This window comes from Bartonella saheliensis (assembly GCF_902162175.1).
Map to the genome: position 1 here is coordinate 1 of NZ_LR607197.1, position 57,671 is coordinate 57,671.

The 57,671-nt window shown below is 38.2% G+C and carries 50 protein-coding genes, 1 tRNA gene and 1 pseudogene (1 of these 52 running past the window's edge); 33 read left to right on the forward strand and 19 right to left on the reverse strand.

Annotated features, from left to right (window positions below):
- The 3 genes from FS875_RS01820 to dapF all read right to left on the reverse strand — a co-directional run.
- Nucleotides 1-808: signal recognition particle receptor subunit alpha (locus FS875_RS01820; RefSeq protein ID WP_207999948.1), on the reverse strand; the 808-nt coding region annotated here is incomplete at its 3' end.
- A gap of 14 nt (nt 809-822) precedes the next feature.
- Complete coding sequence (gene mtaB / locus FS875_RS01825) at nt 823-2,106, reverse strand: tRNA (N(6)-L-threonylcarbamoyladenosine(37)-C(2))-methylthiotransferase MtaB (RefSeq protein ID WP_144752238.1); 1,284 nt, start codon at nt 2,104-2,106, stop codon at nt 823-825.
- Entirely contained in the window at nt 2,106-2,957 is an 852-nt protein-coding gene (dapF, locus tag FS875_RS01830; protein ID WP_144752241.1) for a diaminopimelate epimerase, read from the reverse strand. Before dapF ends, mtaB begins: the two co-directional genes overlap by 1 nt.
- 223 nt (nt 2,958-3,180) lie before the next feature.
- Between dapF and FS875_RS01835 the strand changes: the two genes are divergently transcribed.
- The 8 genes from FS875_RS01835 to lpdA all read left to right on the forward strand — a co-directional run bounded on the left by FS875_RS01835 (nt 3,181) and on the right by lpdA (nt 14,315).
- Entirely contained in the window at nt 3,181-3,726 is a 546-nt protein-coding gene (locus FS875_RS01835) for an AprI/Inh family metalloprotease inhibitor (protein ID WP_144752244.1), read from the forward strand.
- Nucleotides 3,727-3,824: 98 nt separating this feature from the next.
- A complete protein-coding gene (gene zapE / locus FS875_RS01840) occupies nt 3,825-5,024 on the forward strand; it encodes a cell division protein ZapE (RefSeq protein WP_144752247.1) in 1,200 nt (399 codons plus the stop codon).
- 288 nt (nt 5,025-5,312) lie between these two features.
- Nucleotides 5,313-6,275, forward strand: coding sequence for a malate dehydrogenase (mdh, locus tag FS875_RS01845; RefSeq protein ID WP_144752250.1), 963 nt, complete (start codon nt 5,313-5,315; stop codon nt 6,273-6,275).
- 90 nt (nt 6,276-6,365) lie between these two features.
- Nucleotides 6,366-7,562, forward strand: coding sequence for an ADP-forming succinate--CoA ligase subunit beta (sucC, locus tag FS875_RS01850; RefSeq protein WP_144752253.1), 1,197 nt, complete (start codon nt 6,366-6,368; stop codon nt 7,560-7,562).
- A 3-nt stretch (nt 7,563-7,565) separates the two neighbouring features.
- Nucleotides 7,566-8,468 (forward strand): succinate--CoA ligase subunit alpha, encoded by a 903-nt coding sequence (gene sucD, locus FS875_RS01855; protein ID WP_144752256.1) that lies wholly within the window; start codon nt 7,566-7,568, stop codon nt 8,466-8,468.
- 165 nt (nt 8,469-8,633) lie between these two features.
- Nucleotides 8,634-11,633, forward strand: coding sequence for a 2-oxoglutarate dehydrogenase E1 component (locus FS875_RS01860; RefSeq protein ID WP_144752259.1), 3,000 nt, complete (start codon nt 8,634-8,636; stop codon nt 11,631-11,633).
- 32 nt (nt 11,634-11,665) lie between these two features.
- Entirely contained in the window at nt 11,666-12,877 is a 1,212-nt protein-coding gene (odhB, locus tag FS875_RS01865) for a 2-oxoglutarate dehydrogenase complex dihydrolipoyllysine-residue succinyltransferase (protein ID WP_144752263.1), read from the forward strand.
- A gap of 31 nt (nt 12,878-12,908) precedes the next feature.
- Nucleotides 12,909-14,315, forward strand: coding sequence for a dihydrolipoyl dehydrogenase (gene lpdA, locus FS875_RS01870; RefSeq protein ID WP_144752266.1), 1,407 nt, complete (start codon nt 12,909-12,911; stop codon nt 14,313-14,315).
- An 845-nt stretch (nt 14,316-15,160) separates the two neighbouring features.
- Here the strand turns inward: lpdA and FS875_RS01875 are convergent.
- The 3 genes from FS875_RS01875 to FS875_RS01885 all read right to left on the reverse strand — a co-directional run bounded on the left by FS875_RS01875 (nt 15,161) and on the right by FS875_RS01885 (nt 17,921).
- Nucleotides 15,161-15,415 (reverse strand): hypothetical protein, encoded by a 255-nt coding sequence (locus FS875_RS01875; RefSeq protein ID WP_144752269.1) that lies wholly within the window; start codon nt 15,413-15,415, stop codon nt 15,161-15,163.
- 110 nt (nt 15,416-15,525) lie between these two features.
- Nucleotides 15,526-16,764 (reverse strand): saccharopine dehydrogenase family protein, encoded by a 1,239-nt coding sequence (locus FS875_RS01880; RefSeq protein ID WP_144752272.1) that lies wholly within the window; start codon nt 16,762-16,764, stop codon nt 15,526-15,528.
- A 59-nt stretch (nt 16,765-16,823) separates the two neighbouring features.
- Entirely contained in the window at nt 16,824-17,921 is a 1,098-nt protein-coding gene (locus FS875_RS01885; protein ID WP_144752553.1) for a carboxynorspermidine decarboxylase, read from the reverse strand.
- Nucleotides 17,922-18,088: 167 nt separating this feature from the next.
- Between FS875_RS01885 and FS875_RS01890 the strand changes: the two genes are divergently transcribed.
- From FS875_RS01890 to mnhG, 7 genes are all read left to right on the forward strand, one after another.
- The gene (locus FS875_RS01890) at nt 18,089-18,586 is read left to right on the forward strand and encodes a BA14K family protein (RefSeq protein ID WP_144752274.1); all 498 of its coding nucleotides are present in this window, start codon (nt 18,089-18,091) and stop codon (nt 18,584-18,586) included.
- A 233-nt stretch (nt 18,587-18,819) separates the two neighbouring features.
- Complete coding sequence (locus FS875_RS01895; protein ID WP_144752278.1) at nt 18,820-21,741, forward strand: monovalent cation/H+ antiporter subunit A; 2,922 nt, start codon at nt 18,820-18,822, stop codon at nt 21,739-21,741.
- Nucleotides 21,741-22,082: a Na+/H+ antiporter subunit C gene (locus FS875_RS01900; RefSeq protein WP_005774297.1), complete on the forward strand. Its 342-nt coding sequence runs from the start codon at nt 21,741-21,743 to the stop codon at nt 22,080-22,082. The genes FS875_RS01895 and FS875_RS01900 overlap by 1 nt, the downstream gene beginning before the upstream one ends.
- On the forward strand, nt 22,082-23,704 hold the full coding sequence (locus FS875_RS01905; RefSeq protein WP_144752280.1) for a monovalent cation/H+ antiporter subunit D: 1,623 nt from the start codon (nt 22,082-22,084) through the stop codon (nt 23,702-23,704). Before FS875_RS01900 ends, FS875_RS01905 begins: the two co-directional genes overlap by 1 nt.
- Nucleotides 23,701-24,183 carry a Na+/H+ antiporter subunit E gene (locus FS875_RS01910; protein WP_144752283.1) on the forward strand — a complete coding sequence of 161 codons (483 nt, stop codon included), beginning with the start codon at nt 23,701-23,703 and terminating at the stop codon, nt 24,181-24,183. The genes FS875_RS01905 and FS875_RS01910 overlap by 4 nt, the downstream gene beginning before the upstream one ends.
- The gene (locus FS875_RS01915; protein WP_120121498.1) at nt 24,183-24,464 is read left to right on the forward strand and encodes a K+/H+ antiporter subunit F; all 282 of its coding nucleotides are present in this window, start codon (nt 24,183-24,185) and stop codon (nt 24,462-24,464) included. The genes FS875_RS01910 and FS875_RS01915 overlap by 1 nt, the downstream gene beginning before the upstream one ends.
- Nucleotides 24,461-24,871, forward strand: coding sequence for a monovalent cation/H(+) antiporter subunit G (mnhG, locus tag FS875_RS01920; RefSeq protein WP_144752286.1), 411 nt, complete (start codon nt 24,461-24,463; stop codon nt 24,869-24,871). Before FS875_RS01915 ends, mnhG begins: the two co-directional genes overlap by 4 nt.
- A gap of 15 nt (nt 24,872-24,886) precedes the next feature.
- Here the strand turns inward: mnhG and FS875_RS01925 are convergent, their stop codons facing one another.
- The 4 genes and pseudogenes from FS875_RS01925 to FS875_RS01940 form a co-directional block, all read right to left on the reverse strand.
- On the reverse strand, nt 24,887-25,279 hold the full coding sequence (locus FS875_RS01925; protein ID WP_144752289.1) for an MliC family protein: 393 nt from the start codon (nt 25,277-25,279) through the stop codon (nt 24,887-24,889).
- Nucleotides 25,280-25,296: 17 nt separating this feature from the next.
- Nucleotides 25,297-25,680 (reverse strand): MliC family protein, encoded by a 384-nt coding sequence (locus FS875_RS01930; protein ID WP_144752292.1) that lies wholly within the window; start codon nt 25,678-25,680, stop codon nt 25,297-25,299.
- Nucleotides 25,681-26,084: 404 nt separating this feature from the next.
- On the reverse strand, nt 26,085-27,218 hold the full coding sequence (gene aroB, locus FS875_RS01935; RefSeq protein WP_144752295.1) for a 3-dehydroquinate synthase: 1,134 nt from the start codon (nt 27,216-27,218) through the stop codon (nt 26,085-26,087).
- A pseudogene (locus FS875_RS01940) lies at nt 27,193-27,826 on the reverse strand (shikimate kinase). The gene aroB and the pseudogene FS875_RS01940 overlap by 26 nt, the downstream one beginning before the upstream one ends.
- Before the next feature lie 256 nt (nt 27,827-28,082).
- Here FS875_RS01940 and FS875_RS01945 point away from each other — a divergent pair.
- The 3 genes from FS875_RS01945 (at nt 28,083) to FS875_RS01955 (ending at nt 30,845) form a co-directional block, all read left to right on the forward strand.
- Nucleotides 28,083-29,021, forward strand: coding sequence for a site-specific tyrosine recombinase XerD (locus FS875_RS01945; RefSeq protein WP_144752301.1), 939 nt, complete (start codon nt 28,083-28,085; stop codon nt 29,019-29,021).
- A 78-nt stretch (nt 29,022-29,099) separates the two neighbouring features.
- Complete coding sequence (locus FS875_RS01950; protein ID WP_144752305.1) at nt 29,100-30,056, forward strand: acetyl-CoA carboxylase carboxyltransferase subunit alpha; 957 nt, start codon at nt 29,100-29,102, stop codon at nt 30,054-30,056.
- Nucleotides 30,057-30,095: 39 nt separating this feature from the next.
- Nucleotides 30,096-30,845, forward strand: coding sequence for a L,D-transpeptidase family protein (locus FS875_RS01955; RefSeq protein ID WP_144752308.1), 750 nt, complete (start codon nt 30,096-30,098; stop codon nt 30,843-30,845).
- 843 nt (nt 30,846-31,688) lie between these two features.
- On the opposite strand, the gene FS875_RS01960 is transcribed toward FS875_RS01955, so the two are convergent.
- The 3 genes from FS875_RS01960 to FS875_RS01970 all read right to left on the reverse strand — a co-directional run bounded on the left by FS875_RS01960 (nt 31,689) and on the right by FS875_RS01970 (nt 35,668).
- Nucleotides 31,689-32,750, reverse strand: a complete 1,062-nt coding sequence (locus FS875_RS01960; RefSeq protein ID WP_207999950.1) for a CobW family GTP-binding protein — start codon at nt 32,748-32,750, stop codon at nt 31,689-31,691.
- A 380-nt stretch (nt 32,751-33,130) separates the two neighbouring features.
- On the reverse strand, nt 33,131-34,222 hold the full coding sequence (locus tag FS875_RS01965) for a D-alanyl-D-alanine carboxypeptidase family protein (RefSeq protein WP_144752314.1): 1,092 nt from the start codon (nt 34,220-34,222) through the stop codon (nt 33,131-33,133).
- Nucleotides 34,223-34,858: 636 nt separating this feature from the next.
- Nucleotides 34,859-35,668 carry a lysophospholipid acyltransferase family protein gene (locus FS875_RS01970; RefSeq protein WP_144752317.1) on the reverse strand — a complete coding sequence of 270 codons (810 nt, stop codon included), beginning with the start codon at nt 35,666-35,668 and terminating at the stop codon, nt 34,859-34,861.
- Nucleotides 35,669-35,809: 141 nt separating this feature from the next.
- Between FS875_RS01970 and thiD the strand changes: the two genes are divergently transcribed.
- The gene (gene thiD, locus FS875_RS01975) at nt 35,810-36,664 is read left to right on the forward strand and encodes a bifunctional hydroxymethylpyrimidine kinase/phosphomethylpyrimidine kinase (protein WP_144752320.1); all 855 of its coding nucleotides are present in this window, start codon (nt 35,810-35,812) and stop codon (nt 36,662-36,664) included.
- A 405-nt stretch (nt 36,665-37,069) separates the two neighbouring features.
- Here the strand turns inward: thiD and FS875_RS01980 are convergent, their stop codons facing one another.
- Complete coding sequence (locus FS875_RS01980; protein WP_246067840.1) at nt 37,070-37,801, reverse strand: GNAT family N-acetyltransferase; 732 nt, start codon at nt 37,799-37,801, stop codon at nt 37,070-37,072.
- A 186-nt stretch (nt 37,802-37,987) separates the two neighbouring features.
- Here FS875_RS01980 and FS875_RS10115 point away from each other — a divergent pair, with 186 nt between their 5' ends.
- Entirely contained in the window at nt 37,988-38,128 is a 141-nt protein-coding gene (locus FS875_RS10115; protein ID WP_166428877.1) for a hypothetical protein, read from the forward strand.
- A gap of 332 nt (nt 38,129-38,460) precedes the next feature.
- On the opposite strand, the gene FS875_RS01985 is transcribed toward FS875_RS10115, so the two are convergent.
- A tRNA-Gly gene (locus FS875_RS01985) sits at nt 38,461-38,535 on the reverse strand.
- A gap of 185 nt (nt 38,536-38,720) precedes the next feature.
- Here FS875_RS01985 and FS875_RS01990 point away from each other — a divergent pair.
- From FS875_RS01990 to FS875_RS02025, 7 genes are all read left to right on the forward strand, one after another.
- Nucleotides 38,721-39,698 (forward strand): ABC transporter substrate-binding protein, encoded by a 978-nt coding sequence (locus FS875_RS01990; protein WP_144752327.1) that lies wholly within the window; start codon nt 38,721-38,723, stop codon nt 39,696-39,698.
- Between the two features lie 72 nt (nt 39,699-39,770).
- The gene (locus FS875_RS01995; protein ID WP_144752330.1) at nt 39,771-40,667 is read left to right on the forward strand and encodes an ABC transporter permease; all 897 of its coding nucleotides are present in this window, start codon (nt 39,771-39,773) and stop codon (nt 40,665-40,667) included.
- Nucleotides 40,660-41,454, forward strand: coding sequence for an ABC transporter ATP-binding protein (locus FS875_RS02000; RefSeq protein ID WP_144752333.1), 795 nt, complete (start codon nt 40,660-40,662; stop codon nt 41,452-41,454). The genes FS875_RS01995 and FS875_RS02000 overlap by 8 nt, the downstream gene beginning before the upstream one ends.
- A gap of 4 nt (nt 41,455-41,458) precedes the next feature.
- Nucleotides 41,459-42,499, forward strand: coding sequence for a DNA polymerase III subunit delta (gene holA / locus FS875_RS02005; RefSeq protein ID WP_144752336.1), 1,041 nt, complete (start codon nt 41,459-41,461; stop codon nt 42,497-42,499).
- A gap of 654 nt (nt 42,500-43,153) precedes the next feature.
- Entirely contained in the window at nt 43,154-44,086 is a 933-nt protein-coding gene (locus FS875_RS02015; protein WP_144752339.1) for a prephenate/arogenate dehydrogenase family protein, read from the forward strand.
- Between the two features lie 373 nt (nt 44,087-44,459).
- Nucleotides 44,460-45,308 carry a YihY/virulence factor BrkB family protein gene (locus tag FS875_RS02020; RefSeq protein WP_144752342.1) on the forward strand — a complete coding sequence of 283 codons (849 nt, stop codon included), beginning with the start codon at nt 44,460-44,462 and terminating at the stop codon, nt 45,306-45,308.
- A 37-nt stretch (nt 45,309-45,345) separates the two neighbouring features.
- The gene (locus FS875_RS02025; RefSeq protein ID WP_144752345.1) at nt 45,346-45,822 is read left to right on the forward strand and encodes a YaiI/YqxD family protein; all 477 of its coding nucleotides are present in this window, start codon (nt 45,346-45,348) and stop codon (nt 45,820-45,822) included.
- A 1-nt stretch (nt 45,823) separates the two neighbouring features.
- Here FS875_RS02025 and FS875_RS02030 read toward each other — a convergent pair whose 3' ends face one another.
- Nucleotides 45,824-46,522: a TlpA disulfide reductase family protein gene (locus FS875_RS02030; protein WP_144752348.1), complete on the reverse strand. Its 699-nt coding sequence runs from the start codon at nt 46,520-46,522 to the stop codon at nt 45,824-45,826.
- A gap of 32 nt (nt 46,523-46,554) precedes the next feature.
- Between FS875_RS02030 and argH the strand changes: the two genes are divergently transcribed.
- The 5 genes from argH (at nt 46,555) to FS875_RS02055 (ending at nt 52,953) form a co-directional block, all read left to right on the forward strand.
- Nucleotides 46,555-47,955, forward strand: coding sequence for an argininosuccinate lyase (gene argH, locus FS875_RS02035; RefSeq protein WP_144752352.1), 1,401 nt, complete (start codon nt 46,555-46,557; stop codon nt 47,953-47,955).
- 53 nt (nt 47,956-48,008) lie between these two features.
- On the forward strand, nt 48,009-48,188 hold the full coding sequence (lptM, locus tag FS875_RS02040; protein WP_144752355.1) for an LPS translocon maturation chaperone LptM: 180 nt from the start codon (nt 48,009-48,011) through the stop codon (nt 48,186-48,188).
- 9 nt (nt 48,189-48,197) lie between these two features.
- Nucleotides 48,198-49,472: a diaminopimelate decarboxylase gene (lysA, locus tag FS875_RS02045; RefSeq protein ID WP_144752359.1), complete on the forward strand. Its 1,275-nt coding sequence runs from the start codon at nt 48,198-48,200 to the stop codon at nt 49,470-49,472.
- Nucleotides 49,473-49,588: 116 nt separating this feature from the next.
- Nucleotides 49,589-52,015: a TIGR02302 family protein gene (locus FS875_RS02050; RefSeq protein ID WP_144752362.1), complete on the forward strand. Its 2,427-nt coding sequence runs from the start codon at nt 49,589-49,591 to the stop codon at nt 52,013-52,015.
- A 167-nt stretch (nt 52,016-52,182) separates the two neighbouring features.
- Nucleotides 52,183-52,953 carry a class I SAM-dependent methyltransferase gene (locus tag FS875_RS02055; RefSeq protein ID WP_144752365.1) on the forward strand — a complete coding sequence of 257 codons (771 nt, stop codon included), beginning with the start codon at nt 52,183-52,185 and terminating at the stop codon, nt 52,951-52,953.
- Nucleotides 52,954-53,698: 745 nt separating this feature from the next.
- Here the strand turns inward: FS875_RS02055 and FS875_RS02060 are convergent.
- The 3 genes from FS875_RS02060 to tsaD all read right to left on the reverse strand — a co-directional run bounded on the left by FS875_RS02060 (nt 53,699) and on the right by tsaD (nt 57,074).
- Complete coding sequence (locus FS875_RS02060) at nt 53,699-54,379, reverse strand: response regulator transcription factor (protein ID WP_144752368.1); 681 nt, start codon at nt 54,377-54,379, stop codon at nt 53,699-53,701.
- 826 nt (nt 54,380-55,205) lie between these two features.
- Complete coding sequence (locus tag FS875_RS02065) at nt 55,206-55,640, reverse strand: EVE domain-containing protein (RefSeq protein ID WP_144752371.1); 435 nt, start codon at nt 55,638-55,640, stop codon at nt 55,206-55,208.
- A 339-nt stretch (nt 55,641-55,979) separates the two neighbouring features.
- A complete protein-coding gene (gene tsaD, locus FS875_RS02070) occupies nt 55,980-57,074 on the reverse strand; it encodes a tRNA (adenosine(37)-N6)-threonylcarbamoyltransferase complex transferase subunit TsaD (RefSeq protein ID WP_144752374.1) in 1,095 nt (364 codons plus the stop codon).
- Nucleotides 57,075-57,460: 386 nt separating this feature from the next.
- On the opposite strand from tsaD, the gene FS875_RS02075 reads away from it, so the two are divergent.
- Nucleotides 57,461-57,671: the 5' portion of a COG4223 family protein gene (locus FS875_RS02075; protein ID WP_144752378.1), read on the forward strand. It continues 1,106 nt past the right edge of the window; 211 of the gene's 1,317 nt are visible here — the first part of the coding sequence; it begins with the start codon at nt 57,461-57,463; the stop codon falls past the right edge of the window.

A 57,671-nucleotide genomic window follows, 5' to 3' on the forward strand; every position in this document is an offset into this window, starting at 1 on the left:
TAACAGGAGAACCTGTGCGTTCACCCCAAATATGCAATTGTTCAATAGCTGCGGCGCGGAATGTATCACCAGCAGCGAGCGTGACTTTTAGTCCTCCTGCGGTAAGTTTTGCTGCAATTTTTCCAATAGTTGTCGTTTTTCCAGTACCATTTACACCGACCAGCAAAATAACATGAGGTTTATGATTAAGATCAAGCTCTAATGGTATTGCTACAGGCTCCAAGACTTTTTTGATTTCGTCTGCCATAATGGTGTGAATGTCGTCTGGGGAGAGATCTTTTTCATAACGACTGGAGGCTAAAGTATTTGTGATGTGTGTTGCCGTTTCTACACCAAGGTCAGCTTGAATAAGAATATCTTCGAGTTCTTGCAATGTCTCTTCATCAAGTTTTCTTTTAACAAAGAGATCGCTAATTGATCCGCTTAGGCGTTGTGAAGAAAGGGCTAAACCCTTTTTAAGGCGTCCAAACCACGCTGTTTTTTTTTGTTCAACAAAGGATTCCGGTAAAGTTTCTTCACTCTTTTTTTCACGAATGGTGTTTGTGACAATAATTTTGCCATAAGGAGAAACGTTACCAGAAAGAGGAGTTTTATCAGAATGGAGTTCTAAAGATGAGGGAGGGACATCGCATTCTGTTGGTGTTGATTCTTGATTTTTTTCTTTTTCTACCTCCATAGAGGCTTGGCTGTTTTTTATCTCTTCATTTTCTTCTATTATATCGCTTTTATCAGGAGTGGAAATTTGTTCACTTTCCTGCTCTTTGGATTTGGAATAAGAAAATATTTTTTTTATAAAAGATTTCGTCATAAGAGTTTTCCTGCTCAAGCAGCGTTTAATTTTGGAAGGACAGCAATTAATTTATCGCCATCATGGTCAATGATAAGAGCTTGAACAATTGTTCCTGCTTTTGCACCTTTAATTTGTGTCAGAGTATAATCTTCTGTTCGTCCAATTTCATCTTTTTCAACGAGGATTGTTTGCTGGCTATTTTGTAGACGAGAAAGATGTTTTTGATAAGCCTCTTCACCTGCTTTACGCAAGCTTTCAGCACGCATCTTAATTATTTTACGATTGACTTGTGGCATTCGTGCGGCAGGTGTTCCTTCTCTTGGACTAAAGGGGAAAACGTGAAGATGGGTTAAATTACAATCTTTGATTAAAGCAAGACTGTTTTGAAACATCTCTTCTGTTTCGGTGGGAAAACCTGCAATTAAATCTGCACCATAAACCATTGTAGGACGTTTGGAACGCAGTTCTTGGCAAAATTGAATAGCATGTTCACGCAAATGACGACGTTTCATCCGTTTTAAAACCATATTATCGCCTGCTTGCAAGGATAAATGCAAATGGGGCATGATCCTTTTTTCATAGGCTAAAAGATTGATAAGTTCTTCGTCTGCTTCAATGGAGTCAATTGATGAGAGGCGTAATCGAGGCAAATCAGGAACATGATGCAAAATGGCAGAAGTTAATTTCCCTAAAGTCGCTTTTCCAGGAAGATCGTGACCATAGCTTGTCAGATCAACACCTGTAAGAACCACTTCTTGAATACCATTATCTATAAGCTGTTTAATCTGTTCAATGACAGCTCCCATGGGGACTGAACGTGATGGTCCACGTCCATAAGGGATAATGCAAAATGTACAGCGATGATCGCATCCATTTTGTACCTGTACAAAAGCACGGGTGCGTTCTTGCATTGCACTGACCATATGGGGAGCAATTTTTTGCACTTCCATGATGTCATTGATACGCACCTTTTCGGAATGGTTGATGCCAAAATCAGGAAGTTGACGATAAGAATGCGCGTGGAGCTTGTCTTCATTGCCTAAAACAAGATCCACTTCTGTCATGGAGGCAAAATTTTGTCCTTCTGTTTGAGCTGCACATCCTGTGACAATAATGCGGGCATGAGGATTTTCCCGTCTTGCTTTGCGGATAGCTTGTTTTGCTTGTCGCACAGCTTCAGCTGTGACAGCACAGGTATTAAAAATAATAGCACCATCTTTGAGCTGCTCTAGACCTGAAGAAGCACTTTCTTTGCGGATAATTTCCGATTCGTAGCTATTGAGTCGACAACCAAAAGTTACAATTTCTATCGCCATCAAGAGTGATCCTTTTTGTAACACCCTGTTAAAGGGTTTAAAAAACCACTAAATTGATATTTTATGGGTCCTGTCATAATAATGTGATTATCTTCTCGGTAAAAAATATTAAGTGTTCCCCTTGGTAAGTTTACATCAATATGGCGTTGTGCCAGACCACGTCGATAAGCGGCCACTGCACTGGCACACGCAGCACTCCCACATGCTTGTGTTAATCCTGCTCCACGCTCCCATGTACGTAAATTTAGACTTTTCTTTGACGTTATGCAAGCAATGGAAATATTGCACCGTTCTGGAAAAAGGGAATCATGTTCAAGTATTGGTCCGTATTTTTCTAAGGGAATATGTTGAAGATCACTTTCAACAAAAAAGATAGCGTGGAGATTGCCAATAGAGACAAGACAAGCATCTTTTAGGGGACCAGCTGTAATTTCTACGTGGTTGGTATCAACTATTTCACGTGAAACAGGCATCTCTTTTGCATTGAAATTTGGGCATCCCATATCAACCGAAATGAGATTATCTGTTTGGTATTTTCCTTCGATTACTCCAGCGGGGGTTTCTAAACGAAAAGCTTCCCCCAAATTATGATCTTTAAGCCATGCAATGACGCAGCGGGTACCATTGCCACAAGCTTTAGCTTTTGAACCATCAGCATTCCATATTTCGATGCGGAAGTCGGCTTCGTTTTCAGTTGGTGTGTGGATAGCCATGATTTGATCAAAATGCATTTCAGGATCTGCTGATAAAGCAAGAATTGCTTGTGGTGTAAGAGCCTGTGTGCTTTCGCGCATATCAGCAACAATAATTTGATTTCCAAGACCATCCATTTTGCTAAATGGCGTTTTCATGAAACTTCTCTATTCTAAAGATTACTTATCAAAGGATATATGACTAAAAATCTTATAAATTTCTAGTGTTTAATAAATATAAACTTGGGTACATAAATTATTTCATCTAAAATAAGGAATTTTAATCCTGTTTTTTTTAATTTGTTAATTTATCTTTGTAATTATAAAAATATTCACTTAATTTTTTGTGAGTTTATTTATTGTCATGGGAGAGAGTACAGATATGTCGTTTTCAAAAATTTCGTTTTTCGTTGCAATATCAACTGTAATGCTTTTAGGGGGATGTTCAACAACGCGGTTTGACAGTAATGATAATAGTAACGCATTAGAAGTTTTTTATCCATCTCAACCAATGACAACCTTGGAAGTATCGGATTTATCGTCTGCTTCTTCGTCAGTATCTGAAGCTGCAAACGCTTCAATGTATGAGAAAGGGGATTCTCAGAGTGATGGACGAATGGCTAGTCTCGAATTACCAAGCAATGCTACTGATTTATTTCCTGCAAGTATTGCTGGAGTATGGAATCTTTCTATGGGGGGGAAAGTTTGTCGGATTGCAACGCCACAAACAAAGTTTGGACAAGGGTACAGAGCTGGTCCTTTACACTGCTCAGGAATTGTTTCCCAGGTGAGGTCGTGGGCTGTTAAAGGAAAAAGATTATATTTTTATAATAGTTCTGGGCGTGTTATCATTGCTCTTTATTCTTCAAATGTTGATCATTTTGAGGGACGTACACTTGATGATCATCCCGTTGTTTTAAGCCGTTAGATCATTTTTGACCGTTTATAAAGAAATAAGCTATATGAGCAGATTCGTGAAAAGAATTTGTATTCTTTATTGAAAACGGTTGGAAAAAGGTTGTGTGGATGATTCTCGTTTCAACGCGCTATAAGGAGCTGGTTTCTAAAGGAAAAGTTCGTTTTGATCCAGCTCAATTGGCTGTAACAGAGCACTTTGATCATTTATTAAAGAAAATTTCGGAACAAAATACTTCTCGTTCTTGGTCTTGGATATTTTTTTCTTTTTTAAAAAGAATATTTAAAGGGAAAAGACAAAATTTTGCTCGTGTTACAAAACAAGAGGATGAAAGTAGTTCTTTTCAGGGATTATATATTTATGGTGAAGTAGGACGAGGCAAAACCATGCTGATGGATTTGTTCTTTTCTTGTTTGCCTAAGAGTAATAAAAAACGCGCTCATTTTAATGATTTTATGGCTGATGTGCATGAACGTATTAATTTTTATCGTCAAGCATCTGGGCGTGCAAAATCTAAACAAGATAATCCTATTTTAGCTGTTGCTGAAGATCTTTCACGAGAAGCAAAGGTGCTTTGTTTTGATGAATTTAGTGTAACAGATATTGCTGATGCTATGGTGTTGGGGCGGCTTATTTCTGCTTTGTTTGATAAAGAAATTTTCTTTATTGCGACTTCAAATGTTGCTCCTGATAATCTTTATTATAACGGTTTAAATCGTGAACTCTTTTTGCCTTTTATTGAAGTTTTGAAAGCATATGTTCGTGTTGTTAATCTTGATGTAAAAACAGATTATCGTCTTGAAAAATCAAATCTACAGTCTGTGTATGTAACGCCATTAGGGAAAAAAGCAGATGAATGTATGGATCAAGCATGGGCACTTGCGTTGCAAGGACATAAAGAAAAATCTGAGGAGCTTTCTATAAGAGGGCGCCTTATTCCTATTCCACGTTTTGCTGCAGGTTGTGCACGCTTTGATTATCGAGACTTGTGTGCAAAGCCTTTGGCCGCAGCTGAGTATTTGGTGTTAGGGGAGCGTTATCATACGATTTTTATCGATAATGTACCGGTTATGGATGACACATGTCGCAATGAAACAAAACGGTTTATTTTGCTTATTGATATTCTTTATGAACGTCACATACGATTATTTATGTCGGCAGCAGAAAAGGTGGAGGATTTGTATAAGGGGCATGCTCAGACTGCGGAAACATTTGAATTTCAAAGAACACAGTCACGTCTTTTTGAAATGCAAAGCTACGATTATTTGAAGCTTTGGAAAGAACATTTTCTTTTGAAGAAGAAGCTTTGATTATACTTTTACCTTTACGTAAACTGTAAAAACAATAACTCTTTGAAATTAAAGAAATGTAATAATTCTGTTGTATTTTTTTAAAATTCACTTTATCGATACATCATGATAATTTTCTAATAGTTGTTTCTGCGGAGGGTTGTTGTTTCTGTAAGAAGAGAAATTTGTGAAATTCATTTCTTTACTGCTTTTTATGATATTGTTTAAATGTGGTTTAAGTTAAAAATTTTCAGTATATGAGCGCTGATGAGTGTGCGCTGCATTATTTAAAAGTTAGGAAAAAATAAAATGGCACGAAAAAAGATAGCTCTCATTGGTTCAGGTATGATCGGGGGTACTTTAGCACATATTATTGGGTTTAAAGAGCTTGGTGATGTGGTCTTATTTGATATTGCAGAAGGTATGCCACAAGGTAAAGCTCTTGATATTGCTGAATCTTCTCCCGTTGATGGCTTTGATATCAATTTAAAAGGTGCAAATGCTTATGAAGCAATTGAAGGATCTGATGTTATTATTGTAACAGCAGGGGTTGCACGCAAACCTGGTATGAGCCGTGACGACCTTTTAGGCATTAATTTAAAAATCATGGAACAAGTTGGTGCTGGGATTAAAAAATATGCACCTTCAGCTTTTGTTATTTGTATTACTAATCCCCTTGACGCAATGGTGTGGGCATTACAGAAATTTTCAGGTCTTCCCATCCATAAAGTGGTTGGTATGGCTGGTATTCTGGATTCAGCGCGTTTTCGTTATTTTTTATCTGAAGAATTTAAAGTCTCTGTTAAAGATGTAACAGCGTTTGTTTTAGGAGGACACGGTGATTCAATGGTGCCTTTGGTGCGCTATTCAACGGTTGGTGGTATTTCTTTGCCTGATCTTGTTAAAATGGGTTGGACAACACAGGAAAGAATTGATCAAATTATTCAACGGACCCGTGATGGTGGTGCAGAAGTTATTAGTTTGTTAAAAACAGGCTCTGCTTATTATGCTCCAGCTGCTTCTGCTGTTTCCATGGCTGAAGCCTATTTAAAGGACACTAAGCGTGTTGTGCCCGTTGCAGCCTATCTTTCAGGAGAATATGGCGTTAATGATACCTATGTTGGTGTTCCCGTTGTACTTGGTGCAGGTGGTGTTGAAAGGGTCATTGAAATTGAGCTTGATAAAGCGGAAAGAGAGGCTTTTGATTATTCCGTAAATGCGGTTAAAAAGCTTTGTGAAGCTTGTATTGCTCTTGTGCCTAGTCTCAAGTAAATAAAACAAGTTTTTGTTAATTAAAATAAAGTATTGAGAATATTAGAACTTTAGGATTAATAATAATCTATAAAAGAAAAGGACAAATGCATGAATATCCATGAGTATCAGGCCAAACGTCTGCTTCATGAATATGGAGCTCCCATTGCAAATGGTGTTGCTATTTATTCTGTAGAGCAAGCTGAAAAATGGGCAAAAAAATTGCCCGGACCTCTCTATGTGGTTAAAAGTCAGATACACGCTGGTGGTCGTGGTAAGGGTAAGTTTAAAGAACTTGGTTCTGATGCAAAGGGTGGTGTTCGGCTTGCACATTCTGTTGAAGAAGTTGTTGCAAATGTTCAAGAGATGTTGGGAAAAACTTTGGTAACCAAACAAACTGGTCCAGAAGGTAAACAGGTCAATCGTCTTTATATTGAAGATGGTGCCGATATTGAACGAGAGCTTTATCTTTCACTTTTGGTTGATCGGAGTGTTGGTCGGATTGCTTTTGTTGTTTCAACAGAAGGTGGAATGGATATTGAAACGGTTGCTGAAGAGACACCAGAAAAAATTTTTACTCTGCCCATTGATGCTACGCAAGGTGTTACTTCAGCTGATTGTGGAAGACTTTGTGATGCATTAGAATTGCAAGGATGTGCAAGAGAAGATGGGGAAAAGCTTTTTCCAATTCTTTATAAGGCGTTTTGTGAAAAAGATATGAGTCTTTTAGAAATTAATCCGCTTATTGTGATGAAAGATGGTCATTTGCGCGTTCTGGATGCAAAAGTTTCTTTTGATAATAATGCGTTGTTTCGTCATCCAGATATTTTAGAATTGCGCGATCTTTCAGAAGAAGATCCAAAAGAAATAGAAGCTTCAAAGCATGATCTTGCTTATGTTGCTCTTGAGGGTACAATTGGTTGTATGGTCAATGGTGCAGGTCTTGCGATGGCAACCATGGATATCATTAAGCTTTATGGAGCTGAACCGGCAAACTTTTTGGATGTTGGTGGTGGCGCATCAAAAGAAAAGGTGACAGCCGCTTTTAAGATTATTACAGCGGATCCAAATGTTAAAGGCATTTTGGTTAACATTTTTGGTGGTATTATGCGTTGTGATGTTATTGCTGAAGGTGTGGTTGCTGCTGTACGTGAAGTTGGTTTAAAGGTTCCCTTAGTTGTTCGTCTTGAAGGTACGAATGTTGAGCAGGGTAAAGCAATTATCAAGGACAGCGGTTTGAATGTTATTCCCGCTGATGATTTAGATGATGCTGCTCAAAAAATTGTTGCAGCCGTGAAGGGAGCTTAAGTTATGTCGATTCTTGTGAATAAAGAGACGAAAGTTCTGGTTCAAGGGCTTACAGGAAAAACAGGAACATTTCATACAGAACAGGCGCTTGCTTATCATGGCACGCAAATGGTTGGTGGTGTTAATCCTAAAAAGGGAGGAGAAACATGGGAGGGGTCAAAAGGTGAAACTCTTCCTATCTTTGCTAGTGTTGCAGAAGCAAAAGAAAAGACAGGTGCTGATGCTTCCGTTATTTATGTTCCTCCTGCAGGGGCTGCGGCAGCTATTATAGAAGCGATTGAAGCTGAAGTTCGTTTAATTATCTGTATTACGGAAGGTATTCCTGTTATGGATATGGTCAAGGTAAAGGCGCGATTAGAAAATTCAAAATCTCGTCTTATTGGTCCTAATTGCCCTGGTATTCTTACGCCAAACGAATGTAAAATTGGTATTATGCCTGGTTCTATTTTTAGAAAAGGTTCTGTTGGTGTTGTTTCAAGGTCAGGAACTTTAACTTATGAAGCTGTTTTTCAAACGAGTCAGGAAGGTCTTGGACAAACAACCGCTATAGGAATTGGGGGTGATCCTGTTAAGGGAACTGAATTTATTGATGTGTTGGAAATGTTTTTAGCAGATGATGAAACCCAGTCTATCGTTATGATTGGTGAAATTGGGGGATCTGCTGAAGAAGAAGCAGCACAGTTTTTGCAAGATGAAGCAAGAAAAGGTCGTAAAAAGCCAGTTGTTGGCTTTATTGCTGGTCGTACAGCTCCTCCAGGACGTACAATGGGCCATGCTGGTGCTGTTATTTCTGGTGGTAAAGGTGGAGCAGAAGATAAAATTGCAGCAATGGAATCAGCAGGGATTCGTGTGTCTCCTTCGCCATCACAGATAGGTAAGACTTTGATGTCAGTTTTGAAAAGCTAAAAGAAAATTTCACCTGAATTAGGAATATTTTCTTAAATTCAGGTGAAAATGCTTGAGTATAAATAGGTAAAACTTTTTTGAATGTTCGATCCCTCATCTGCTTTGTAAGCATTTAAAGGTCGAAAAGAGATATAAGGAGACGGAATAGATGTTCCGGAGAGGTATATGGCAAGGCAGGACGAGATAAATAGTCTTTTTGCACAAACGTCATTTCTTTATGGTGGGAATGCGGATTATATAGATCAACTTTATGCTCAGTATGAAAAAGATCCTACCAGTGTTGATTCACAGTGGCGTGCTTTTTTTGAAGGTCTCCATGATAACAAAGAAGATGTTCTCAAAAATGCTGAAGGAGCAACGTGGCAGCGTGATCATTGGCCATTAAAGCCAGATGGTGAGTTGGTTTCTGCTCTTGATGGTGATTGGTCTTCTCTTGAAAAATATCTTGGTGATAAATTAAAAGAAAAAGCAGCAACAGGGGGTGCTCAAAAGGGAAAAACTTCCAGTGAACAAGATATTATTCGTGCCACGCGTGATTCTGTTCATGCCATTATGATGATTCGGGCGTTTCGAGCACGGGGGCATCTTCGGGCAAAGCTTGATCCTCTTCAATTGGCAGAAAAGCTAGAAGATTATAAAGAGCTTTCTCCGGAAGCTTATGGTTTTACTCCTGCTGATTATGAACGTCCCATTTTTATTGATAATGTTTTAGGATTGGAATATGCAACTATTCCGCAAATGCTTGAAATTCTCAATCGTACCTATTGTTCAACAATCGGTGTGGAATATATGCATGTGTCTGATCCAGTACAGAAAGCATGGCTTCAAGAGCGTATTGAAGGGCGAGATAAAAAAATTTCTTTCACCCAGCAAGACAAGAAAGCTATTCTGAATAAACTGATTGAAGCAGAAGGATTCGAACAGTTTTTAGACACGAAATATAAAGGAACAAAACGTTTTGGACTTGATGGTGGTGAAGCGCTGATTCCTGCTCTTGAACAGATTATTAAATGCGGTAGTGCTTTAGGGGTGCAGGAAGTTATCTTAGGAATGGCCCATCGTGGTCGTTTAAATGTTCTTTCACAAGTTCTCGCTAAGCCGCATAGAGCTATCTTTCATGAATTCAAAGGAGGATCTTATAAGCCTGATGATGTAGAGGGATCAGGTGATGTTAAATATCATTTAGGAACGACAGCTGATTTGGACTTTGATGGTAATAAAGTGCATTTATCACTTTTAGCTAACCCCTCTCATCTTGAGATTGTTGATCCGGTTGTTATGGGAAAAGCACGTGCTAAACAAGATCAACTTGTCGGGCCCACACACACTGATTCTCTTCCATTGAGTGAGCGCTCAAAAGTGTTACCACTGCTTATTCATGGTGATGCTGCTTTTGCAGGGCAAGGCGTTATCCAAGAAACTTTCGGTCTTTCAGGTCTTAAAGGCTATCGTGTTGCAGGTTCACTTCATGTTATTATCAATAATCAGATTGGTTTTACAACAGCGCCACGTTTTTCACGTTCTTCGCCCTATCCATCTGATGTTGCAAAAATGATTGATGCTCCCATTTTCCATGTAAATGGTGATGATCCTGAAGCGGTTGTTTTTGTTGCAAAAATAGCAATGGAGTTTCGTCAAATTTTCCATAAACCGGTGGTCATTGATATGTTTTGTTATCGCCGTTATGGACATAATGAAGGTGATGAACCTTCTTTTACGCAGCCACTTATGTATAAGGCAATTCGTAATCATAAAACAACTCTTCAGCTTTATAGTGATCAATTAATCGCAGAAGGATTGGTTTCTTCAGAAGAGATTGAGCAACAAAAAAAGTTATGGCGCGATAAACTTGAAGGTGAGCTTGAAGCAAGTGCTTCTTATAAACCTAATAAGGCTGATTGGCTTGATGGAAGCTGGACGGGACTCAAAGCTTTTAGTAATGCTGATGAGCAACATTCTAGAACAACGGGTGTTGAATTAAAAACTTTAAAGGAAATTGGTCAGAAACTTATCGAAGTTCCAGAAAATTTTCATGTTCATAAAACGATACAGCGTTTTTTAAGCAATCGTGCTAAAATTTTTGAAACCGGTGAGGGCGTTGACTGGGCTACCGCTGAAGCTCTCGCTTTCGGCTCACTTTGTTTAGAAGGAGCACCGGTTCGTCTTTCGGGTGAAGATGTTGAACGGGGAACTTTTTCACAACGTCATTCAGTTCTTTATGACCAAGAAAATGAAGCGCGTTATATTCCTTTGAATCATTTACAAAAGGGGCAAGCACTTTATGAAGTTGTTAATTCTATGCTTTCTGAAGAAGCTGTTCTTGGTTTTGAATATGGATATTCTCTTGCTGAACCACGAGGATTAACACTTTGGGAAGCACAATTTGGTGACTTCTCTAATGGTGCACAGGTCATTTTTGATCAATTTATTTCATCAGCAGAGCGTAAATGGCTCCGTATGTCTGGTCTTGTGTGTTTATTGCCTCATGGTTTTGAAGGACAAGGACCGGAGCATTCTTCTGCACGTTTGGAGCGGTTTCTTCAGCTTTGTGCGGAAGATAATATGCAGGTTGCTAATTGTACAACCCCTGCAAATTATTTTCATATTTTGCGTCGACAAATTAAACGTGATTTTCGTAAGCCATTGATTTTAATGACACCTAAATCACTTTTGCGTCATAAGAGAGCTGTTTCTCTTCTCAATGAAATGGGACCAGAAACGAGTTTCTCTCGTGTATTGCTTGATGATGCAGAATGTCTTAAAGATTCTGTCGTGAAGTTGCAGAAAGATAATAAAATTCGCCGTGTCGTTCTTTGTACAGGAAAGGTTTATTACGATCTTTATGAAGAACGTGAAAAAAAGGGTATTGATGATGTTTATCTTCTTCGTGTCGAACAGTTGTATCCTTTCCCTGCAAAAGTTTTGGTGAATGTGTTATCGCGCTTTTTGCAGGCAGAAGTTTTTTGGTGCCAAGAAGAGCCAAAAAACATGGGGGCTTGGTCATTTATTGAGCCTTATTTGGAATGGGTTTTGACGCATATTAATGCGCAATATTCACGTGCTCGTTATGCAGGACGTCCGGCGAGTGCATCACCGGCCTCTGGGTTAATGGTGAAACACCTTGAACAACTGGCTGCGTTTCTTAAAGACGCGTTAGGTTCTTAATTTGTTACTACTCTGATGTATGGAAAAATATTATGACTACTGAAATCCGTGTTCCTACTTTGGGCGAATCGGTTACCGAAGCAACGGTTGGCAAATGGTTTAAAAAACTGGGTGAAGCTGTCGCTATGGATGAGCCTTTGGTTGAATTAGAAACTGATAAGGTAACTGTTGAAGTTCCTTCTCCTGTTGCTGGAAAATTATCTGAAATCATCGCAAAAGAAGGCGATACGGTTGAAGTGAAAGCTCTTTTAGGAACGGTAGAAGCTGGCCAAGCTGGTGTTTCCCAATCATTTTCGCCTGCTGCTACACCTGTTCCAGCGGCTTCCTCTGAATCGGAGAAGCTTGTTTCAAGTAGTACTATGCCTCCTTCACCCTCAGCAGCAAAGTTGATGGCTGAAAATAATGTAGAAAAAAGTGATATTTCAGGTTCTGGAAAACGTGGACAAATTCTTAAAGAAGATGTCATTGGTGGATTAGAACAAAGAACAAAAACGCCTACTCCTTCCTCCTCTGCAACAAGTTCTTCAATGGTTTCTGTTCCAGAAACACGTGAAGAGCGGGTTCGTATGACGAAATTGCGTCAAACAATTGCTCGTCGTCTTAAAGATGCGCAAAATGTAGCAGCAATGTTAACCACATTTAATGAGGTTGATATGTCGGCGGTAATGGATTTGCGCAAGCGTTATAAGGATCTTTTTGAAAAGAAACATGGCGTTAAACTTGGTTTTATGGGATTTTTTACCAAAGCTGTTTGTCATGCATTAAAAGAACTTCCTGCTGTTAATGCCGAAATTGATGGGACAGATATCGTTTACAAAAACTATGTCAATGTTGGAATTGCTGTTGGAACGGATAAAGGTCTTGTCGTTCCAGTGGTGCGTGATGCAGATCAAATGTCATTGGCAGAAATTGAAAAGGAGATTGGCCGTTTGGGACGTCTTGCGCGTGATGGGAAATTAGCCGTTTCTGATATGCAAGGCGGAACTTTTACCATTACCAATGGTGGTGTGTATGGATCGTTGATGTCAACACCGATTTTGAATGCACCACAATCTGGTATTTTGGGAATGCATGCGATTAAAGAGCGAGCAATGGTTATCGAGGGCCAAGTTGTGATCCGCCCCATGATGTATTTAGCGCTTTCTTATGATCACCGTATTGTGGATGGGCAAGAAGCTGTAACTTTCCTTGTGCGTGTTAAGGAAAGCTTAGAAGATCCGGAACGCCTTGTTCTTGACTTGTAAAATACAGTTTTCAGGATGAAAGGAGAAACGGATGTCTTATGATGTAGCTGTGATCGGAGCGGGTCCAGGTGGTTATGTAGCAGCAATAAAGGCGGCACAACTAGGGCTTAAAGTAGCAATTATTGAAAAGCGTACAACATTAGGGGGGACATGTCTCAATGTTGGTTGTATACCTTCTAAAGCATTGTTGCATGCTTCAGAAGTGTTTGCTGAAACCCAACATGGTTTTGAAACGCTTGGAATTTCTATTGGCAAATCTAAGCTTAATCTTGAACAGATGATGGTTCATAAGAAAGCTGTAGTGACAGCCAATACAAGTGGTGTGTCTTTTTTGATGAAAAAAAATAAAGTTGATACTTTTTTTGGAACAGCTAAAATTTTGAGTGCGGGTCATGTGGAAGTTGTTGCTAGAGATGGTCATAAACAAACAATTGAAACAAAAAATATTATTATTGCTACAGGTTCAGAGAGTTCAGGCATTCCAGGAGTGAATGTTGAAATTGATGAAAAGACTATTGTTTCTTCTACGGGAGCCCTTTCTCTTGAAAAAGTACCATCACGTATGATTGTTGTGGGTGCTGGCGTTATTGGTTCAGAACTTGGTTCAGTTTGGAGCCGTTTAGGGGCTAAAGTGACTATTATTGAGTATCTGAATAAGGTTTTGGGCTCAATGGATGGTGAAGTTTCACGTCAATTTCAAAAGTTAATGGAAAAGCAGGGGATTGAATATAAAACGGGTGCAAAGGTAACAGCCATTACACAATCTGGCTCAACGGCTCAGGTGAGCTTTGAATCTGTTAAAGGTGGTGAATCTGAGACCTTAGAGGCTGATGTTGTGCTTATTGCGACTGGACGTTCTCCGTATACGGAGGGGCTTGGCTTGAGTGAAGCTGGTGTTCGGTTAGATGAACGTGGCTTTATTGCAATTGATGCTCATTGGCAGACACATGTTCCGGGAATTTATGCAATTGGTGATGTCATAAAAGGACCAATGTTAGCGCATAAAGCAGAGGAAGAAGGCGTTGCGGTGGCAGAAATTTTGGCAGGTCAAAAAGGGCATGTTAACTTTGATGTTATTCCTAGTGTCGTTTATACACAGCCGGAAATTGCGAGTGTAGGAAAGACAGAAGAAGAACTCAAAGCAGCCGGTATTGAATATAATGTTGGCAAATTTCCTTTTATGGCCAATGGTCGTGCGCGTGCGATGCAAAAGAGTGATGGGTTTGTTAAAATCCTTGCTGATAAGAAAACAGATCGGGTTTTGGGGGGGCATATTCTTGGGTTTGGTGCCGGTGAAATGATTCACGAAATTGCAGTTTTAATGGAATTTGGTGGTTCATCAGAGGATCTAGGACGCTGTTGTCATGCTCATCCTACCTTATCAGAAGCAGTTCGTGAAGCAGCTTTGGCAACATTTGCTAAACCGCTTCATATTTAAAAAGCTTTTAAAACGTACATTTTAAAAGGTCAAAGAGGACAGTAAATATTTGTGAAGCATGCAACAAATTTTAAGAGAGAATAAAAACAATCGTACGAGGTGTTCTCCTTAGTTTGTTGTGTGCTTTTCAGTAATTGTTGTTTTAAATCTCTGTTGTGTCGTTTTGATTAATTACCCTATTGTGCACATTCGTTTAAAGCAGTTGTATTTAGTCTATATCAAATTTTACGTGTGTGGTGTTTTTATTCTGTTATAAAATTTTGGGATAGGGGACAGCCTGTTTGCGTGCTTTGTTTTAAGGAAGCATTTCTCAAAACTCTCAAATCTATTTCGCGATAGTGTGTTCGTGAAGGGTGTAACTGTAAAACTCATTATGCGCTATCATCTTTATGCTTGGTAAAAGGTGTAAGTCGGCTCCATAAGTTATATTTATGGGCTTTCAATATTATATAATTTTCGGCTATTTGAGAGCGTTTATAAGAGGTATTTTTTCTTTTCTTGCCCTTTTATTCATATGAATTCCTCCCGTTTTTTACATGTAGAAAAAATGGTTTTGATTAATTCAATATAAATAGATTTGTCATGAGAAAATCCTACGAGTATGGAGCTATCATTCAATGTGCACAATAATAAATTATACTTACAATTTATATTAAGAGAAAAGTTTGCTTATAGAGTTCACGCAGTGGAAAGCCAAGCGAAAGGTATTCGATAAGAAGCTGGATATTTATGAACCGTTTTTTATAGAAACGATATTTTATTGTTATAAATTAATGGGTTATATATGGTGTGAGACACATAAAGTGAGAAGCCAAGAGGAGTTTTTTTAAAGAAAGCAGTTTTTTTTAATGATTTATGTGGGTTAAGGATTTTTGCTTTTTAAGATCAAGAGGGTGCCAAATATTTTGAAAAATACCACCTTTTAAGGTGGTATTTTTATATCTTTTGTTGAGGCACTTCCTTTTTAAGGCTAATAGCAGACCATATAAGATGATTAAATCAGTTTTTGCCTCTCTGTTCTTTTTAATCGTTGCTTGCTCTGTCTTAAAAAGATGATCTAGATCTTCTTTAAGGTTTTTAAAAAATCCTAATATTGCCAAAATGCCCCATAGCTAAAAAACATAATTTCATAAGAATATGAAGTTGTTTTCATGAGGCAGTTTTGTAATAACTTAAAAAAACTAGGCTTATGTTTTCTGTAGGGATAAATTTAAAATTGTAATTTTTTGTCCTCTTGTTGTTCTCTTATAAAGGTGGGAAGCCCCATATGATCAAGATATTTGAGGAAAGGATGGGGAGGTAATTCTTCTACATTGACCATCGTTTTAACATCCCATTCGCCTGTGGCAATGAGAAGAGCTGCTGCTGCTGCTGGTACACCAGCTGTATAGGAAATTCCTTGTGCACCGGTTTCATGAAAAGCTTGTTTGTGATCGGCTACGTTGTAAATAAAAATTTCTTTTGGTTTTCCATCTTTTTCGCCTTTGATAAGATCTCCAATACAGGTTTTTCCTGTGTATTCTGGGGCGAGAGAAGAAGGATCGGGTAAGACAGCTTTTACAACTTTTAAAGGAATGACTTCTTGCCCTTCTGCTGTTGTAACGGGCTGTTCGGATAAGAGACCAAGATTTTTCAAAACGGTAAAAACAGTGATGTAACGATCACTAAATCCCATCCAGAAGCGGATATTTTGAACATCAAGATTTTTGGAAAGTGAATGAATTTCATCATGTCCTGTCATATAGGCTTTTTGTTTTCCAACAACAGGAAGATCCCATTCATGACTGACTTCAAACATTTTATTGGAAGTCCATTTTTTGTTTTGCCATGACCATACTTGTCCTGTAAATTCACGAAAGTTAATTTCTGGATCAAAATTCGTGGCAAACCAACGTCCATGACTTCCAGCATTAATGTCAATGATATCAATATCAGTGATCTTATCAAAATAACATTTATGTGCTAACGCTGCATAAGAATTTACAACACCTGGATCAAAGCCCGCACCTAAAATAGCAGTGATACCAGCTTTTTCACATTCTTGACGCCGAGGCCATTCATAATTGCCATACCAAGGTGGTGTTTCGCAAATTTTAAGAGGATCTTCATGAATGGCAGTATCGATATAGGCGCATTTGGCTTCAATACAGGCTGAAAGAACAGACATGTTAAGAAAGGCAGAACCAACATTGATGACAATTTCACATTTGGTCTTTTGGATAAGTTTTACAGTTTCTTCTATATCCATTGCATCAAGTTTGTGACTCTGAAGAACACCTTGTCTTTTCATAGTGTTTTTTTCTTTAATGGAAGCAATGATGGCTTCACACTTTTTGAGTGTTCGTGAAGCAATATGAATTTCACCAAAAATATCGTTGTTTTGAGCACATTTGTGGGCAACAACTTGTGCAACACCTCCAGCACCAATAATGAGAACATTTTTTTTCATTGTAGGTTCATCTCCTTTTCAATACTGTTTGTTGTATAATCGTTTTTACGGTTATTCTTTCATGAAAGGCTTGTCCGATAATCATTATAGCTGAATTGGCGTTGCAGCGTTAATGTACCATCGCATTCTTTCAGAACAATAGCAGGCATTGTCACACCATTAAACCAGTTTTTTTTGACCATTGTATAACCTGCTGCATCCTGAAAAGACAGTCTGTCACCTATTTTCAGAGGTTTTGGAAATTGAAATGTTCCAAAAATATCACCGGCAAGGCAAGATTTGCCGCAGACCATAATTTCGTACGGACCTTGATTTGGTTCTAATTTCGCATTTTCACGATAAATGAGAAGATCAAGCATATGTGCTTCGATTGAGCTATCAACGATGGCAAGATTTTTTTCATTATACAATGTATCAAGAACGCTAACTTCTAAGGTAGTGCTTTTGGTGATAGCAGCTTCCCCTGGTTCTAGAAAAAGAGTGACACCATAGGTTTCTGAAAAGTTTTTTAAGCGTTCTGCAAGAGCTTCTAGCGGATAATTTTCAGCTGTAAAGTGAATTCCACCACCAAGGCTTATCCAATCTACGGCAGAAAAAAGTTCTGAAAACTTCTCTTCCATAACCCCGAGCATTTGATTAAAAAGATTAAAATCAGCATTTTCGCAATTGTTATGGATCATTAAGCCGTTGATGAGAGGTAGAACTTCTTTAATAGCACTTTGGTTCGTTTCTCCTAAGCGACTAAAAGGACGGGAGGGATTAGCAAGATCAAAATTGGATGCACTGATACCTGGATTTAATCTTAGACCTCGTTGAATGGTTTTTGTTGCATCAGAAAAGCGTTGAAGTTGCTGAATTGAGTTAAAGATAATTTTATCTGCATAACCACAGGCTTCATCAATTTCGTGATCAGCCCAAGCAACAGAATAGGCATGGGTTTCTTTGCCAAATTTTTCTCTTCCTAAACGCAGTTCATAAAGAGATGATGAGGTGGTTCCATCCATAAACTCAGACATTAAATCAAAAACACTCCATGTGGCAAAACATTTCAAAGCAAGCAAAACTTTTGCTCCTGACATTTCTCGTAAACGAGAAATTGTTTGCATATTTTTGATGAGTTTCGATTTGTCTATAAGATAGTAGGGGGTTTTTATCATCATTCATTCATTCTTTTTTAAAGGATCTTATTCTTGAGATCAGCGTTTAGTACAAAGAGTAACAGAATGTCTCAAGAAAAAAGAATCTTAAGAAAAGAATCTGTTTCTGTCTAGCAAGAGAAAGACTTTCTGTAACCGCTGTCATTTATTAGTTTGAGTTTTGCGTTATGCGTATGAAAAAAAAATTATATTATGCTTTAGCTTTTTTATTTATAAGCAGTCTTTTCCTTATAACAACTGCTCTTGTTCATTTGGGACAAAATAAAGGTGATGCTAAAGCCAAACTGGTCTCTCAGACCTTTGCCCAAGAGAGTTCGGAACCTTTGATTTTTACAGGGCGTAGAGAACTTAATGGTTTTAAGGGTTATCATCATTATCGGCGTGGTTATGTTAAGTATAAAGATAACTGGTGGTATCCTGAAGCAGCTTTTGTGACATCACCGCACTTAAGCACAAAGGACGCGTCATTAAAAGTTGTATCAGGTGCGAAAAGAATCTTCTTAACGTCTTCTTCTGAAAGTCCAGAAAAAAAAGAGCCATGGATGCTTAAACAGCATATCGAATCTTGTCGTTCTCGTTATCGCTCTTATAATAAAAATGATAATAGCTTTCAGCCTTTTCATGGTCCTCGTAAACAGTGCTTATCGCACTTTTTTACAGGATAGAAATGATTAAATAAAATTTTAATTGCTTCTTGTCGTTCTCGTTATTGCTCTTACAATAAAATGAGAACTGGATTTGTGTGAAGCTTTTCTATGCAAGCATTGTTTTTTGAAAAATTTAAATGCTTTTAAGTTTTATTACATCTTATTATCATTAAGTGTGACATAGGGGGGTAAAAATATAAATTTTTATTTTGTCGATGACAAAATATTAAGGGCAGGATGGAGCTAAAAGAATGACAACACGGGAAGCAATGCTGATATTGCTCATTTTGCTTCCCTTTTGTGGAAGTGCTGTTATTGGCTTTTTTCGTTCGACAGCAAAAAATAATGAAGCGTGGTTTGCAGGGGGAATTGCTCTCTTCAGTCTTCTTTTTACAATTATGCTTTATCCGGTAATTCGTGGCAATCATATTATCCGTTTAAATATTTCTTGGCTCCCAGAATGGGGAGGTGATTTGATCCTCCGGATGGATGGTCTGTCGTGGCTTTTTTGCTTGCTCATTACAGGAATTGGGCTGCTTGTTGTTGTTTACGCCCGTTATTATATGGATCCTGCCGATTCTGTACCACGATTTTTCTCTTTTTTTCTAGCCTTTATGGGCTCAATGACAGGGATTGTTTTATCAGGTAATCTCATCTTTTTGGTTATTTTCTGGGAACTCACCAGTATTTTTTCTTTTTTATTGATCGGTTACTGGTACCACAATGCGAGTGCGCGTGAAGGGGCGCGTATGGCTTTAACAATTACAGGTTTTGGTGGTTTTGCTCTTTTTATTGGGGTTTTATTGATTGGGTATGTCGTTGGTAGTTTTGATCTGGATAAAATTTTACAGTCTGGAGATATGATCCGATCAAGTTCGCTTTATATCCCCGCCCTTATTTGTATTTTATTGGGTGGATTAACAAAAAGCGCACAGTTTCCTTTTCATTTTTGGTTGCCTAATGCGATGGCAGCGCCAACACCCGTATCGGCTTATTTGCATTCGGCAACGATGGTGAAAGCAGGGTTGTTTTTGCTGGTTCGTTTATGGCCCGTATTCTCTGGGACAGAGTCTTGGTTTTGGATGGTTGGCTTTTCAGGACTTTCAACATTGTTGCTTGGCGCTTATTTTTCCATGTTTCAGCAAGATTTAAAGGGACTGCTTGCTTATTCAACGATTAGTCATCTTGGATTGATTACAACGCTTTTAAGTCTTGGGAGTCCCCTTGCGTGTGTTGCAGCAATCTTTCATATGGCTAATCATGCTACTTTTAAAGCGTCTTTATTTATGGCTGCTGGCATTATTGATCACGAAACGGGAACACGTGATATGCGTAAGCTAACAGGTCTTTATCGCTCTATGCCGATTACAGCAACGCTTGCTTTAGTAGCAAGTGCGGCAATGGCTGGTGTTCCTTTGCTCAATGGTTTTTTATCAAAAGAAATGTTTTTTGCTGAAGCTGTTGAAACGCATATGGAATCATGGCTTGATTGGATTGCTCCTTATGTCGCAACGCTTGCTAGCCTGTTTAGTGTGACCTATTCTATACGTTTTATTCATGGGGTCTTTTGGGGACCAAAATCGGATAAATTACCCAAAACTCCCCATGAACCACCGCATTTTATGCGTTTACCCATGGAACTTTTGGTGTTTATTTGTTTGGCCGTTGGTATTTTTCCTAATTTTACAATCGGGCCTATTTTAGATAATGCTGTTGTTTCTGTTTTAGGACCGATGACGATCTCTTATAGCTTGGCTGTTTGGCATGGGGTTAATACGCCATTAATGATGAGCTTAGTGGCTTTATTTGGGGGTAGCTTGCTCTATGTTGTTGGGCGGCGTTATTTTTTATCTTGTGATGATGGGGCGCCTTTTTTTCGTCATTTGAAAGGACCGCGTATTTTTGAACGCATTCTTGTGATTATTTCTTGGAAATGGGCACGTGCGGTGGAAGCTGTTTTATCAACACGTCGTTTGCAAATCCAGTTGCACTGGATTTTTACTGTATGTTTTATTTTTGTTGGTCTTTTGCTTTGGTATGATGGTTTAATTGCGCTGGGAGGGTTACCGCTTTTTCCACTTGATATTCCTTTTCTTGTTGTTTGGCTCGTCGGTGGATTGTGCGCGCTTTTAGTTGCTTGGCAAGCAAAATTTCATCGTCTTGCATCCCTCATGCTTTTGGGGGGAGCAGGGCTAATGACGTGTACAACCTTTTTATGGCTTTCTGCGCCCGATTTGGCTATAACGCAATTAGTTGTTGAAGTGGTGACGACTGTTTTATTATTGCTTGGTTTGCGGTGGTTGCCTAAGCGTGTATATAATCCTTCTCCAACGTCTGTTCATTTTGGGGTGCGTTTACGTCGCGCCCGTGACTTCATTTTAGCAATTATAGGAGGTGCTGGTGTTGCATGGCTCTCTTTTGCGATGATGACACGTCCTCAAGGGACAACAGTTTCTAATTTTTTTCTGAAAAATACTTATTCTGGTGCTGGTGGTCGCAATGTTGTGAACGTATTGTTAGTGGATTTTCGTGGTTTTGATACGATGGGAGAAGTTGTGGTTTTGGGGGGTGTTTCTTTAACTGTCTTTGCTCTTTTGCGTCGATTCCGTCCTGCTCCTGAAAGTATTGAGCCGCCGTTTCAACAACGTGTTCAGGAAGCTTTTGATAAGGCACAACCGGATCGAAATGTGGGGGATACAGTCTTAAACTATCTCGCTATTCCTTCTGTTATTATGGGCTGGCTCTTTTCCGTTATTATTGCTTTTTCTTTTTATTTATTTGTACGAGGACATGATCTTCCAGGTGGTGGATTTGTTGGTGGTGTGACTTTAGCGATAGGCTTTATTTTGCAGTATCTTGCCCGGGATATTCGTTGGGTGGAAAATCATTTAAGAGTTTTGCCTTTACGCTGGATGGGCTTTGGCTTATTGCTATCGGTTGTCACGGGAGCAGGGGCTTTGTTTGTTGGCTACCCTTTTTTAACATCATTTTTCCAATATATTCATATGCCATTGATTGGAAAGATTCCTATAGCATCTGCTTTTTTGTTTGATTTTGGTGTGTTTTCTCTTGTGTTGGGAGCAACAATTCTCATTTTAATTGCTCTTGCACATCAATCCATTCGTAGTTACCGAATCGGTAAAAAACCTCCTTTAAAAGAGAAGGAAAATTAATGGAAATTATTCTTTCTTTGGCCATTGGTGTTCTTGTCGGATCTGGAATTTGGCTCATTTTGCGCCCCCGAACTTTTCAAGTCATTCTTGGTTTGTCCTTGATATCCTATGGTGTCAATCTTTTCATATTTGCAATGAGTAGACCACGCAGTAATGCAGCGCCAATTGTTGATCCTACGATGGCTATCAATCCGGCAAATTATGTTGATCCTCTTCCACAGGCTTTGGTTTTAACTTCAATTGTGATCGGTTTTGCAACAACAGCTCTCTTTTTGGTTATCTTGTTGGTTTCGCGCGGTTTAACAGGTTCAGATCACGTTGATGGACGTGAGGTACAGTGATGGAAGCTTGTGTGCGTCACCTTCTTATCGTGCCGATTCTTTTGCCGTTAAGTACTGGAGCCCTTCTTCTTTTCTATGATGAACGTCGTTCAAAACTGAAATCACTCATAAGTATTTTTTCTACCGTATTGTTGGTTATCATTGCTGTTTTACTGGTGATGCGTGCTCTTGAAGTTGCACCAGCTGTGGATGTTTATCGGCTTGGCAATTGGCCTTCTCCTTTTGGTATCGTTTTGGTGCTGGATCGCTTAAGTGCTATGATGCTTTTGCTTTCTAGTTTGTTGATCAGCGCTTCATTGGTTTTTGCGCGGGCACATTGGTATAAAGCGGGTCCTCATTTTCAGTCATTGATGCAATTTTTTATGGTTGGAATAAACGGCGCTTTTTTAACAGGTGATTTATTTAATTTATTTGTATTTTTTGAAGTGATGTTGACAGCTTCTTATGGGCTTGCGTTGCATGGTTCTGGTCCGTTACGTGTGCGTGCTGGGTTGCATTATGTCGTGATTAATTTGGTAGCTTCATTGTTTTTTCTCGTTGGTGCGGCACTTATTTATGGAATCGTAGGTACCCTCAATATGGCTGATTTGGCTGTAAAAATGCAATATATAGCTTCTAGCGATATAATTTTATTTGAAATAGGGGCTGCTCTTTTGGGAATTGCTTTCTTAATTAAAGCAGGGGTGTGGCCATTGAATTTTTGGTTGATGCCAACTTATAGCGCAGCAGTGGCACCTGTTGGAGCTTCTTTTGCACTTTTAAGCAAAGTTGGTATTTATATTATTTTACGCTTAACATTGTTATGGTTCGGACCAGAAAGTGGACATTTTAACCATTTTGGTCAAACGGTTTTATTTTACGGTGGGCTTGCCACTATGGCTTTTGGTTTTATTGGGGTGTTGGCAAGCCAAATCTTAGTACGTTTGGCTGCTTATAGTGTTTTGGTCTCTTCTGGGACATTGTTGAGCGCAATCGGGATCGGCAATACAGCACTGATCGCAGGAGCACTCTTTTATATTGTTTCCTCAACTTTGGCACTTAGCGCTTTTTTTCTTTTGGTGGAATTGGTTGAACGCTGTCAAGATGTCGCAGCTAATGTTTTGACGGTGACAATGGAAGTTTATGGGGACGATGAAGAGGAGGAAGAAGATGAAATAGGAACCTATTTACCCGTAACTTTGGCAATTCTTGGAGCGTGTTTTGGTTTTTGTGCTCTCTTAATTATTGGTCTACCTCCTTTTTCTGGTTTTGTTGCTAAATTTATGATGTTTGTAGCACTCTTAAACCATAGTAAAGAAAATATTTCTCCCTCTTTACCCGTTTATTACGATTGGCTTTTTATGATTTTTGTCACTCTCTCTGGTTTTGCGGCTTTAATTGCGATGACACGAACAGGCATTCGAACTTTTTGGATCTCACTTGAAGGGAGGATTCCACGGGTGCAAGTGATTGAATTTGCCCCCATTGCCGTTCTGCTTGCTTTGTGTTTTCTTATTACAATTGTCGCTGGTCCTGTTAGTCGTTATATGTTTGAAACAGCTAAAACTTTGCATGAGCCTCAAAATTATATTGGCAGCGTTTTAGATGATTTTTCTCTTGAAAATAGAGGGATTTATCAGTGAAATATCGTTATTTTTTCTCTTTTTCTAGCGTAGCAATTATTTTTATGTGGCTGATCTTAAATGGCTTTAGTTTCGGTCAACTGCTTTTAGGCATTATCATTGCTTTATTTGGGGGCTGGATGATGCGGCTTCTTGAGCCGGAAAAAATAACCATTAAAAGTTGGCATGCCGCCTTTAAGCTGTTTTTTCGTGTGTTTATTGATTCTATTATTTCAAATATTGCTGTAGCTTACTTCATTTTAACCAAAAGATCTAGAACACAGCAGTCTGGTTTTATTGTGGTGCCTCTTTTGCTTGAAAGTCGCACAGCTTTAGCTGTTTTGGCATGTATTCTTTCAGCAACTCCAGGGACTATTTGGATTGCTTATAATAGAAAGAATAGTGAACTTTTGCTTCATGTCTTAAATTTTGAAAATGGATATGATTACCAAAAATTGATCAAAAAACGCTATGAACAATTACTTTTGGAGATTTTTTAATGAGTATGGTGATCCTTTATTGGGGGCTTTATCTTTCGCAATTTTTTTTAAGTTTGGCAATGATTCTCGCACTGTTTCGGTTGATTCGTGGTCCACGAGCGCAAGATCGGATTGTGGGGTTGGATGCTCTTTATATAATCACTATTCTTTTATTTCTAACATTCGATATCCGTTCAGGGACAACCATTTATTTTGTGGCAGCTCTCATTGTTGGCTTATTGGGTCCTGTATCAAGTATTGCGTTGGCAAAATTCCTCATGCGAGGGGAGATTATTGAATGAAGGATGATGTATCCCTTATTGTTGCTATTGCTGTTACGTTTTTTTTGATCTTAGGATCGGGTCTCACGTTGATTGGAACAATAGGATTGGTGCGCCTTCCCACTTTTTATAAGCGTTTACATATGCTTTCACTCAGTACAAGTTGGGGCGCTGGTAGTATTCTTGTTGCGTCGTTTCTTTATTCAATTTTTGTAGATCATCATTTTGTTTTTCATGAATTTTTGTTGATGATTTTTTTACTTGTAACAATACCGGCCGCTTCTATGTTGGTATCACAAGCAGCGGCTTATCGACACTATTCAGAAAATAAATTAGAAAAACCGCTGGCCCTTTTATCTCGTCAGGTGGAAAAACAAACCCCTGCTTCCGACGAAACGTCATGTGACACGAGCCAGAGCGATTTTTAAGGCACTATAACTTTTTTATTCTGTTTTTTGTTCTTCTAAACATTGAATAAGATTTTTTTCTTCTGGATCATTAATGAGATCAGAAAGTGTAGCTTCGTTTCCTTTTGTCCACCATATATAGGGGCCTCCCATATATTTTGCTCCAGAAGCACTCATGCTGCGGGAAGCGATGATGCGCTTTTCTTGCCATTTGAAATCAACAAGTGAAATACTACCCGCATTGAGATAGGTTACTTCAACATGCTCTTTATTTGTCCCTGTTTCGCATTGATAGGTAATAACTTCTGTTGTTGGCTCTGGATCATCTGGCACTTCAATAACTAAAGAGCCAGCAAAAGCATTAAGTGAACCGAAGAGCGGTAGGCTCAAAGAAATAAAAAATCCTACAATAAAAGCAATTTTTTTCATGATATTTCCTCAGTTATTTAAAATAATAACAGTGATTCATCCTTACAGAGGATGGGCTTTTTTTCTTCTGGATCTTGGGTAAGATCATAAAGTGTTACTTCTTTATTTTTCTCCCACCAGATATACTGCTCCCCTACATATTTTGCCCCAGAAGCAGCAATAACATTCGCAGCGATAATACGATCGCCTTTCCATTTGAAATCAATCAATGAAATATCGTCAGCGTTGTAATAAGTTGCTTCAACGCGTTCTTTATTTGCACCCATATCACATTGATAGGTTATGGTTTGTTTTTCTGGATTACCTGAAACTTCAATGACTAAAGCAGCAGCGAAGGTGCTACTAACATTGAAAAATAATAAAGAGGAAAAAAATCCTAAAATTTGTAGAGTTTTTTTCATAATGCTTCCCTATATGAAAAGTAATTTGTCTTAAGAAGATGGTGTCTACGGCAGGATTCGAACCTGCGACCCCAGGATTCATACCACTTCGATTTTCACCGCCAACCTTATTGGCTGTTTGTGGTCTGGACTGTCTCTTCACCGTAAAGCTTGCGCTTTTTAGGTGCTGCCCGTTCAGTCTCTACACCTTCCTCTCATGTGAAGAGAGGCTTGGCTCGGGATTGGCATATAGTTTTGCCTATGAAGCTTTCCCCGAATTTGAGCAGATCCACTTTAAGGATTTCTCCTCAAGGCGCCCAATTTCTTTAGGAATCCTGTGCTCTATCCTACTGAGCTACGCAGACATCATCATAACTATTCCTTTAATAGAAGTATAAAAACGAATCAATTATATTCAATATGAATTAACGAATTTCTGTTAATTTTTGTTCCAAAAAGGATAAAACTGCATCTGATGGAACATTTTTTGCAATAAATGATTGGCCAAGTCCCCGTGTTAAAATAAAGGTCAAATTGTTTTGTGAAACTTTTTTATCTTGAGCAATGAGAGTCATCAATGTTTCAGCATCTGGTAGATCTCCTGGGATATCCTTTAACCGTGTAGGTAAACCTACAGCTTTAAGGTGTGTTTCGATACGATCTACGAGTGTGGGGTCGCATAGATTCAGTTGTGCAGAGAATTGATGTGCCAGAATCATTCCAATTGCTACAGCTTCACCATGAATTAAACGCTTGGAATCATAAGAGGTTGCTGTTTCAAGCATGTGTCCAAAGGTATGACCAAGATTTAGGAGTGCGCGCTCTCCTGTTTCGTATTCGTCGCGGGCGACTATGGCAGCTTTAAATTGGCATGAGCGAACAATGGCTTCTGTTCGCATGGGGCCATTGGAGAAAATTTTTTGTCCGTTTTTTTCAAGCCATGCAAAGAATTCAGGTTGGTTAATAAGACCATATTTGACCATTTCTGCATAACCTGCGCGAAATTGGCGTGGTGGGAGTGTATCAAGAACAGATGTGTCAGCAATAACGCATTGCGGTTGATAAAAAGCACCAATAAGATTTTTACCATATCGGCTGTTGATGCCTGTTTTTCCACCAACAGAAGAATCAATTTGTGCAAGAAGCGTTGTGGGCATCTGAATGAAATTCATGCCGCGGCGTATTATACTTGCTGTAAATCCTGCTAGATCTCCAATGACACCGCCACCAAAAGCAATTACACAGTCACCCCTTTCTAAGCGTGCAGCAAGAATTTGATCGATGACAGTTTGCAAGGTTGAAAATGATTTTGATTGTTCTCCTGCTTCTACAATAATAGGGACAGTATGGATTTTATTTTTTGTTAACTCTGCTTGTAATGGATTCAAATGGAGAGGTGCAACATTTGTATCTGTAACAATTGCCAAACGCGTTTGATGAAAATCCGTTTTCTGAAGAGAATTCTTAATTTGTAAAGCTGCTTGCGAAATGAGATTGGGTCCAATAATGATATCGTAACAGCGCTTGTCCAGTTTAACAGTAACGATTTTGGTTTGCATGCTTGTTGTTCCTGTGGTTATTTTTCTGTATCAAGGTAGTGATGTATAGACCGTATGACATTTTTTGCCACGGTAAGACGGCTTTCTTTATGTGTGTGAATTGTTAAGTTTGCCTTTGCATAAATAGGATAACGCTGGTCCATGAGCTTTTGCATGGTTTCTTTAGGGTTTTCTGTTTGGAGAAGGGGGCGTATTTTGCGCTTTGAGACACGTTGCATGAGGATATCAAGGTCCGCTTTGAGCCAGATCGATATAGCATTTTGATGAATGGCTTTTCGGATGTTTTGATTTATGTATGCACCACCACCCGTTGCTAAGACAAGAGGACTTTTTTTTATAAGATTGAGAATAACACGCTGTTCAAGAGCGCGGAATTCTGATTCACCATAAATTTTAAAGAGTTCGGTGATGGTCATTTTTGAAGCTTTTTCAATTTCTTGATCAGAGTCATAAAAGGGTAAATCAAGCATTGTAGCAACGCGTTTTCCGATGACTGATTTTCCTGCTCCCATAAGACCAACAAACACAAGAGCTTGATTATCAAGAGATGATAAGATTTGTCTTTTTATTTGTGACAGGGGGGGATGTTGGGGTCGATTATTTTTCATAGCTTATTTCGGCATTTATCTGCTTTAAAGTCAATTCCTGTTAATCTTTATAATATAGAATATAAGGGATAGAGTATTTTGGAAAAGTTTATTATTTTATGCCGACATTAACCAGACTTTTGATGATTCTTTTCATTTTTCTTGCTATTCTTTTTAGTATAATGATCATTCTTGTCGTTTTTGTTGACCCCGTAACTGTGGATATGTCTGTTGATGTCCCTTTGGATTTACGAGCTCTTTCTTTGAGAATGAATCAATGAAAAGTAATATTGTGATAGAGCGTTTTCTTGAAATGATGAGTGCTGAGCGAGGTGCTTCTGCTCATACACTTGCGGCTTATCAGCATGATTTACAGTGGGCGCAAGAGGAATTGTCTTCGCACTCTGTTTCTCTTTTTTCAGCACAAAAGGAGGATCTCATTGCTCTTTTGTCGCTTATGCATACGTTTGGTTTTGCAGCAACTTCACAAGCGCGCCGTTTATCAACATTGCGTCAATTTTATCAGTTTCTTTATGCAGAGGGATTAAGAGGAGATGATCCTTCCAGTGATATTGATGCCCCTCGCCAAGGGCGTCCTTTGCCAAAAATTATCAGTGAAGATGCGGTGACAAAATTTCTTGATTTGGCGCAGGTGGAGGTTAATCAAGCAGATTATGGATCTAAGGATTATCTGCGCGCATTGCGTCTTCAGCTGCTCAGCGAAATGCTTTATGCAACGGGATTACGCATTAGTGAGTTGGTGAGTTTGCCCGTGCAGGCTGTTCGCGGGAAAGCATACAGTATTTTGGTTCGCGGTAAGGGGAAAAAAGAACGAATGGTGCTGTTATCAAAAAAAGCCTATCAAGTTCTTTTGCAGTGGTTGGATTTACGTGATCAGGGAGAAGATGCGAAAAGCCTTTATCTTTTTCCAGCCCATTCAGAAACAGGCTATATTGCGCGTCAAGTTGTTGCGCGGGAATTAAAAAATCTTGCTAAAAGGGCTGGAATAAAAAGTGAAAGCTTTTCTCCCCATGTGTTGCGTCATGCTTTTGCTAGCCATCTTTTGCAAAATGGTGCTGATTTGCGTGCCGTTCAACATTTGTTAGGCCATTCTGATATTTCTACCACTCAAATTTATACCCATGTGTTGGAAGAAGGACTTTATCGTCTCGTTAATGAGCATCATCCACTTGCCGATGAGCAAAAGGCTCGTTAAAGAAAAGGTGATGTTTTAGAAAAGACTTTATAAAGAAAATTATAAGTGTATAAGTGACACTGAATGAGTTGGTACAGAATGCATAATTATCTTGATTTTGAAAAACCAGTTGCTGATCTTGATGGAAAAATTCTTGAATTAAAAAAAATTTCTCAGGAAAAAGGCAGTCTTGATATGAGTGACGAGATTGCACGTCTTGAAACACGTTCCAAAACGGCATTGCGCGATCTCTATAAAAAATTGTCTCCGTGGCAAAAAACACAAGTTGCTCGTCATCCTGATCGTCCGCATTTTATGGACTATTCTAAACGCCTATTGAGTGATGTTACACCTTTGGCAGGAGATCGAAAATTTGCTGAAGATGAGGCTGTTCAAGCTGGGTTCGCACGCTTTAAGGGGGAAGCAGTAGCTTACATTGGTCAAGAGAAAGGTCACGATACGCAAACACGTTTGCGCTATAATTTTGGTTCTGCACGTCCAGAAGGATATCGTAAAGCTGTTCGTATTATGGAAATGGCTGACCGATTTGGTTTGCCACTCCTTACTTTTGTCGATACAGCGGGCGCTTATCCTGGGGTAAGCGCTGAAGAACGTGGGCAAGCAGAAGCAATTGCTCAATCAACAGCCGCAACTTTGCGCCTAAAAGTTCCTGTTGTATCTGTTGTTATTGGAGAAGGTGGTTCTGGAGGAGCAATAGCCATTGCGGCTGCTAATAAAGTTTATATGTTGGAACATGCGATTTACTCGGTTATTTCTCCAGAAGGAGCAGCTTCTATTTTATGGCGAGATCCAGCACGAGCAAAAGATGCCGCAATGAATATGCGTATTACTGCTCAAGATTTGCTTCGCTTAAAGATTATTGATGGCATTATTTCAGAGCCTTTAGGAGGAGCGCATCGTGATAAAGAGATTGCCATTGATGCAACAGGTGAAATTATTTCAGAGGCTTTAAAAGCTATGGCTGGAAAAGATGGTGAAGTTCTTAAACAAGAGCGAAGGGAAAAATACCTTCAAATTGGTCGGTCATTAACATAAGTTGTTTTTTATGAGGGGTGTTAGATTGGAGTTTTTTCGATGACATTTAACAGATTCCTTGCTGTGTGTGTGTTGTTTGTAATGGGAATATTGACAGCTTGTGAAGGAAGATTACCAGCTTCTATTCGTGCTAAAGTTGAGCAGCCTCTTCCGCAGGAAATCCAGAATAGAATGGCTTTGTATGATATTGATCCCTATGCACCAATTGTGATGCGCTTTTTCAAGGAAGAAAATCTTGCTGAAGTTTGGAAGCAATCTCGTTCCGGTCCTTTTGTCTTGGTTGCTCGCTATGGTATTTGTAAATGGTCTGGTAAGCTTGGACCTAAATATAAAGAAGGGGATCTTCAGACACCGGAAGGTTTTTATACGATTACTGCAAGCCAAATGAATCCTTATTCAAAATATTATCTTTCTTTTAATATAGGATTTCCTAACCTTTATGATCAGGAAAATGGTCGTACAGGAAGCAATCTTATGGTGCATGGTTCTTGCTTTTCTGCCGGCTGTTATTCTATGAGTGATAAGAATATGGCTCAAATTTATGCCTTTGCGCGGGATGCTTTTAAAGGAGGACAAAGAGCATTCCAGTTGCAGGCTTTTCCTTTTCGCATGACTAAGGATAATATGTTACGTCATAGCGATAATCCTCATTACCAATTTTGGGTAATGCTTAAGAAAGGTTATGATTTTTTTGAAGAAAATCGTCAACCTCCAACCGTTGAAGTGTATGGAAAACGTTACGTTTTTAATCGCGATATTGATACAACTCCAATTTCCTTAATGAAGTAGTATTATTTTATTCTGTTACATCGTAAAACACTATTGCTGATGATGGCGGTGCAGGATATACAAAAACTTTATATATGGGATGTTTAAGGGGCGTCTATATTTTAAAGCATAGAGCTTTATGTCAGTAAATCAAATAAAGTGTAGGAAGACTAAGAGAAATTGGGTTGTTTGCAGACCAATATGGGGGGGAAATTTGGTTTTTTAGTGGAGAGTAGCTTAATATAAAATGCATCTCTCTGTTTACTTTTAAAGGGTTTTATTATTCAGGCTGTAAAATATTATCTCATACTGCTGGGCTATAAGATATATGCATACATATAAAAAGACGATATCGCTTCTGTCTGATATTAGTTTTTTGCCTAAATTTAAGAGAATTTTGTTTCAATCAGTTCGAGAAATATAGAGTTGAGCGGAATATTTAAAACCCAAAATATGTCCAATGGGATTGTGAAATGAATCACATAAAGTTATTCGCATATGACGTGTATATTGAGAGAAAACAACCTAATTATAGATTGGTAAGTATTAAAAAATTTCATCATAATAATTTAATTTATAATGATAGTTTTAACTTTTTTCTATTTGCATAAGAGCTTGAATATCATGAGGTCTTTTATCTGAAAATCTGTTTATGATAAATCAATCAAAATTATCCTCTTGCACATTACAAGCAGAAAATGTTGCATAGATAAAACTGTACAATAAAAATGCCTCTCATGAAATCGTCTCACGTGCCAAGAGCTACTAAACATTGGGGGCTTACAAAATCTATGGTGGAGCTTTTTTGTTTTTTTAAAGCATAAAGAAGTTATGAATCAATGGATTTAACGTTATAAGGGTGAATTAAAACTTTATTCCTGGAATAATTAGAGGGTTTTCCAAGAGAGCTGTTTTGTCTGCAGTATCTATGGCTGGTTTATTAAAAAAAGCATTGAGAAGTTTTTGTATCGCTTCTTTTTCAACACCATCAGCAATGATGACAAAACGTGTTTGTTTTACTCCTTTTGGCCATGATGGCAATCTTATGGGGGGGTGAAAAAATGTTTGTACGCCATGTAATACAAGAGGGCGATAAGGATCATCACTCAATGCGATTATTGCTTTAATACGGAGTAATTTTGCACCATAACGGTTTTGTAAGAGATCTAAAAAAGCTTCAATTGTAGCATAATCAACAAGATTCTCACAGTCTAATGAAAAGGTGCGAATAGTCTTATGAGGGGGATGATCATGTAGAGCCGTCGTAAGATTTTGCTTAAGATGTGTATTTTCTTCTTTTTCATTCCATAATGTGTGATTTATTAATAGATTTGAGCAGAAATTTTCAGAGTGGACATCAATGATTTCTGCTGTGGGATTCATTTTTTTGAGTGTGTTAAGGAGTGTATTTGAAAGGGATTGTGGGGCTGTGAGATCTGTTTTGGTGAGAATAATTTTATCAGCAAGGATTAATTGTTTATATATTTCAGGATAGCGCTCACATATGGAAAGTGTGCTTAATGTATCAAATGTTGCAAGAACAGCATTTATGGACAGTGTTTGAATAAACAGCGGGTGGCTTAAAAGTATTTGTAAAATAGGGGCGGGATCAGCCATCCCTGTTGTTTCAATGATAATGTGATTGAGTTGTTTGATCTGTCCTGTATGGATGCGATTGATTAAATCCATTAATGTCTCAATGAGATCACTGCGTAAATTGCAGCATAAGCAACCATTGGCAAGCTCAATAATTCCTTCTGTCGTCTTTTCAACCAGAAGGTGGTCAATACTGATTTCGCCGAATTCATTGATGATAACAGCACATTCTGTTAAGAGAGGGTCTTGTAGCATACGGTTGAGCAAAGTTGTTTTGCCAGAGCCCAAAAAACCAGTAATAAGCGTGAGGGGAATGCGCTTTATTTTCATTTTAATCATCAACCACAGTGGTATTTTAAAGAAACATATCTTATGACGTCAACCCCATTCATAATGGGGCATGTGAGAGAGATGTGATGGATAATTGCTTACGAAATTCATTTTATTACTACTTTTAAGTTTATAAAAATAAGTGCGGGTGCAATCATGTTACATGTTTATGATAATTCTTCGCACTTGAAAGGCCTTATAGGAAGGGTTTTAATTCCTTACTTTGATTATTTTATCTATATGATCATCCACCTTGTAATGTGAAAGAGATTGATTTTAATTGATATCAATAGATATGAATTTAAAAGGAGAGAATTTTACGATATTTATGGTTTTGGAGAAACGGGGAAAATAATTAATCATAAATTGTGAATTGGGGCTTACGGCTTTTTTATAGAATAGTTTGCGCGTTTTTTATACGGACTATGGGGTTTTCTTAGTGGTTTTACTGTTATTTTAGGTGTCTGTGGACTACGAATGAGATGTACTACTAAAGGATGAGAAAAAGAAGATGGAGCAGTGATAAAAGGTGAGGTGAGAATAATATTTCCTTGATCATCATATGAATTGGCATGCATTTTTATGGCTTCAGGCGTGCATGTTTGTTGTCTCATATTGTTGGCTTGTGTTATGTTGCTCCCATAAGGTTTTAATGTTGCGAGTGTTAGTTGGGGGCTTCCTTGATTTAAAAATCCTATTTCAAGAAGTTGTGCCGCTTTTTCTTCTCTTTCACTTATGTTGTTTGCCCCTAGAATGACAGCAATAATTGTACGTTTATTGCGGGTGGCTGAGGCAACAAGGTTAAAACCAGATGCGCAAATAAAGCCCGTTTTCATACCGTCTATTCCATAAAAACGACCAATGAGGTTGTTTGAGTTATGCTGGATTTTTCGGTTATTGCCAAAATCAATGGCTGGAATAGAAAAATAATGAGCATATTGTGGAAATTCCCGACGTATTTGGACGGCTAAAAGAGCAATATCACGGGCGGTGGAGTAGTTTTGAGGGTCTGGTAAACCACTTGCGTTTGCAAAATGGGTGCCAAACATGCCTAAGCGTCTAGCTTCGCTATTCATTTTGCGTACAAAAGCTTTTTGTGAACCAGCAACGGCTTCACTCATGGCAATGGCCAAATCATTGGTCGATTTAACCATGGTAATACTTAAGGCTGTGTCAAGTGTAAGAACAGAACCAGCTTTATAGCCTGAACGGTATGCTGGAGCTTTTGCGGCATATTCGCTGATGGTAATAGGTTTGTTGAGTGAAATTTCTCCGCGGCTTATGGCACGAAAAATAACATAAGCGGTCATTAATTTTGTTAAGGAAGCAGGATACCAACGTTCAAAAGCTTGATGATGTTTTAAGATATATCCCGTTGTAACATCAACAGAAATAAAAGGTTGAGACAGAGCAAAAGTGCTTGTCAAGATCAAAATAAGAGACAAAAAAAGGTTAATAAAGAGTCGTTGCATTAAGTTTAAATCCAATATCTTCTTATCAGTGATTTAGAACTGTTTTAATTTAGTACAAAAAGCTTTTAAGTCTATGATAGAAGAGGGGAGATGGTTAATGCCGTATGTGTTTTTTGCTGAGATAAAAAGACGATCATTCTTTAATTTTCCCCTTTGTGTTCAACTTCGTTGCTTGCAAAGCCCCTCATGCAATATCTTTTCAATCATGGATATTGCGCTATGCCTTATTCGTTGATCATGTTCTTCATTGAAAAAGAGCATGTTATTGTGTTGTTTATCTACGCATTTCTTTTAAAGAGATTTTTTATTTTATCTCCCACCCCATCTCTTTGCACAGTTTGTAATATATCGTCTACAGTCTGTTAGGTATCACAATTTTTGTGCTTATATTTATGCTTATAGATGTATAGACAATCACCGTATTCTACTTATCAACTTTTAATATTGCAACTGTTCTTCTCTTGATACGGTTTATAATCAGTGTATTTAACAATATTTTGTGTTTTACACATTGCTCTCTTTTTCTGGAATAAGCTGCAAGCAAATTTTTGATGTTTCCTTATAGGTTAAGTGAAATGGAAAAGGGGCTCTGTCGTTGTTATTTTGAGCTTCATCTAAAAAGCGATTATTATTTTATCAATCAATATTTTGATCGTGATATTTTAGTGTTTGAATCTTTTTAATGGCACAAGCGGGTAACGGTGGGGGATTAGAATCTTGGGCTGCTAAGAGAAGCAGTTCATCACACGCTTCTTCAGTTTTTTGGATCAGTTGGTTTAGAAAGTCACGTTTGCTTAAACCAGCTTCTATGGGAGGAAGAATACGAACACGAATTGTTCCAGGATAGCGGCGAAAATTATTGCGGGGCCAATATAGTCCGGCATTATGCGCAATCGGAACTACTTGAAGTTCTAATTCATTATAGAGTGCGACAATTCCTGACTTATAATCTGGTTCTTGACCGGGTTGTCGGCGTGTTCCTTCAGGAAAAATGAGGATTTGGCGCCCTTGTTTTACTTTCTCTTTTGCTTTTTGTATAATTGTTTTTAAGGCTTTGATGGGCGTTGTGCGGTTAATGGGGATAATTTGTGTTTTTGCCATATACCAGCCAAACAATGGAATCCACATCAATTCACGTTTTAAAATGAGAGTGGGATCATCAAAATAGGGAACAAGGCTAAAAGTTTCCCATGCGGATTGATGTTTTGGAGCAATGATATAGGCTCCTTGGGGGAGATTTTCTAATCCTTCAATTTCATAACGTGTGCCTGCGATGTATTTTTGCAAAAAGAGTGTAACGCGTGCCCATGTTTTAGGAACAATCCATGCCTTTTTTCGGGGCATAAGAAAATAAACGGGAGCGTAAAGAATCATTTGTATGAAAGTTGTGGTATAAAAGGCGAATGTAAAAAGAATAGAACGAAGGATAAGCACTATATTTTCCATTTTATATCTATAAGAAGACTTTGTATATAATATAATTCATATGAGAAAACATCTTCTTTATGTTTTTTCAAGTATCTATTTTTTCGATAATTCATTTTTTGATATTTAAAACGATATTTAAAAACAGAAGGAAAGAGGTTGATGGAATTACAAAAAGATGAACTTTTTATTCCACGGATTTTATCTATTGCGGGAACAGATCCTTCTGGTGGCGCTGGAATGCAGGCGGATTTAAAGGTTTTTTCAGCTATGAAAACTTATGGTATGAGTGTGGTTACAGCTGTTGTTGCACAAAATACTCAGGGTGTGCGTTCTTTTCAAGCGTTAGATGCTTCTTTTGTTGCTGATCAGATTGATTCTGTTTTTGAGGATATCCACGTTGATGCCGTCAAGATTGGTATGGTTGCAAATGCTCAAATTGCACAGGCTATTGCAGAACGTCTTGCTTATCATAAAGCGCGTTTCATTGTTTTTGACCCGGTTATGGTGGCAAAAAGTGGTGATGTTCTTTTAAAGTCTGATGCCATTGAAATTATGCGTGATGTTCTTGTGCCGATGTCAACTTTGATCACGCCAAATTTGCCTGAAGCTGCACTGTTATTGGGATGTGATGTGCAATGGTCTTTGGAGACTATGTATCAATATGCTCCACGACTCTTGGCGCTAGGGTGTCATGCCGTTTTGTTAAAGGGCGGACATTTGAACACTCTTACCAAAAATAGTACAGAAAATTACGATTGTTCTAGTCCAGATCTTTATTGTGATCGTGAAAATTTGGTTATGCTTGAAGCTTCTCGTCTTTCAACCACACATGATCATGGGACAGGGTGTACCATTTCTGCTGCCATTGCAGCTTTATTGCCTACACAACCTTTGGATTGCGCCGTTAAACAAGCAAAAGATTATTTACATGGAGCGTTATCTGCCTCAAATGCTTTGCAAGTTGGGAAAGGACGAGGTCCACTTCATCATTTTTATGCATTGTGGAAAGATTGATATAACAGTTTATTGTGAAAAAATATTCACTCTATGAATTTGTTTCATCGTTATATGGTGTTTGGGATTTATCACACATAAGTGTTAGCGTATTGTAGCTTAACAGTTGTTTTGTATTTAAAAAGAATTAGAAAGAAAAAAGTTATAATTATATATATTTTTACGATTAATATATCGTGTGTAAAAGACATTTTAAATGTAAAAATTTAAGTAAAAAAAGAAAGCGAGAACCTCTTATAACTCAAGAGTTAATGGCAAAAAGGATAGAGGGAAAGACTTTTTACAAGGCGATATTAGAGCTCGTTGATCCTATCATATTCACTGTTGTATTGATTGGTTGGCTATATTTGCGTTCTGCTGAGAATAATAAATACTCTTTATTGATGAGCAAAAAAGAGGCCGTTGCTAAATGATCATGTGTTTATTGGAATAAACTTTAAATTCACCAAAGTTTATAAAACCCAGTTTTTTATAAATGCTCATTCCCTCGTGTGATGCTTGCATCCCAATAACATGATAATTCTTTCTTTTTAAATGTTGAATGGCAATTTTTGTCATGAATGTCCCAATACCTTTTTTCTGAAAATCTGGATGGGTAACAATATCATACACGCCACCAATGTCATCCGCTTTCATACAAAAACATATGGCTATAGGATTGTTATTGATATAACCAACGAACATATCTACATTAGGATCTTTTTTATAAAAGCTTCCTATTGTTTCATAAAATATGACTGCCTCTTTATCAAAAGGCTCGAAGACTGATGCCATAACATTTCCGTAATCTCTAAAATCTTGAAGTGATTCAATTTCCTTGATTTTGAAGTTATCTGGCTGAGACGTAATATGTGAATCTATATTTTGCGCTAAAGCTGCCATGCCTATTTCTGTTTCAATATGCTTTAAACCAATAGATAAGAGAACTTCATCAACTTTATAATGAGACGAATGAGATCCAACCCACCAAGCCAAAGGAAGTTTCTCTGCATTGAAAGAATCGATTATGGATTTTGCTTGGCTGAAAGCTATCGTTTCTTGTAAATTTTTAGCAGAGATAGAGATAATGTTGAATGTGTCTGAAGCAAATGTCGAATAGACCGAAAATACGCCATTTGCAAAATCAATAACCTGCATTTTGGGACATAGTTTTGGTAAAAAACGGACCTTTGAACAAAAATTATTTTCTAATAATAAGTTAATTTTTGTTTTGTTTAATATTTGTTTTCTTTGCTATTTCTCATTGATCTTTAATACTGAGGGGCGTAAAAAATCCGTTAGCTCAAAGGTGATCCCAAATTCTTTTACATAAGCTTTTATAAAATGAAAGGTCGCCAAAGATCTGCCACCAATGCTAAAAAAATTACCCTCGCGATGGCAAGAGACAATGCAAAATATTATTGGGGTGAAATATTGTTGGGAAAAATACTCTTAGCAAAGTTACAAGTTATTGTTGCCAAATAGCATTATAAACCAATGGGAATTGTTTCACGCTTATTTTATACGAGGAACCTAGAAAATTACAATGATTTCCTAGAAAAATGCTGTTTAAACCGCTTTCATATAAGTACTGACCATTTTTTCTGAGCTAAAAATGATTATTTGATGATCAAGGAGCAAAATCCCATGGATGCTTTACAAGAATTACGAATCTTAAAACATCCTTTGAAAGGTCTGTGAAGACCCTTTGAGAACCCCTTAAAAATCATGTGAAAGAAAATAAATTGGTACAAAACCTAGTGGCAAGCTACAGCTACAAAGAACGAATAAACCAAAATCCAACAATCAAAACCTAATGGAGCGGGCGATGGGATTCGAACCCACGACCCCAACCTTGGCAAGGTTGTGCTCTACCCCTGAGCTACACCCGCTCACCGATTCGATATATACTTTGCTTGTATGGCGTAGGCTTCTATGAATTGCAACAAAAAAATATCATCACAGTTTGATTTATTTTGTTTATGTTTCGATAAAATGAAATAAAGATTGATTTTAGAAGATTTTTCAGTAATAAATTGTTCCTTTTTTAATTTTGCGTGGAGAGGGGTGGAATATAATGTTGAAGAGAATAAACATATTAGCGATTATCATCGCAGCTGTTTTTATGATAAACAATGCTGCAAAAGCGGGTGATCAAGTTAAACACGTTAAAGTTGCTTTAACACAAATTATGATCCATCCTGCGGCGGATGCTGTTCGTAAAGGTGTGGAAGATGTTCTTGCAGAAAATGGCTATAAGCAAGGTGAAAATTTTCAACTGACTTTTTTATCAGCACAGGGAAATATTTCAACAGCAACGCAAATTGCACGTAAATTTGTTGGTGATAAACCCGATGTTATTGTAGCGATTACCACACCTTCAGCACAAACAATGCTTGCAGCAACAAAAACAATTCCTATCGTTTTTGCAGCGATTTCTGATCCTATTGGAGCTAAAATCGTTTCTTCGCTGACCAAGCCTGGTGGTAATATGACGGGGAGTTCTGATCGTATCGATGTTACTGAAAGTGTTAAACTTTTGCAAGAAGTAAAACCAGATTTGAAAAAAATTGGTTATCTTTATAATGCTTCTGAGGCAAATTCTGTTTCAACCCTTAAGACGTTAAAGGATGTCGCAAAAAAAGCTGGGATTGAAATCATTCCTTCATCAGCACCAAAGCCTTCAGATGTTCAAGCAGCAACACGCGCTTTAATCGGGAAGGTTGATGTTATTTTTGTTCCTGCTGATAACACAATTCTGTCTGTTTTAGAGGGAGCTATAAAGGTCACACAGGAAGCCAATATGCCTGTATTTACTGTTGATGCGAATACGATAGGACGTGGACCTTTTATGACGCAAGGTGTGAATTTCTACGATGTTGGGGTTGATGCTGGGAAGTTGGTTGTGCGTATTCTAAAGGGTGAAAAGCCTGGTGATATTGATGTTGTGCAGGCCGCTAATAATGACATTCGCATTGATTTGAAAGCAGCAAAAAAGGCAGGAATTGTTATCCCGCAGGCCGTTATTGACCGCGCAACAAAAGTGATTCAATAACTTTTGTTGATAGGGCGTTAATACAATTTCATACAATAAAGTACGTTACGTTTTCATGGGGATTGTCTTTACATGAATATATTTGCCTTTTCTGGCGCTGTGGAATTAGGTCTTATTTATGCCTTTGTGGCTATAGGGGTTTATCTCTCATTTCGCGTTTTGGATTTTCCAGATTTGACAGTTGATGGCTCATTTCTTCTTGGGTCCTGTGTCTGTGGCGTCTTGATTCTTTTAGGTTTTAATGCATGGACAGCTATGGCGTGTGCTTTTTGTGCGGGTATGGTAGCAGGTTTGGTAACAGCTCTGTTGAATTTGCGTTTTGGCATTTTGAATCTTTTGGCTTCTATTTTGACAATGTCAGCACTTTATACAGTTAATCTCCGTATTATGGGAATTATGGGAGGCTCTAATATTAATTTGGCGCTTTCTGATACAGCCTTAACACCCTTTTATAATTTGTTTGGGTTACCTGATATTTTTGTGCGTCCTCTTTTCGTTGGTGCTGTATTGCTTGTGGTGGCATTCTTGATCTGGCGCTTTTTGGAAAGTGAAATAGGTCTTGCTATGCGTGCAATGGGCGCTAATCCACAGATGGCGACGGCGCAAGGGGTTCATACCTCAGCATTGATTTATTTTGGTATGGGGCTCTCTAATGCTTGTGTTGCACTTGGTGGTTCTCTTTATATTCAAACTGCAATTGCAACAGATATTACCGGTGGAATTGGTACAATTGTTTTTGGGTTGGCTGCTGTGATTATTGGCGAAACTCTCTTTCGTACGCGCAATATTTTTTGGATTATAATCAGCTGTATTGTAGGGTCTGTGCTTTATCGTGTGGCCGTGCAATTTGCATTTGAGGCTAATGGAATTGGTATTGATACGTCGACAGATCTCCAGTTGATTACGTCACTGTTGGTTGTGTTAACCCTTATTGTGCCACGCTATTGGAGGAGGCGTAAACGTGATTGAGCTTTTTCATGTTGGGGTAACATTTAAACCGCAAACGCCTTTGGAAAAACAGGCTCTCATTGATATTAACCTCAAAATTGATCAGGGTAGCTTTGTTACGGTTATCGGTTCAAATGGTGCAGGTAAATCAACGTTGCTCAGTGTTTTGGCGGGAGCAACACTTCCCTCGACAGGAAAAGTGGTTATCAATGGACAAAATGTTTCTAGGCAATCAGTCAGTGAGCGTGCTGGAAAGGTGGCATGTGTTTTTCAAGATTCGTTAAAGGGAAGTTGTGGTTCTTTAACAATTGAAGAAAATTTGGCTCTTGCTGCTCTTCGAGGAAATCGTCGTAGTTTGCGCTCAGCTTTAAACCATGAAAAAAGGCAATTTTTTCGAGAAAAAATTGCGCAATTAGGCATTGGTCTTGAAGCATATATTCAAAATCCTATGGACAGTTTATCTGGTGGACAACGCCAAGCCGTTTGTCTTGTGATGGCAACGTTAGCCCATGCAGATGTCTTATTACTTGATGAACATACCTCAGCACTTGATCCTGGAATGGCTGATTTTGTGATGCGGTTGACTGAAAAAATCGTTGAAGAGAAAAAATTAACGACTATTATGGTAACCCATTCTATGCGTCAGGCTCTTGATTATGGCGATCGCACACTGATGTTGCATGGTGGAAAAGTGATTTTGGATGTCTGTCATGAAGAACGTAAAGGCTTGGATGTTAATGATTTGATTCACATGTTTCAGAAAGTTCGCGGGGAAGTTCTTGATAATGATGAACTATTAATGGATTAATGGTTTGGTTCAAAAAAAAGCACATGAGGTTGATCAATTTCTAACGCGTTTCTCACGTGCTTTTCCTATTGTTCTCATTTATGGACCAGATCGTGGTCTTGTTTGTGAACGTGCCCAACGTTTTGCCAAGCTTACAAAGGTTGCAATAGAAGATCCATTTTCGACAATTCGTTTGGATGCCGCTGAAATTGATAAAGATCCCGCACGTTTGGAAAATGAAGCGCGGACTTTATCCCTCTTTGGGGGAGATCGTTTGATATGGATCTCTAATGCTGCTAACCAGAAAGGTTTTCTTACAGCCTTAAAGCTTTTAATTGAAAAACCACCAGAGAAAAGTTTTATTCTCATCGAGGCAGGGGATTTGAAAAAAGGAACTGGGTTGCGCAATGCTGTTGAGACGGCAGCAAATGCAATGGCTTTACCTTGTTTTGCTGATGATATGCGTTCTCTTGACGGTTTGATTGATGAGGTTTTAGGACAGTTTAAGAAGACTCTTTCTTTGGATGCACGGAGATGGTTGCATGAAAGTTTAGGGGGCGATCGTCTTGTATCACGAGGTGAATTAGAAAAGCTTTGTCTTTATGCTTCAAATGTTCATATTACTCTTGAAGATGTGAAAGCTGTTGTAAGTGATGTCAGTGCTTTTTCTCAAGATGAAATCATTGATGCTCTTTTATTGGGCGATATATCAGGCTTTGAAGCGCATTTTAATCGACATGCAGCATTGCAGGGGGCGCTTTTTTTTATTTTAAGTACAGCACAAAGGCATTTTCAGCAATTACAGCTCTTGCGTTATCAGGTAGAGGTTGAAGGAAAATCGCCTTTTACAGCGGTTTCTCAAGCGCGTCCTCCTATTTTTTTTCAACGGAAAAAAATTGTGGAACAAGCTTTAAAATATTGGAAGTTAGAACATATTGCCTATGCTATGGAAAGAATTCAAACTGCTGTTTTAGAAAGCCGTAAAAATCCGCTTTTGGGTGAAGCTATTATTCGTCAAGCTTTGTTAGGGCTCACAATTATTGCACGACGGCAAATGGCAGCTTAACATATTTTAAAATATGATGATTTTTTTTATTTTGCGTACAGCTCAGGGGGATTTTCAGCAATTATGGCTCTTGTTGTATCAGATAGAGGTTGAAGAAAAATTGCCTTTTACGGTGGTTTCTCAAGTGCGTTCTCATATTTAGAGCAAGGCTTTTTCATAAACTTTTAGTGAAGTGAATCACATGAGGGGTGAGTAATATAAGGGGTCAGATAAAATTTATATATTCGGTATTTTTTATGAGAACGTGAGGCTTTTTATTTCTTCCTTTAAGTATTTTTATCCATATATTCTCTCTTGGGAGGTGCAAAAGATATAATTTTGATTAAACTCAACATAAGAAGGCTTAAAATGAAATAATCCTGCGGTATTTAAAAAATCTCTTTAAATATATAAATAATATAATAATCATTATGAATCAATGTGTTGTATGCTCATAAGCAATGAAGTGAGAATTTCAAAGTTTGTTGTTTCATTTTTCGTATGTTTTATAGGTAAAAATGATCTGTTGTTTATTTACACAGGGTAAACTGTATTATTCTCTCATTGTCGTTTTTTAATATTTTGCGCATAACTCATTAAGACGAAAGAACAGAAAAATTATGATTGTTACAACTGTCTTTGTTGCTGTTTACAAAGAATCTTTAAAGGTGAAAGATGCTCCCCATTCAATTTGAAAAAATAGCGCTCGTTGGGATTGGTCTGATTGGATCTTCTTTAGCAAGAGTGATTAAAAAGAAAAATCTTTCAGCTCAGGTTTCTATTGCAACGCGTCGTCAAGAAACTCTGGAAAGAGCGCGTGAATTGGAACTTGGAGATTTTTATACAACGGATAATGCAAAGGCTGTTGAAGGGGCTGATCTCGTTATTATCTCTGTTCCTGTTGGAGCGAGTGCAGAGGTGGCAAAAAACATTCATAATCATTTAAAGCCAGGGGCGATTGTGAGTGATGTTGGTTCTACAAAAGAATTGGTTATTACAGAAATGGCGCCTTTATTGCCAAAAACGGTTCATTTTATTCCGGGACATCCTATTGCTGGAACGGAATATTCGGGTCCTGACGCTGGTTTTGCTGATTTGTTTATGAATCGCTGGTGTATTTTAACACCTTTTGCAGATAGTGACGCGACAGCTGTCGCACGATTGACAGCGTTTTGGGAAGCTTGTGGGGCGCGTGTCGAAAAGATGGAGCCGAAGCACCATGATCTTGTGTTGGCGATTGTTTCGCATTTGCCACATTTGATTGCTTATAATACGGTTGGGACAGCGAGTGATCTAGAAAAAGTAACCAATTCAGAAGTGATTGCTTATTCTGCTTCCGGTTTTCGTGATTTTACGCGTTTGGCATCTTCTGATCCCGTTATGTGGCGGGATATTTGTTTGCATAATAAAGAGGCTATTTTAGAAATGTTGAGCCGTTTTAGTGAAGGGCTTGCTTTTTTAGAGCAGGCAATTCGTGTAGGTGATGGTGAAACATTGTTTAATTTTTTTACCCGTACGCGTGCTGTGCGCCGTAATATCATTGCGGCAGGTCAGGAAATTGATGCCCCTGATTTTGGTCGTCATAGCGTTTCTAAAGAGGGAATGTAAAATAAGGTATTTTTGAATTTTGTGCTGTTATTTTGCTTATTCTTATCATGCTTCTTTAAGATATCTGTTCTTTTAAATTGTTCGTTGTGATGAAGGTATAGCGCTGTACTTGGTCGTTTGTGCAACGATGTTTTATGCGACGACATTATGGTAGCGTCTGTAATGGAGGGTGATTCTCGTATAAAATAAAACGCTCCAAACAGAAGACATTTGATTGGTAAAATTTATTGGCTTTTTAGTTTTTGAATAGGGAGAGGCTTGACCACATAGATTATTGCCCTTTATACTAAAAAATGTTTGTTTTTAAAGTCTTTATGGTTTTCATAAAGCATGAGATAACTGAAAAAAAGATATTACCAGAAAGTATTGAGGTTTGTTAAGAAATATCTTTTGGTATAGCTATCGTGTTTTTGGTGACGCGATAAGTCATTATTGGCGTGATAATGGAAGTGCTTTTGCAAGCCATGTTGCGCTATCGGGTCTTTTAGCATTTTTTCCTTTTTTTATTTTTGGAACATCTTTTGCTCGTTTTCTCGGGGCTTTTACCTATACACCGCAAAAAATTAAAGCGCTGGTACAGCTATTGCCTGATGTTATTGCTGAGCCGTTATCTCAGGAAATTGTCAATGTTTTAACCCTTCATCAAGGAGGCGTGTTGACGCTTTCTGTCATTGGAGCGGCTTATTTTGCTTCTAATGGAATAGAGGCTTTGCGTACGGCTTTGAATAAAGCGTATCGTGTGACTGATCGACGGAGTTTGTTATTTTGTCGTTTTCAAAGTTTGTTTTTTGTCATTCTTGGCGCTTTTGGTCTTGTTGTGATGAGTTTTTTATTGATTTTAGCGCCTTTGCTGATCAAAATTATGCAAAATCACTCTTTTTTTATGACTGAATATATTGGGGTTATTCGTTTATGGCGTTATACAATTGCTGTGGTTATTTTGTTTATCAGTCTTTTGATTGTTCATAAATGGCTTCCAGCAGGAGAGCGGAAATTTATAGATATCTTACCAGGAATCGTGGTGACAATGTTTGTATGGTTTATGGCTTCTCTTGCTTTTGCGCAATATTTAACGATGTTTGATTATATTTCAACCTATGCGGGGTTAGCATCTATTATGGTTGCCATTATTTTTCTTTATATATTAAGTGCAATTTTTATTTTGGGGGGTGAAATAAACGCTGCAATAATGTTTTATCGCAATTGTTGGCAATCGCCTTGATGAATGAGAAAACTGTAGATCATATGAAAGCCAAAAGATGAGGCAGGAAATAAGACCAGCTATTACTTTATTGGTTGATGCGGATGCCTGTCCTGTAAAAGCTGAAATTTATCGCGTTATGAATCGTTATCAGCTTAAAACATTTATTGTCGCAAACCGTTTTCTTTCTCTTCCTCAAGAAGAACTCATTGAAAGAATCGTTGTTTCTGATGGGCTTGATAAGGCTGATGATTGGATTGTCGATCATGTGCATGAGGCGAGTATCGTTATTACCAGTGATATCCTTTTAGCAGAACGGGTTGTGCGGTCTGGGGGCATTTGTCTTTCGCCAACGGGGCGTATTTTTGATGCCAATTCAATCGGTAAAGCTTTAGTCATGCGCAATTTGATGGAAAATTTGCGAGAGCAGGGGCATGTCACAGGAGGACCACGTCCTTTTTGTGGAAAAGATCGTTCTGCTTTTTTGTCAGCGTTGGATTTGACAATCCAACGTTTAAAAAGACGTGGTTATTAGATTATTCTTCTTCTTTTATGACAGCTTTTATAAGTGTTTTGGCTTCATCATTGGCCCATGGCGCAGCCCCATTATAGGAAGCAATGAGATACCCCTTTTTATCAATGAGAAATGTGATGGGGAGTCCTAAAGCAAGCCCTTGTTTTCTCATGTCGTTGAAGATATTCATGGTTTCATCGCGATAGTAGACTAAATTATCTGCATGAATGTCTTGCAAAAATTGCTGAATTTTTTCTACAGAAGCGGCTTTATCGATATTAATCGCTATAACATCAAAGTTTTCTCCACCCAGTTCGCGTTTTAATGCTGCGAGTTCAGGCATTTCTGTGCGACAGGGCACACACCAGATAGCCCATAGATTGATGAGTATCGGTTTTCCGTTAAATTCAGCGAGTGTGTGGTCTTTTCCTTGAATATCCTTAAAAGAGAGGGTATTCATATCTAAGGGAGTATCCGTAAATCGTATGTGAGAAAAAAAGCCTGTTGCGGCTTTTTGGATTGTCATCATTTTTTTGTCTTGTATTTTTTCTGTCTTTTCTTTTGAAATGGAGTTGGCAAAAGAGGAGACTGTCTTGTCATGATGATTTTTTATTGCGTATAAACTGATACCAACTAAGATAATGGCAACAAAAAAGGATGCTATGAAAATTTGCCCCTTTTTGTTTTTCTTTTTTGGACTATTAAAATTTTGAGAAATCATGATTTTGTCCTTTTTATGGGTGTTTTTAGAATATGACAGATGAGAAGTTAAAGAATCCAATGTGGGGAGGACGGTTTATCGCAGGACCTGCTACAGTTATGGAAGAAATTAACGCCTTAATTGATGTTGATCAAAAACTCTATCGGCAAGATATTCAAGGTTCGCTCTCTCATGCTGAGATGTTAGCGCAAACAAAGATTATTTTACAGTCTGATTATGAAAAAATTTCTCATGGTTTAAAAATTATTCTTCAAGAAATTGAAGAAGGTAAATTTGTTTTTTCACGAAAGCTTGAAGATATTCATATGAATATTGAAGCGCGGCTGAGTGCGTTGATTGGTCCTGTTGCTGGGCGTTTGCATACGGCGCGTTCACGCAATGATCAAGTGGCTGTTGATTTTCGGTTGTGGGTTCGTGAGGCATTACAGAAAATAGCACAAGCTTTAAAGGAGTTGATAAAGCAATTACTTGCTCTTGCAGAAAAACATGTCAATACCTTTATGCCTGGATTCACACATTTACAATCTGCACAGCCCGTTACACTTGGTCATTATATGATGGCTTATGTTGAAATGTTTGGTCGCGATTTATCGCGGATGCGTGATGCTATTGAGCGAATGAATGAATCACCTTTGGGCGCTGCGGCTTTGGCAGGAACAAGTTTTCCGATTGATCGCTTTATGACAGCACAAGCGCTAGGTTTTCGAGAACCTACACGCAATTCAATAGATAGTGTTTCTGATCGTGACTTTGCCTTGGAATTTTTAAGCGCTGGTGCTCTTTGTGCCATGCATCTTTCGCGTTTAGCAGAAGAAATCATTCTTTGGTCAAGTCAACAATTTTGTTTTATTCGTTTGTCAGATGCTTTTTCAACGGGTTCGTCTATTATGCCACAAAAGAGAAATCCTGATGCGGCCGAATTAGTACGGGCAAAAGCAGGTCGATTAAATGGTGCGCTTATAGGACTGTTAACGGTGATGAAAGGATTACCGCTTGCTTATTCAAAGGATATGCAAGAAGATAAACAATATGTGTTTGATGGGGCTTTGAGTTTAGAATTATCACTGGCGGCAATGACAGGAATGATTGCTGATTTGAAAGTGAATAAAGAAGCCATGAAACAAGCCGCAGATTTGGGATATGCAACAGCGACAGATTTTGCTGATTGGCTTGTTCGCGAATTAGGGATTCCTTTTCGTGAAGCACATCACATGACAGGACAAGCTGTGGCATTGGCAGAAAAAAAACAGTGTCGTCTTCAGGATCTATCATTGGATGAGCTTCAAACAATATGTCCTGATATCAATGCGACACTTTTTGATGTTTTGACTGTTGAAAAATCTGTTGAAAGTCGCAAAAGCTTTGGAGGAACAGCGCCTGTAGAGATTCTTCGGCAAATTGCCTATTGGAAAAAACGTCTTGTGAGCGCTTGAGTGACTGTATTTTAAAGGTAAAAAAAAGAGATGAAGATAAGGAAAGAGGACAGATGAAAATTATAATAAAGGGGTTGATGATTGTCCTTTTGGGGGGCGTTGGTGTTGTTGGGTGTGGGCGTAAAGGATCATTGGAGGCACCTCCTGCAAGTTTGGGAAAGTCTGTGCGAGGGACATCTGCTGCTAAAAGTGAAGATGATCAACCGTTTATTCTTGATCGTTTGATAAAGTAGGAGGAAAATATGAATTTTTTCTCCTACCATCAAGGCATGCTTCATGCTGAAGGGTGCTCACTTGCTGCTCTTGCGCAGGAGGTCAAAACCCCTTTTTATTGTTATTCGGCTAATGCATTGGTCACACGTTTTAAGGACTATCAAAAGGCATTTCAAGGGATGCCCAGTCTGATTGCTTATGCGGTTAAAGCTAATTCTAATCAAGCAATTCTACGGCTTTTAGCGGCAAATGGGGCGGGCGCTGATGTGGTCTCAGAAGGTGAATTACGGCGCGCTCTTGCTGTTGGTATTCCAGCACATCGTATTGTTTATTCTGGTGTTGGTAAAACTGTGAGGGAGATAGATTTTGCTCTTTCTCAGAATATTTATTGTTTTAATGTTGAATCAGAACCAGAACTTGAACAGTTGTCACAACGTGCTGTTGCTTTGTCAAAGACAGCGCGTGTTTCATTACGCATTAATCCAGATGTCGATGCAAAGACTCATAAGAAAATTACAACAGGAAAATCTGAAAATAAATTTGGTATTCCATTGGTGTTGGCGAGAGAGGCTTACAAAAAGGCTGTCTCTTTACCTGGATTGCAGGTTTGCGGTATCGATATGCATATTGGCAGTCAAATTTGTGACTTAAAGCCGTTTGAGGAGGCATTCCTTCTTATTGCAGATTGTGTGCGCCAATTGTGGAGCGATGGTTATGCAATAACGCATATAGATATTGGTGGTGGGCTTGGTATTGCCTATGGTTGTGAACAACATAGCGTCCCCTCTCCTTTTGATTATGCTGCGCTGGTAAAGAAGCATATAGCTCCTTTAGGGATTAATATTGTTGTGGAGCCGGGGCGTAGCATTGTGGGTCAAGCTGGTGTGTTGGTAACCTCTGTTCTCTATTTAAAAAAGGGACAAGGGCGCAATTTTGTTATTGTGGATGCGGCGATGAATGATCTGATGCGACCAACGCTTTATGATGCTTGGCAGAATGTCGTCCTTGTGAAACAAGCAGCAAAAGACACCCCTCTTATTCGTGCAGATATCGTGGGTTCGGTTTGTGAGACTGGGGATTATTTAGCATTAGATCGCCATTTGCCGATTTTGGCATCCGGTGATCTTTTGGCAATTACGCAGGCTGGGGCTTACGGTGCTGTGATGGCAAGTACTTATAATAGCCGACTTTTGATCCCTGAAGTTCTCGTGCAAGATACGCGTTATGCAGTTATTCGTCCGCGTCTTGATTATGCACAATTGATGGAATGTGATCACATTCCTGATTGGGTTGAGCATTCTTAAATGTTTTTGGTCTTATTTTTACTAAACTTTGATGAAACAATTTATTTTCTGGAAATTGTCTTGTATGGGTTTTATGATCTTAATACACCACGGTAAAAGGGGAAAAATGCTTGTTTATGAAAAATAAAAACATCAAGAGCTTTGAAATAAAGCTTTTGTGTGTACGCATTTTGATGTGGGGGATCCTTTCATTTGAACGGGTATGGGTGCGATTGTTGCCATTTCTCCTTGTTCTTAGTCTTTTTTGTTCACTTAGCTGGTTGGGGGTTTTTGGCGTTTTAGGCTATTGGTTCCATTGGCTCTTACTTGGGGGGTTGCTTGTTTGTGCTGGGGCGAGTTTATTTTTTCTTATTGGTTTTCGGTTTCCCACAATGCGGGAAGTGGATCACCGTCTTGAATGCGTTAATGATCTTAAACACCAGCCTTTAAATATTCAAACAGATCATGTATGTTCTGAAAATGAAGAAGATTTTAGTGTTGTTATTTGGCGTGAGCATCAACGCCGAATGGCAAAGCAATTATACCATTTAAAAACTGGATTTATCTCTCTTAATAGTGCAGCTTATGATCCTTTGGCTTTAAGGGCTTTGTGTGTTCTCCTTTTTGTGTGTGCCTTTAGTTTTTCTTTTGGTTCACGTGGGGGACGCTTGGCTGATGCTTTTGATTTTCGTCCTGTGATTGATGAAAAATTCATGCGGATTGATGCATGGGTAACACCACCTGCTTATACTGGCGTGGCACCAATTTATTTGACAAAAGATGAGAAGACACAACTGAAAATTCCTGAAGGGAGTGATGTGGTCGTGCGTGTTGTCAATGGGGCTGGTGTTACAGTTAAAGCAAAAAATGTAGAAGATGGGCAGAAAGTTTTGTTTTCAGAGAAAGCGGAACAAACAGCTTTCAATGACCCAATTGTTCATTTTGAAACCCATTTAGAGCATTCAATGGATTTGTTTATCTCATCACGTCGTAAAAAACAGCAGTGGCATTTGCAGGTGATGAAAGATAAGCAACCAACAATTGATTGGTTGGAAAAACCAGGGCGGATTTTAACGGGGTCGTTAGAGTTGCGGTATATGTTGGATGATGATTATGGTGTGACAAAGGCTTTTGTTGAAATAGAGCCTCTTTTTCAGCATAAAAATGCTTCTTCTCTTTATCAAGCACCAGAAATAAAGCTTCTTCTTCCACGGGGTGGAAAAGGAAAAATGCGGACAGTGCATGATGTCTCAGCGCATCCATGGGCGGGTTCGCAAGCCAAAATTACTTTAGTGGCAGAAGATGGTGCAGGGCAGAAAGGGCGTAGTAAAACTTTTGTTATGATATTACCTCAGCGTGTTTTCTCAAATCCTGTTGCGCGTGCGGTTAGTGAATTGCGTCGTTTACTTGCTCTTGATGTTGCTGCAAGAGAACGTGTATTAGATATGCTTTCTGCTTTGCTGGTGCGTCCAGAAAAGGGGCTTCAAAATGTAACGCATTTTCTTGTTTTACAGAGTGCGTGGACAAGGCTTTCTTTGGCACAAACAGAAGAGGATTTGCGTGGTGTGGTGGATTATTTATGGCAGATTGCTTTAGGACTTGAAGGCAATCAGCTTGAATCTGCGCAAAAAAATTTAAAACAAGCACAAGCTGCTTTACGCGATGCACTGCGATATGGTGCTCCACCGGCAGAAATTGAACGGCTTATGGCGGATTTACGTCAAGCTATGGATGCGTATATTCAAGCTTTGGCTGAAAAAGAACCAGATAGTCAAGTTTCTAAAAATTCTAAAAGCTCAAAACATCCTAATCTTTCTGAAGATACGTTACAAGAAAAGCTGAATCGCATTGAAGAAATGGCTAAAACGGGTTCTTCTTTAGCAGCGGAACAGCTCTTGGCGGAAATTGAACAGACGCTTGATCACTTGCATGTGCAAAAAGGCAATCAAAATGAGGGAGAGAAAAGTCAATCTGCTCAAATGAAAGAAAAGATGGACCAACTTGGTGATTTAATGCGTCGTCAGCAAGAAATTCTCAATGAAACATATCAGTTAGAGATGAAACAAAAACGCGGGGAAAATGTACCGGAAAAACAAAAAAAATCTTTAAAAAAACGTCAGGCTGAATTGCAGGCTGAATTGTCAACATTGGAAAAAGAATTATCAGAACAGGGATTTGAAACAGGTGACGCATTAAAAAAAGCGGAAGAAAAAATGAATTCTGCAGAAGATGCTCTTGATCATGAAGATCATCAGGCATCTATACAAAATCAGTCTGATGCTTTGGAATCTTTGCGACAAGGTGCCCAAAGTATTTTGAAAAAAATGCGTGAAACACTCAAAGAAACAGGAAATGCGCAAAATGCTGATTCTGGTCTGAAAGATCCGTTAGGGCGTCCACTTTCTTCAAAAACAGATAAAGGACGAGAAGGTGAGGCACTCCCACAAGAAAGTGATCAAATGCGTACGCGGCAAATCTTGGATGAAATTCGCAAACGTTTGGGCAAGGAACATATTCCAGAAGTAGAAAAAAACTATCTTGAAAGATTGCTGCATTTTAATTAACAAATTGTTGGATTTTTTCTTAATTAAAGCGCTTGTAGGGCAATAATCACCTATTGTACGGTTTTTTTAGAGTCATTTAAGTTTAAAATGTGAAATATTAAAATGTTCGCTATTGTGGAGAAAGCTTAAAAGTCCATATAGATTGAGTAGATAAAAACTGTAATATTTTGAAATTTATTTCTACATGGTATGTTGAGTTGGATATCGTTACACTGAAAGATTTTTATGCTTCTGCACTTGGATTGCGTGTGCAAAAGACGCTGTGTGACCAATTGAATTTATGGTGGCCCGATCTTTCGGATAAACGGGTTATGGGGTTGGGTTATGCACCTCCTTATCTTTCTGCATTACGTGAACGTACTCAACAATGTTTTGCTTTTATGCCAGCAAGACAAGGTGCTTCGTCTTGGCCTTGTGTTGAGAAAGTTGCTACAGCACTTGTTTTTGAAGAAGATTTGCCGCTTTCTGATGCATCGGTTGATTGTATTTTATTGGTCCATGCCTTGGAATATACAGAGAATTCATTTGAAACGTTGAATGAAATATGGCGTGTTTTAGCCCCAAATGGTCATTTGATTGTCATTGTTCCTAATCGCTCTGGCTTTTGGGCGCGTAATACGACTACGCCTTTTGGTTACGGTGAACCTTATACTCGACAACAGATTATTCGTTTGTTTGAAAAAACAAATTTTGTCTCTGGACCAATACAAGAAATTGTCCATTATATGCCCTCTACAGGTTATGTTTCGCGATTGTTCTCATTTTTTTATGAGCCATTTGCACGCTATCTTTTTCCTTATTTTGGTGGACTCTTAATCTGTCAGGCGCAAAAACGTATCTATCAAGGATTACTTGTACAACGTCGTCAGTCACGACGTGTTTTTATTCCTGCTTTATCCCCACAGACAAGAAATATTTTAATTTATAAAGATCATTAATCATTTTGTCATTGATACAAGAACTGCAAATATATGAGTTTTTTCATTTCAAATTTTCTTCATATTGAATCAAATAAAAATCATTTTCTTGTACGCCACAAGTGGGTGGATCATATAGATCAAAATTAGATAAGAAAGAGGACATGCTTCATATGGACTTTTCTCAAGGATTGTAGGGTTGTTACAACATTTTAGAGCAGGTCTAAGGGTGTGAGGGCGGGTGCTGGCTTGTTCTTTTATTAAGCGTAAAGAGAGTGGTGTTTAATGGTTTTTTTTATCATTAGGATAAACATTTGGCATTCTATAATTCATTATTCTGTCTCTTAAGAGGAGATAAGTAAGGGATGGAGGAAAAATACCTCTCAATTTAGGCTCCCAAAATATAGGGTAAAGCAGTAAAGGGGAGCGGTGTCTTTAAAAATAATTATAAATATCAATGTGCTAAAGAAGATAGTTATAAGATAGTACGATTGTTTTTATGCAAAACATATTAAAATTTTTAAAGAAAGCAAAAGCATATGAAGCAGAAGTTGCCAAATATATTATGAGGGTGGAAAGTATTTCTGTTGCGGGTTCTCATGTTGGAATATTTTCAGAATAGTTTTTTGTCATAAGAGTGCTGATAGAGGAAAATTCTATACGGTACCAACCAAATTATATGTGAGCGTTTTTTCATCTCGCTGTTGTTTTAATGCAAAGGAAGGCTGAAGATATTAAAATTATTTTTGAAACAGTCCATATTAAATTAGAGGTTTAAATGATATCCATTTTGATCGGTCATGAGAATTTGTGCATTAGAGGGATCATTTTCGATTTTTTGTCGTAAACGATAGATATGGGTTTCTAAGGTATGGGTGATAACGTTTTCATTATAACCCCAAACTTGTTCTAATAATGTTTCACGGCTGACAATTTTATCGTTAGCATAATAGAGGCATTTGATAATCGCTGCTTCTTTTTCTGTAAGGTAGATTTTATTGTTGCATTGATCAAGAAGAAGTTTTTGTCTTAGTTTAAAAGTATAGGGGCCAATATGGATGGTTGTGTCTTCATTTTGTTCATATTGGCGCAACTGTGCTCGAATTCGTGCTAATAACACCGCAAAGCGAAAGGGTTTAGTCACATAATCATTGGCACCTGTTTCAAGATCTAAGATACTATCGCAGTCTGTATCATCATTTGTTATCATAATAATGGGGGCACGAAATCCTTGGGTGCGTAATTGTTTAACGATTTTGAGACCATCCAGATCAGGAAGTTCAAGTCCCAAAATGGTGAGATCAATATTTTCTTCTTGGATTATTTTCATTCCTGCTTCAGCTGTTTTTGCTTGGAAAATTTCAAACTCTTGATGCATTTGCAATTGTTCTACCAAAATGGGACGTAGATCATCATCTTCAATGATTAAAAGAGTATGGTGGTTCATATTTTTCCTTATAAGCATGTTAATGCACTTGTTGATAAAGAGCAGTTTCATGAAAAATGAGATTTCATGCAAGAAAAATTAAAAGAGGAAAGTTAAAAAAGAAAGTCTTTTAAAAATAAACTTTTATGATTTCTATGGTTGCTTGCTAAAAAGAAGATATATTTTTCGTGTACAGAATATTTATACATTGATTGGAAGCGTTGTTTTATACTTTAGGGTATGTTTTTTCCATGGGATCGTTACGTTGCATAGAGAAACAAGCCGGTGCCATTATATTTGAGCTTACTTCCAATGTTGCTTACCCTTGGTATTTGAGATTCTTCTTTTTTATCCACACAGTCTTTTCTGTTTTTAACGTATAAAAACATGCATGTTGATTGATACAACATAGAACAGGTTTGGAATGAGAGAATCTTACGATATGAGGGGCTCTCTCATTCAACATGTAAAACATAAACGCTCTTTACAAAGCAATGCGATGCGTTTTTAAGCGTGAAGAGAACTACACAACATTCTAATTACAGATGCACTGTTTAGGAGGCTTTCATGGTCATTTTTGTTGTTTTTTCGGCGTATTTGTATGCGAAGGGAGTGGTTTAGTGCTTGTGGTGTTGTCCACTATAATTGTTGAGTATTCTGAAAAGATGTCTCATGAAGAGAGTGTTTGTGCAATTGGGGAAAGTGTCTTGAGAAAGGGTGCAGAATAAAAAAATAAACAAGGAAGAGTATATTCGTATGAGAACACGTAAAGGGATGCGTTGTGCTTGTCCTTCTGTGTTATAAAACACTTTTCCATATGAGTTAATGAATAAAAAAAATTATTATTTTAAGATAAAAGCATTTCCTTTTTAAGGTTGCCCATCAAACACACTTCTTTCCATTCATCTTCTGTCACGGGTTGTACTGATAAGCGGCTGGAATTGACCAGCACCATATTTGCTAATTTGGGATTGGCTTTAATTTGTTTTAGCGAAACAGGTGTTGGCATGTCACAAAGTGCGCGGATATCCACACATTCCCAGCGTGGATCAGAGGTTGTAGAATCGGGGTGTGCTTCAGCACATATTTCTACAATGCCTACAATTTCTAAACCTTTATTTGAGTGATAAAAAAAACCTTTATCGCCATATTTCATGGCACGCATATTATTACGGGCTTGATAATTGCGGACACCATCCCATTGTTCGCCATCAGCTCCTTTTTTCTTTTGCATCTCCCATGACCATTTATGGGGTTCAGATTTAAAAAGCCAATAAGCCATGCGTTCACCTTTTTCGTAGACTGTTCTGTATTTTTATAAGCATTTTGGTAACATCATCAATAATGATTTTTAAAATGGTGTAAAGAATGAGCATTATCTGTTTTTTGTTTATCTTTTAGCAGAAAAATATAGCAATCTATCGGAGAATAGACTGAAAATTGCTCAACTATGGGGATGCTCAATCGTCTTTTGGGCGATGGTTTAAAACGCGCTTACTATGGAAGCATTGTGTTAGAAAAAATTGGGTAAGAAAATTGATTCAATAACTATCTGGATTGTTTATAGACCGGATTGAGTGAAAAGTTTTGTTCTTTAAAAAAGTGAGGGAAAGCAATTTTCTTATGCTTTTGTTCCACGGCGTCCTGTCCCGATTAAGGGGGAGGCTTTTTCATCTAAGGGCCAACGTGAGCGAGGGGCAATATCAAGCGAGCTTGTTTCTCCACGTGCAAGCTTTTGTGCACCGGCAAAAGCAATCATTGCTGCATTATCCGTACACAAGGAAAGAGGAGGCGCGATAAATTCAAAACCATGTTGATGAGCAAGTTTTTGCAATGTTAAGCGAAGTGCTTGGTTTGCGGCAACCCCGCCCGCAACAACTAGAGAAGGAGAATGCTTTTTTTGCTCATGAGAGAGAGGGTATTGGTTGGTAAAGTGTTGTAGAGCCAACTGAACGCGATCACGCACCGTATCGGTTACAGCGGCTTGAAAACTTGCCGCAATGTCAGCAACATCATTTTCTGTAAGAGGAGCTATGGCTGTTGCGGCTTGTCGAACAGCCGTTTTGAGGCCTGAAAAAGAAAAATCTAACCGTTTTTCACCTTTTAAAGGTCGTGGAAGAGGGATGCGATTTTTATCGCCCAATAAAGCTGCCTTTTCAAGTGCTGGTCCGCCAGGATAAGGAAGACCTAAAAGTTTTGCTGTTTTATCAAAGGCTTCTCCTAATGCATCATCAATGGTGGTTCCTAAACGTTGATAGTTTCCTACTCCATGAACAAGGATAGTTTGTGTATGCCCCCCTGAAACTAAAAGTAATAAATAAGGAAACTGGACATTGTGCGTTAATACAGCTGTTAAAGCATGTCCCTCTAAGTGATTTACGGCAATAAATGGTTTTCCTGTGGCAAGGGAGAGTGCTTTTGCGCTCATAACACCTACCAATAGCCCCCCTATCAAGCCTGGTCCACTGGTGGCTGCAATGCCATCAATATCTTTTAATTTTATGTTTGCTTCTGTGAGGGCTTGTAGAATTAAATGATCAAGAATTTCAACATGGGCACGAGCGGCAATTTCAGGAACAACACCGCCATAAGGTGCATGATGATCAATTTGACTCCAAACAATATTAGAAAGAATTCGGCTGTTTGATTCACTGTTGTATTCAATAACAGCCGCTGCCGTTTCATCACAACTTGTTTCTATTCCCAACAGACGCATTTAAAAAAAACCTTATTTTTAACCTTCTTTCCTGCGTGCGTATCATGAACAGAAAAAGATGCAAAGTATTTCTCTTAAGAATTGATTTTTCTACGAGAGAATAATTTTGTTTGGCACTTTTTTGAATTTTATGGCATTGTTGATTAAAAAATGAAGCTGTATTTTTGAGTATAAAATGAATATATGTTTTTAAAAACTTGTCTATTAAAGTTTATCATTGTAAATATTCTTGAGAAAAATGCTATTTATAAAATTTTTATAAAGTTATACGCTTTATGAAAAGTGTGTAAAGAAAACAAAATATTTGAGAAAAGCTTCCATTTTAAAACTTTTTTCATTTTATTATTTTACCACTAGAAAAAAAGTGTGCACAAAAAGTGACAAAAATGGTCGATTCTTCAAAACCAAAAGTTAAATCACATTATTCTGGTACGCGCCGTAAGAAGCCAGTTATTGAACATGAAGCTGTTTCCCATGATTCAGAAGAAAAAGTACAAAATTCTGTAGAATCTCATGTCCAAGAAAAACAGAATATGCAAAATCAGGATCAAAGTACTTCTCGTACAGCTTGGATTTTGTTACTCCTTTCAGGGGTTT

What these genes read in the sequence shown, in the direction of transcription:
- mtaB (WP_144752238.1), bottom strand. Translation starts at nt 2,106, where the DNA reads ATGGCGATAGAAATTGTAACTTTTGGTTGTCGACTCAATAGCTACGAA.
- dapF (WP_144752241.1), bottom strand. Translation starts at nt 2,957, where the DNA reads ATGAAAACGCCATTTAGCAAAATGGATGGTCTTGGAAATCAAATTATT.
- FS875_RS01835 (WP_144752244.1), top strand. Translation starts at nt 3,181, where the DNA reads ATGTCGTTTTCAAAAATTTCGTTTTTCGTTGCAATATCAACTGTAATG.
- zapE (WP_144752247.1), top strand. Translation starts at nt 3,825, where the DNA reads ATGATTCTCGTTTCAACGCGCTATAAGGAGCTGGTTTCTAAAGGAAAA.
- mdh (WP_144752250.1), top strand. Translation starts at nt 5,313, where the DNA reads ATGGCACGAAAAAAGATAGCTCTCATTGGTTCAGGTATGATCGGGGGT.
- sucC (WP_144752253.1), top strand. Translation starts at nt 6,366, where the DNA reads ATGAATATCCATGAGTATCAGGCCAAACGTCTGCTTCATGAATATGGA.
- sucD (WP_144752256.1), top strand. Translation starts at nt 7,566, where the DNA reads ATGTCGATTCTTGTGAATAAAGAGACGAAAGTTCTGGTTCAAGGGCTT.
- FS875_RS01860 (WP_144752259.1), top strand. Translation starts at nt 8,634, where the DNA reads ATGGCAAGGCAGGACGAGATAAATAGTCTTTTTGCACAAACGTCATTT.
- odhB (WP_144752263.1), top strand. Translation starts at nt 11,666, where the DNA reads ATGACTACTGAAATCCGTGTTCCTACTTTGGGCGAATCGGTTACCGAA.
- lpdA (WP_144752266.1), top strand. Translation starts at nt 12,909, where the DNA reads ATGTCTTATGATGTAGCTGTGATCGGAGCGGGTCCAGGTGGTTATGTA.
- FS875_RS01880 (WP_144752272.1), bottom strand. Translation starts at nt 16,764, where the DNA reads ATGAAAAAAAATGTTCTCATTATTGGTGCTGGAGGTGTTGCACAAGTT.
- FS875_RS01885 (WP_144752553.1), bottom strand. Translation starts at nt 17,921, where the DNA reads ATGATAAAAACCCCCTACTATCTTATAGACAAATCGAAACTCATCAAA.
- FS875_RS01890 (WP_144752274.1), top strand. Translation starts at nt 18,089, where the DNA reads ATGCGTATGAAAAAAAAATTATATTATGCTTTAGCTTTTTTATTTATA.
- FS875_RS01895 (WP_144752278.1), top strand. Translation starts at nt 18,820, where the DNA reads ATGACAACACGGGAAGCAATGCTGATATTGCTCATTTTGCTTCCCTTT.
- FS875_RS01900 (WP_005774297.1), top strand. Translation starts at nt 21,741, where the DNA reads ATGGAAATTATTCTTTCTTTGGCCATTGGTGTTCTTGTCGGATCTGGA.
- FS875_RS01905 (WP_144752280.1), top strand. Translation starts at nt 22,082, where the DNA reads ATGGAAGCTTGTGTGCGTCACCTTCTTATCGTGCCGATTCTTTTGCCG.
- FS875_RS01915 (WP_120121498.1), top strand. Translation starts at nt 24,183, where the DNA reads ATGAGTATGGTGATCCTTTATTGGGGGCTTTATCTTTCGCAATTTTTT.
- mnhG (WP_144752286.1), top strand. Translation starts at nt 24,461, where the DNA reads ATGAAGGATGATGTATCCCTTATTGTTGCTATTGCTGTTACGTTTTTT.
- FS875_RS01925 (WP_144752289.1), bottom strand. Translation starts at nt 25,279, where the DNA reads ATGAAAAAAATTGCTTTTATTGTAGGATTTTTTATTTCTTTGAGCCTA.
- FS875_RS01930 (WP_144752292.1), bottom strand. Translation starts at nt 25,680, where the DNA reads ATGAAAAAAACTCTACAAATTTTAGGATTTTTTTCCTCTTTATTATTT.
- aroB (WP_144752295.1), bottom strand. Translation starts at nt 27,218, where the DNA reads ATGCAAACCAAAATCGTTACTGTTAAACTGGACAAGCGCTGTTACGAT.
- FS875_RS01945 (WP_144752301.1), top strand. Translation starts at nt 28,083, where the DNA reads ATGAAAAGTAATATTGTGATAGAGCGTTTTCTTGAAATGATGAGTGCT.
- FS875_RS01950 (WP_144752305.1), top strand. Translation starts at nt 29,100, where the DNA reads ATGCATAATTATCTTGATTTTGAAAAACCAGTTGCTGATCTTGATGGA.
- FS875_RS01955 (WP_144752308.1), top strand. Translation starts at nt 30,096, where the DNA reads ATGACATTTAACAGATTCCTTGCTGTGTGTGTGTTGTTTGTAATGGGA.
- FS875_RS01960 (WP_207999950.1), bottom strand. Translation starts at nt 32,750, where the DNA reads ATGAAAATAAAGCGCATTCCCCTCACGCTTATTACTGGTTTTTTGGGC.
- FS875_RS01965 (WP_144752314.1), bottom strand. Translation starts at nt 34,222, where the DNA reads ATGCAACGACTCTTTATTAACCTTTTTTTGTCTCTTATTTTGATCTTG.
- FS875_RS01970 (WP_144752317.1), bottom strand. Translation starts at nt 35,668, where the DNA reads ATGGAAAATATAGTGCTTATCCTTCGTTCTATTCTTTTTACATTCGCC.
- thiD (WP_144752320.1), top strand. Translation starts at nt 35,810, where the DNA reads ATGGAATTACAAAAAGATGAACTTTTTATTCCACGGATTTTATCTATT.
- FS875_RS01980 (WP_246067840.1), bottom strand. Translation starts at nt 37,801, where the DNA reads ATGCAGGTTATTGATTTTGCAAATGGCGTATTTTCGGTCTATTCGACA.
- FS875_RS10115 (WP_166428877.1), top strand. Translation starts at nt 37,988, where the DNA reads ATGAAAGGTCGCCAAAGATCTGCCACCAATGCTAAAAAAATTACCCTC.
- FS875_RS01990 (WP_144752327.1), top strand. Translation starts at nt 38,721, where the DNA reads ATGTTGAAGAGAATAAACATATTAGCGATTATCATCGCAGCTGTTTTT.
- FS875_RS01995 (WP_144752330.1), top strand. Translation starts at nt 39,771, where the DNA reads ATGAATATATTTGCCTTTTCTGGCGCTGTGGAATTAGGTCTTATTTAT.
- FS875_RS02015 (WP_144752339.1), top strand. Translation starts at nt 43,154, where the DNA reads ATGCTCCCCATTCAATTTGAAAAAATAGCGCTCGTTGGGATTGGTCTG.
- FS875_RS02025 (WP_144752345.1), top strand. Translation starts at nt 45,346, where the DNA reads ATGAGGCAGGAAATAAGACCAGCTATTACTTTATTGGTTGATGCGGAT.
- FS875_RS02030 (WP_144752348.1), bottom strand. Translation starts at nt 46,522, where the DNA reads ATGATTTCTCAAAATTTTAATAGTCCAAAAAAGAAAAACAAAAAGGGG.
- argH (WP_144752352.1), top strand. Translation starts at nt 46,555, where the DNA reads ATGACAGATGAGAAGTTAAAGAATCCAATGTGGGGAGGACGGTTTATC.
- lptM (WP_144752355.1), top strand. Translation starts at nt 48,009, where the DNA reads ATGAAAATTATAATAAAGGGGTTGATGATTGTCCTTTTGGGGGGCGTT.
- lysA (WP_144752359.1), top strand. Translation starts at nt 48,198, where the DNA reads ATGAATTTTTTCTCCTACCATCAAGGCATGCTTCATGCTGAAGGGTGC.
- FS875_RS02050 (WP_144752362.1), top strand. Translation starts at nt 49,589, where the DNA reads ATGAAAAATAAAAACATCAAGAGCTTTGAAATAAAGCTTTTGTGTGTA.
- FS875_RS02060 (WP_144752368.1), bottom strand. Translation starts at nt 54,379, where the DNA reads ATGAACCACCATACTCTTTTAATCATTGAAGATGATGATCTACGTCCC.
- FS875_RS02065 (WP_144752371.1), bottom strand. Translation starts at nt 55,640, where the DNA reads ATGGCTTATTGGCTTTTTAAATCTGAACCCCATAAATGGTCATGGGAG.
- tsaD (WP_144752374.1), bottom strand. Translation starts at nt 57,074, where the DNA reads ATGCGTCTGTTGGGAATAGAAACAAGTTGTGATGAAACGGCAGCGGCT.